Below are 56,410 nucleotides of genomic sequence, written 5' to 3' on the forward strand. Positions count from 1 at the left end.
CAAGACGCAGCGGCGCATGGTCTCGGCCGCCATCGGCACGGTGTTCGTACAAGACTCGGCCGATGCGGCACGCTCGCAATGGCGATCGGTCGCCGACCAGCTCCGCGACAAGTTCCCAAAGCTTGGCACGCTGATGGATGACGCGGAGAACGACGTCCTGGCCTTCATGACCTTCCCGCGGGCGCACTGGACGCAGATCTACAGCACGAACCCTCTGGAGCGGCTGAACGCCGAGATCAAGCGGCGCACGAACGTCGTCGGCATCTTCCCCAACGACGCCTCGATCACGAGGCTCGTCGGCGCCATGATGATGGAGCAGAACGACGAGTGGTCGCTCAACCGACGCTACATGCAGTTGGAGGGCTTGCAGACCCTGAGCGATACTGCGCCCACTCGGCTGTCCGCAGTGGCACGCTGAGTACCGTGCAGCTCAGCCTTCTCCGGGCTGTGGACCTACACCACGGAATGGGACACGACCGTCCACAACCATCATCTCGTTCAATTCCAACTCAGCGTTCTGGAAGGACACGAACCAGAGGTCGACTGCTTTCTCCGTGGTCCGTATGCAGCCTCGAATCAACCACTCGTGCAGGATTTCTTGGCGGTCGGAAAAAGGGGTTTGCTCCAGCTCTGCAATTGGCTGGATCGGGTGGAGCAAGCGCTCCGGGCGCACATGGTTGCAGACGCGAATCGCGAGCCTTGGCGATTCAATTTCCCTATCGGATACCCAATGGGCACGACCTTGCTCGATCCAAACTACTTTCTTTTGCCAGTGTGTGACGGAAGCGATCCTCTTCCGTGGAGCATCGATGTCTTTCGAAGCGTGTCGGGCATAGTGCGGCGAGCGAAAAGGCCGAGTTAGCGAAACTCTACTTGCCGACAGCTTTGCATCGGGGCGGCAGCGCAAGTGAGGACAAGCCGGAGCATCCGTTGTGGAGATCTCTGCACAGCCGCTTTGGGCCCGAAGTGGCCGATTCGGTATCGTGCAGATGCACTGACTTCTTTCGCGGCAGCCTGCTTCGACAGAAGTATGCTCGACGCTGGATAGGTATCCAGCTTTTTCCGTGACAAACGCGCCCTCGTCACAGGGAGCCGGATGCGGAAATGCAGAGATTTTCGCCCGTCGGTTTGTCACAGGTGTTACCGCAAAGCCGTTCCATGACAACGCGTTGCGACGGATTCGCTCCCCTCATGGGGTGCAAGGGGTCGAAGGTTCGAATCCTTTCACACCGACCAAAATCGTTAGATAGATCAACGGGTTGCGCTCACAAGGCGTGACCCGTTTCTCTTTGCGCGCACTTTGCGGCGGTACACCCGCTTCGATATGCCGCCGGCCTGGAGCGGCTGCTGGATCTCGATTGTCAGCGCGTCGGTCCCCCGCCAGAACCACTTCTGCCGGACCTTGCGCATGCCGCGCGGCGGGTCCGGGGATCTTCTTGTCAACCGTGCGCGGCCGCGATCGTCCAGTCCGGGACCTTGGCCGACTCGTTGCGCGTATTGAGCACGCGCTGCTCGGTGCTCGTGCAGGCGGGGCATTTCATGGTGTCGTCCCAAAGGGCTTGAACACGTCGGGCTCAAGGTGGCGCGGCGCGTGGCGCGAGCGGTTTCGGCGCGGTGGGCGGCGTCGTAGGTCTCGTCTTGCAGCACGCGTGCGACCTCTCTGACCTGGGTAGTGGGTGAGGGCGGGGTACGGTGGCCGCTCCCAACAGGAGACGCGACATGTGGAAGTGCAGAGCCTGCGGTCTTGAGATCGCGTTTCGAGCCGAAACACTTAAAATTGATGAGGTCGGCCCCTTCTTCATTTGCATGGGCTGCGGTCATCGGAACGCCCTGGTGAACGTTGGCGGCGAGCGCATCGCTCTGGCTCGACCGGTCGAGCTCCGATAGAGCCTCCAGGGCCTTGGGCAGGCGGCAGCCGGTGAGGGGGAGCGTGCAGCTCACATCGCCTCCCTGATGTCGACGCTCACGCCAGAGGGCTGCTGCTCCTTCCGCGCCTGGGCTGCGTCGAATCCCAGGTGAAGCAGCCCTTTTCCTCCTCTCATTTGGTGATGGTGGAGGTGCGGCCAAACTTTCGGCGATGCCACGCTTCATTCACACGCTGCCCGCTCATCGCTCGGCTTTCCCTCCTGCGTTCCCCGATTCCACTTCCACTCGGCACGGGCCATCAGGGAAGCCGATCCGCAGCAGCTGGGTTGTCGAGGGCCGCAGCCAGCGGCTACGGCAGTCCGATGGAGTTCGAGAAAGCCGCAAAAGCTTGGATCGGTGTCCACGAGACCGGCAGCAGCCCATTGCTCGACACAGGGCGCTGAGCCCGGCCGCCAGCCTGCGAAATTGGCTCGCCCGGACAGGCCGTCCGGCTTCTCGAGACGAGCGCAGCAACTCCCTGCCTTGCCGGCAACTCGCCCCCGACCGTTGCGCGCTCGTCGGCCCGGAAAAAGACGGACACGGCGCGGGGGACTGAGTAATATGGAAGTTGTAAATTTGTCTTGCAGCTAGGAACCATGATGCTCGACGCCAGCGGAGTTACGTCTTTACGGCTCGCAAGGGTCTTGTTCGGGTTCCTGCTGCTGTGCGTCGCGAGCCTGTTCGCGTCGCCATTTGCTTGTGCGCAAGCCACCGGCGCCTCGCCGGCCCCGGCGCGATCCGGCAGCATCGTCGGCATCGTCGAAGGCGAGGTCGCGCTGATCCGCCAGACCACGCGTTACGCGCTCGCCGAGGGCGTGTTGTTGAACGATCAGGACATCATCGAGACGGCGCCGGGCGCCTTTGCCCAGATCGAGCTTCCCGGGGGCGTCCTCGTCGGCATCGGTGAATCCACGCGCCTGATGCTGGCGCCTCGCGTCGGCAAGGGGCTGACGGCGCCGCCGCTTTATCTGCTCGAGGGCTGGCTCAAGACCACCGCCCCCGGCGCCTTCGGCTACGTCGGCCCCGGCGTCGAGGTGGCGACGCAGGCCGCCGCTGCCGTCATCCACACCAAGGGGGCGCAGTACGAGTTGTTCGTCGAATCCGGATCCGCCAGGCTGACGCTGCGCGATGGCTCGCAGACGGTCACGCAACTGGCCGGCGGCGACTTCGCACAGCGGCGCGAAGGCACCACGCCGACGGTCGGGCAGCGTGCCACGCCCGAGTTCGTGAGCAAGGTGCCGAGCCAGTTCCGCGACTCGCTGCCCGCGCGTGGCGAGCAGCGCGCCAAGCGCAACGTCGCACCCAAGGCGCGCGGCGAAATCACCTACACCGATGTGGCCGCCTGGCTGCGGACCGAACCGGCGCTGCGGCTGCCGCTGCTGCCGCTGTGGCAGTCGCGTGCGGCCGACCTCGACTTCCGTGCGGGGGCCAAGGCCGATCTGGCGCAACACCCCGAGTGGGAGCGCTATGCCGACCCCGAGGGGTATGCGCGCCGCCTGGCCGAAGAGGCCGAGCGTCGCCGGGCGCGGGAGGCCGCGGCCGCAGCGGCACGGGCCCGCGCGGCTGCCGCTGCAGCAGCAGCTGCCGCCGCCGCTGCCGCCGCACCCGCACCTGCGCCTGGATCCATCCCCGCAGCCTCGGGCACCAGCACCGGGCGCGGCACGTCTCAGTGAACCGTTCGCTGTCGTGGCGCAACCCAGCGACTACTACGACCAGGACTGGAGAATTTCATGAGCCTTCTACTCAAGTTCAATCTGATCTTCCTGGTTGTCTTCGTCGCAGGTGTGGCCGGCACGGGCAAGATTTCCTACGACCTGCTGCAAGGCAACGCCAAGCAGGAAGTGCTCAACCATGCGCGCCTGACGATGGAAAAGGCGATGGCGGTACGCGCCTACACCAATGACCAGATCCGCCCATTGCTCGAAACGCAGATGAAGTACACCTTCCTGCCCCAGACCGTGCCGGCCTATTCCGCCACGGAAGTGCTGGCGACACTGGCCAAGAGCTTCCCGGATTACACCTACAAGGAAGCGACCCTGAATCCGACCAACCCGCGCGATCGGGCCGTCGATTGGGAAGCCGACATCGTGAATCGCTTTCGCACCCAGGCCGATCAGAAGGAGTTCATTGGCGAGCGCGAGTCGGGTACCGGGCGGGCGCTCTACATCGCACGCCCGATCCGTATCACGAACGCCGCCTGCCTGACCTGCCACAGCACGGTCGAGGCGGCGCCGCGCACGGTGATCGAGAAGTACGGGCCGGCCAACGGCTTCGGCTGGCATTTGAACGAGGTGATCGGCGCGCAGGTCGTTTCGGTGCCGATGTCGGTGCCGCTGGCGCGCGCCGAACAGACGTTCAAGGTCTTCATGGCTTCGCTTGTCGGCATCTTCCTGGCCATCGGCATCGTGTTGAACGTGATGCTCTACCTGCTCGTGATCCGGCCGGTGACGGCGCTGTCGAAGGTGGCCAACCGCGTCAGCCTGGGCGAACCCGATGTGCCGGAGTTCGCGACGAATGGCCGTGACGAGATCGGGACCCTGGCGAAATCGTTCACGCGCATGCGCCGCAGCCTCGATCAGGCCATCAAGATGATCGATACCTGAGGCCCGTACCCGCATGTCGCCGCCCACCCACGTCGGTCAGTACCCGCTCCGCGGCGTGATCGGCTCGGGCGGGATGGGTATCGTGTACCTGGCGCACGATCCGGCGATCGACCGTGCGGTGGCGATCAAGACGATTCACCGCCGCCTGCTCGAATCGGGGGGCGACGACATGAGCGTGGCGGCGCGCTTTCGGGTGGAAGCCAAGGCGGCGGGGCGGCTTACCCACCGCAACATCGTCTCGATCTACCAGTTCGGCGAAGACAACGACTTCGCCTACATCGTGATGGAGTACGTCGCCGGACGCAACCTGCGCGACTATGTCCAGGCACCGCGCAAGCTCGAGGTGCCGCAGGTGCTGTGCGTGATGACGCAACTGCTCGACGGCTTGCACTATGCGCACGAGCGCGGCATCGTGCACCGGGACATCAAGCCGGCGAATCTGCTGATTGCCGATGATGGGCGCCTCAAGATCACCGATTTCGGCATCGCGCGAACCGAATCGTCGAATCTGACACGCGCCAATTCGATCGTCGGGTCACCCGGCTACATCGCGCCTGAGCAGTACACCAACCGCGAGATCGACCGCCGCGTCGATGTTTTCTCGGCGGGCGTACTGCTCTATCGGATGCTGAGCGGGACGACGCCATTCGTCGGCACGGACGACGCGATCATGTACAAGATCGTCTACGAGCCTCACAAGCCGCTCAGCGAAGTGACGAACGACGCCAGCCTCAAGCCGTTCGATGCGGTGCTGGACCGCGCGCTGGCGAAGGATCCGGCGCAGCGCTATCCGAACGCGATGGCGATGCGAACGGCGCTGCAGGCGCTCGCCACCGAGACCTTGCCGGAGGTGCTGCCGGCCGACATCGTGTTGGCGCCTGTCATCGAGAGCCTTGAGCCGAGCCTGCCCGTCCCGACGCTGCGCCACGTGTCCGACATGCCCGGGCCGAGCGCGCCGATCGTGCCGACGGTGCCCGACTCGGAGCGGAACGCCCCGGCGCACCCGAAGTCGCTGCCCGTCACCGTCCCGCCTTCGATTCCCGCGCCCACCGGATGGGACACCGTCGCGCTGGCCGAGGTGGAGCGCGAACTGGCACAGCACGTGGGCGCGGTGGCGCGCGTGATGGTGCGCCGCGCCGCGCGTGGCTTGTCCACGCTGGCGGAAGTGCGCCATGCCGTCGCCAGCGCGATCACCGACATCGAAGCGCGCGAGCGCTTCCTGGCCAGGGCCGGCGTGTCGCCAACCCAGAGTGCGGTGTCGGCAGGACGAGCCTCTGGCGCCCAGGTCACGAGAGCGGAGGGCGCGGCGCCGAACGGCGTGCCCATGCGCGAAGGCGATGTCGACAAGGCGGCCGCTGCACTCCTTTCCTCGCTCGGGCCGATTGCGCGGGTGGTCGCGAAGCGCTGTGCCGCGAAATCGAACACCCGCGAGCAGTTCGTTGCCAGCGTCATGGAACAGCTCGCGCCCACCGTCGATGCCCGCCGTGTGCAGGCCGACTTGTGGCGAGCCTTGGGTTGAATCCGAACGGGCCCCCCGTGATCGCGCTGCATGTCATGCGCCGCCCCGGCGCCACCGAGCCCGATGCGACGGCGCTTCCGCTTTCGCCGGAGGGCATCATCATCGGCCGCTCTCCCGAATGCGATCTGGTGCTGGCCGACCCGCTGCGCGGGGTGTCGCGCCAACACGCGCAAGTCGTCATGGCCGGCCAGGACGCGCTCGTGCGCTGCATCAGCGTCACCACCCCCTTGTGGGTGAACGACACGCAGCTCGCCCCGGGTGACCAGCTGGGCCTGTCGGTGGGCGACTGCCTGCGCATCGGCGGGTTCGAGCTCGCTGTCGAGTGCATTGCGGCGCCGGCGGCTCCGCGGGCGCGTCTGGATCGCTGGTTCGATCTGGACGGCGCGCTCGATCCGCTTGCCGCGCAATCGCCGCTGCCGGCCCTGGCGCCGGCGCCTGAAGTGGCATCGACGCCCGAGGCGGTGTCAGCGAGCGCGGTGGTGTCCTGGAAGACGGATCCGCTGGTCGTGCGGACCGGCACGCCGGTGATGCACAGCGCGCCCTCGTTGCCACCGCCTTCGGCGGAGCTGCCGCGGCCCGCCAGCGCAGCGGCTGCCGCATCGACCGCGCCCGCGGGCGGATCGCCGGATCTGGCCGAGCTTGCAGCGGCGTTCGGTCGCGGCGCCGAACTGGGCTGCGCCCAGGTGCCGCCGTTGACGCCGGAGTTGATGGAACACCTGGGCGCACTGCTGCGGGCCACCGCCGAGGGCACGCTCGCGCTGCTGAAAAGCCGCGCGGTCGCGAAACGCCACATGCGCGCCGAGGGCACGGTGATCGCGCCGCGTCAGAACAATCCCCTGAAGTTCTCGCCGGACGCGACCGAAGCCTTGACCCGGATGCTGCAGCGTGTCCCGAGCCCCGGCTTTCTCGACCCCGTGGCGGCGCTGCGCGATGCGAATCGGGACCTGCTGGTCCACCAGGTGGCGATGGTCGCCGGCATGCGCGCGGCGGTGTTCGAGCTCTTTTCCCGCCTGGGACCCGAGGCCGCCGAGAACGCGGAGGGACCGCCGCGCGATCTTCTTGCTCGCCTTCCCAAGCGCCGCGCCGCGGCCCTCTGGGAGCGCCATCGGCTGCAGCACGCCCATCTGCTCGCGCACCTGGATGACGACTTCGAGACCATCTTCGGACGGGAATTCCTGCGCGCCTACGAAGCCCAGTCGCGCGTGAACGCCGATGCCGATGCCCCACCGCCGGAGCCGCCATGGCCCAACGCGCGTTGAACTTCTCGGTCGCCGCGCTGTCGCGAACCGGGCGGCGCGAGTGCAACGAAGACGCCTTCGGCTATTGGCAGGGCGCCGACGCCCTTGTCGCCGTCCTGTGCGACGGTGCGGGTGGACACGGCGGCGGCCAGACGGCCTCGCGCGCGGCCGTGACGCATGTGCTCGAAGCCTTCGCGCTCCGACCCGAGGTCAGCCCGATCGCGCTGAAGCGCCTTGTCCAGGGGGCCAACGACGCGGTGGTCGCGCAGCAGGTCGCGGGCACGACCACGGCCGACATGCGCACCACCATCGTCGTGCTGCTGCTCGACCTGCGCAGTGGCGCGGCGATCTGGGCCCATGCCGGCGACTCGCGGCTGTACCGATGGCATGACGCCCGGTTGCTCGGGCGCACGCGCGATCAAAGCCTCGCGCAGAGCTTGCGCGATGCCGGGCTGAACGCGAGCGACGCCGCCCCGGGGCAACTGACTTCGGCGCTTGGCTCGCCCGAAGGCTTCGACGTCGAGATCCTGGAAACGGCGCAGCTGCTGGCTTCCCGCGATGCCCTGCTGCTGTGCAGCGACGGCCTCTGGTCGGCGTTCGACGATCTGGCGATGGAGCGCAGCCTGGCCGGCTGCAGCGGCATCCAGGCCTGGCTCGATCGACTCGAAGCGGGTGTGCGGCGAGCCGATCGCAGCGACCAGGACAACTATTCCGCGCTCGCGATCTGGTGCGAGCCGGGTTGAACACCGAGCAGTTCGAGCAGAAGTGCCGGCTCCGGCGGCCAGGCCGCGGGCCGCGCAACGACATCGTGTGCGGCGGCGAGCGGCCACCAGAGGCTGGCCGGCGCCGACGGCCAGGGCTCGGCCGGTTTGAAGTCCTGCTCCGGACGGGGCGGCAGGGCGGCGATCGCGGCCTCGAGCGCCTCGGGCCCTTGTGCGGCTGCGTCGAGCAGCGACGCGAGCCGTGCGGCGCCTTCACCCGGCGAGGGCGGGGTGTTGAAGCGTTCGGCCAGCGTCAGCGGAAAGGCGCGTCCGACACGATCGTGCGACGCCGTGAAGATTCCGCACCAGATCTCGCCGGACGTCGGCAGCGCCAGATAGCGCCACGGCGCGAAGGTGCTCAGGCGTTCACGCAGCGCGGCGGCGTCCAGCGTCGTCGCGGCGAGGGCGAGGCCGCGTTGCAGCCAACCATCCCAGTCGCTGCGCCAGCGTGCGGGCAGGCCGCGGCCGACGAAGTCGCCACGCGCGGGCAACTTGCCGTACCAGGAGACGCGACGCGAGGGCGACTTCACCATGATGCCTGCGGGCAGTGAAAACGTGCCAGTTCCCGGAGGGTCCAGACATCGGCGTCTGGTGTCCCGACTGCGCTCGCCTCGACGTCGAGGGTGCGCGTGTCGACGACGAAGCTCAGCTGCGCCGGCGCGCCGTGCTCGCCCTTCCAGTCGCCGCGCAGCAGCACCCGGAGCCAGGCGAACGCACCTTCATGGACTTCGGCGCCGACGCCGGTCGGGCCGGGCGGCAGCACGCGCAGCAGCACTTTCTGCGTCAAGGCCTGTCCGGGCCAGACCAGTTCCTTGGCGCGTGGCGGGCCGTTCTCGAAGCGCAAGAGCTGGCCATCGACATCGATGCTGAACTGCAGCAACTCGGCATCCATGCGCCGTGGCGTGATGCGCAGTTTGAGCTCGGGCAGCGGCGCACCCTGGGGAAAGAACAGGCTGCCGATGGCCGCCGCCCGCTCGAATGCGTCCGAATTGCTCGAGGCACTCGAATCGGCCCCTGCGCTGCGCGCCTTCCACGGCCGGGTCGACGTGTCGACGCGCTCGGCCAACTGGTTGCGCCGGAATTCGTCGAACAGGCCACCGGGTCCGAACAGGCGCGCGAAGTCGGACGGCGCCATGTCCCGCGTCGCGGTGGCACTGAACGGAAAGCGCTCGCGCGTCAACGTACTGCAGGCCTGCGCGAGTTCGACCAGCGCGGCGTCGAAGCCCGGCTTGGCGCGACCGCGCGAGCGGATCAAGGTCCCGAGGTCGGCATAGAGCCTGCGCAGCGGCGCTGGCGCAGCGGCCGCCTCGGTGCGCAAGGTCGCGTCGAGTTCGGCGCGTCGGGTCTCGTCGCGCTTGCCGGCGACCAGGGCGTGAAGGCGGTCGAGCGTTTGCGGTCCGGGACCGGCCGCGTAGTCGCCGAGGGCACCGAAGCGTGCCCGCAGCGTGCCATCGAAGGCGATCTCGGCGGCGCTTGCGCCTTGTGAGGTCGCGCTGAAGTCGTCGGCCAGGCGTGTCAGAAGGCGGCGCAGCGGCGAATCGGGCGCCGTGAGTTCAGTGGCCTGGCGCGAGGCATCCATCGCGTCACTGCCGGGTGCCAGCACAAGGGCATCGAGTTGGCGCGACCAGGTGGCGATCACGCGTTCGGCCTGGCGCTTGCCGACCTGGGTGGCGATTTCGTCGCGCCAGGCGCGGTCCTTCTGCAGGCGTCGCACTTCGCCGCCGGTGTCCCCGAGCACCCAGTCCGCCTCGTTCGCGAGTTCGTCGAAGGTCGTCTCGAGCGCTGGCGCCAGATTGCGCCGCCAGTCGCTGGCGCTCGAATGCGCCGGCATCGGCCCGGCGCTCGACGCCGCGAACAGAAGGGCGCTGGCCGCGCCGAGGCGCGTCGGCAGATCCTGCGGCGGCTCGGGATCGGGAACGCGTCGCAGCAGGCGTTCGTGCACGCGTTGCGCCAGCGGCAGCGCCGCGAGGGCGCTGCGCGCCGCGCGTACGCCGGCGTCGTCGGGGCGCATGGCCTCGGGCAGCCCGCTGCGTTCGAGCAGGTTCCCGGCATGGCGCGCCACCTCGCCACGCTCGCCGGCGCCGCTCGCCTGTGCCAGCGTCTGCTCGACCCAGCCGCGCAACTCGCCGCGGTTCAGGCGTGGCGGGTCGGTGAGCATCAGTGCGGTGCGCAGCGCCTCGTAGCGCGTCGCGCTGTCCCCGGCCTCGCGCAGGTCGCGCCGCAATCGCTCGATGAGCAGCGGCGCCAGGCTCCGGTCCAGCATCTCGCGATAGACCTGTTCCGCCGAGCGCGCCAGCCGCGGTCCCTGGAACAGCCCGAAGCCGAAGCCCGCCGGCGCCGCGTCCGGATCGATGCCGTCGTTCGCGGCCAGGTGGTCGAGCACCGAATAGAGCGGCAACACCTGTTCGAGACTGGCCGATTCCAGGGGGCCGATGCGCCGGGTCAACTGCTCGACACGGGTGCGCACGGCGTCGACATAGTCGAGGTTGCGCCGCCAGCTCTGCCACCACAGGGCGGAGGCGGCGAGCAGCGCGGCACCGGCAAGAGCGGCGCCGAACATGCCGAGGCGCCGACGCCGCTGCAGCCGCTGCAGCCGCTGGCCTGCCAGGGGCGCTTCGACGATCACCAGGCGCTTGAGCAGCGCATTCAGGAAGAACGACTTGCCACCGGCATCGGGGCGCGGGAGCGGCTTCAGCGCCAGGCCGTGGCTGCGCGCGAGTTCGCCGATCACCCGGTCGATCGGATTGCCCTCCTGCGTGCCACTCGTCAGCGCGATCGACCGCAGGCGCTGCACCGGCGCGACGGCAACGTCGGCGAAGGCCTCGCGCACGAATCCTTCGAGGGGCGCGAGCAGGGCCTTGAACTGTGCCGCGAAGGCGTAGATCGGCAGGCGGCGCTGCGGCATCCGCTCTTGCTGCAGCAACTCGGGCGTGCGTTGCGCCAGGCGCTGCGCGAGGTCGTCGAGGCGTGCGCCGAGATCGGCCGGGAGGCCTGCGACATCGGCGTCGAACACCAGGCCCCAGAGCTGCTCGCGTTGCGCAGCGTCGAGATCGCCGAAAGTCTCGACGAAGCCGGCGAGCAGGTCGGCCTTGGTCACCAGCAGGTAGACCGGAAAGGCGAGATCGAGTTCGCGGCGCAGTTCCGCCAGTCGCGATGCGACGGCTGCCGACTGGCGCGCGAGTTCCGCGCCGCCTTGCAGCAGGTCGGGCACGCTGACGCTGACGATCACGCCGTTGATCGGCTGCACCGGCCGGTGCCGGCGCAGGAGCGCCAGGAACTGCTGCCATTCCCCGGCGTCGGCCACGGCGTCGCTGTCCTGCGTCGTGTAGCGTCCAGCCGTGTCGATGAACACGGCGTCCTCGCTGAACCACCAGTCGCACTGGCGCGTTCCGCCGATACCCGCGAGCGGGTCGCGTCCGAGCTTTTCGGCGAGCGGAAAGCGCAGGCCCGAATGCCATATCGCGGTGGTCTTGCCGCCCCCGGGCGCCCCGATGATGAGGTACCAGGGCAATTGCTGCACTTGTCGCCGGCGCTGCCACCAGCGATGCGCGCCTTGCGCTCCGACACCCTGGCGCAGCATCGCGAGCGCTTCGCGGAAGCGCTGGCTCAGCTCGACGGTGGCGTCGCCGGATTCGAGGCCCTTCAGCAATTGCTCGTTGCGCCGCCGGGCCAGCCACCCGCGCAGTCCCCGCAGGCCGACCAGCAGGAGCGCCGCCAGCGCCAGCAAGGCCACGCGTGCGCGCGGGCCGTCGAAGGGATGCCAGCTACCGAAGGCCAGCAGCGGTGCCGCGAACCACAACAAGGCGCCTGCCGCGCCGAGGTTGATGGCGCGTTGCACGAAGCGTGGCGAGGCCGTCATTCCGGGAACAGGACGATCTCGACGCGTCGAAGTGGCGCGCCGGCCGCGGCGTCGACGCGGGCCTCGACCGCCAGCCGCTCATCGCCGAGTTGTGGACGCAGGACGTCGGCGGCGCCGCGCGCCCATTCCATCGCCTGGTGCCAGGCCGAGGGCGTGCGCGCCGTCGGGGGATCGCTGCCGTCGGTGTAGCCGACAACGAGCACCTTGCCCGGCATCTTTTTCAGCGCCGAGCCCAGGCGCGTCAACGGGCCGGTGGCGTCGTCAAGCGCGTTGGCGCCGATGACGACCACGCTGCGCAACGCTTCATCGCGCACCGACAGCCGGCCCGCATCGATGTCGTCGCGCAGGCTCGAGGCCAGCCGCGGCGGCCCCTTCGCGGTGGCCACCACCGGCTGCGCGGCGACGGCGGGTGCCGGTACGAGTCGCTGCAAGGACGCCAGCACGCCGTCGACGCGCGCTGCAAGCTGAAGCTGGCTGGCGGTGTAGATGCCGACGGCAAGCACGCCGAGCAGCAGCACCGCCGGCAACGCGACACGTGACGCCCGCGGTGGGTTGGCCGCAGCGGGCGCGCAGTGCCACGGCGCCACCAGCGCCGGAACCGGGGACGCCTGTTCGAGCGCGAGGTGCACGCGCGTGCGCAGGATTTCATGGTCTCGGCTGTCGGGCGTCATGCCCGCACGCAGCCCGAGACTCAGGCAGGTATGGAAGAGTTCGAGCAGCGCGCGATGCTCGCGCGGCTTTTCGGCCAGCCGCGACAGCAGGCGCAGGAGCTTGTCGCCGCCGTCGGCCTCCCCGTGAAAGCGCTGCAGCAGTCCGGCGGCTCCGGCGCCGAACTGCTCGTCGCCCCAGGCGCAGAGCACATAGCTCGCGGCCGCGACGCTGGCCTCATCGACACCTGCGACGCGCGCATTGGCCTCGAAATGGGCCACCGCCGCCGACAGCGTCCGGCGCAATTCGGCCGGATCGACGGGCGCCGAGTCGCGCAGGCGTGACAGCAGGGCAACGAGGGGGAGGGCCTCGACGCGCAGTGCACGCGCGGCGGCCGGCTCGTCGACGCCGCTGCCCATCACTTGGCCCACCCCAGTTGCAGCCGGCGCGCCTGCGCGTCGAGGCGCGCACGCGCCAACGATCCACCCGGCAAGGGCAGGACGGCACGCCACTGCGAGCTCTCGATTTCCCGAAACGCACCGAACACCGCGACGGCACGCGCGTCGCCGCGCAGTTCGAGGTCCAGCTCGCGCGCCTCGCCGGGGCGCAGGAACAGACTCTGGCGCGCGAGCATGTTCGACCCGAGGGTGGCTTCGTCATCGTCGTAGAGGCTGTCGAAGCTCGCCTTCTCGAACCCGCTCGCATCGCTCAGTACATAGACCCGCAGCGCCAACGAGGCCGACGCATCGCGCGCATCGGTGTTCAGGCTGCGTTGCGCCTGCACGAGCAGCTGCAGGTTGCGTTTCGGCCCGGCCAGCGTCGGTGCCGGAGCGGGGTTGAACATGAAATTCACGACCATCGACGTGTTGACCCAGGGGATCTGGCGCTCCTGGGTGTCGCGCAGCACCTTGATGCGCACGGTCTTCATCATTTCCTCGACATCCACCCCCGGGGTTCGCATCTCGGAGGCGAGGTAGCGCGTGTAGATGCTGTTGCCGCCGACCGGGCCGTCCTCGGCGACCCGACCGGGCGCCGCGGAGAAGGCAATGAGGGCACCCGGCGCCGCCATCTCGGCCAGGCCGTTGGCGTTGCGCGAAGCGGCACGGCGCGACGCGAAGGGGTCGTTGCGGCAGGCGTCGATGATGAAGATGCGCGCGCGCGGGCGCACCCGGTCGACATGCGTGAGCAGCGCTTCCTGCATGTCGATGGCCTCGTCGCGCACTTCGGCCTCGTCGCGCAATGCGATGTCGACCGGCAGCAGGAAGTTGCGCCCGCCGATCTGTATGCCGTGGCCGGCGTAGTAGAAGACCGACGCGACCTGATCGTCGTCCATCCGGCGCGCGAATTCCCGCAGCACGCGCTTGAAGTCGCGGGCATTGAGATTCAGGTGCTCGCCGACCTCGAAGTTGAGGCTGCGCAATGTCTGCGCGACCAGGCGAGCGTCATGCTCGGGATTGTTCAGCGGGATTTCGGGGTACCGCCCATTGCCGATCACGAGTGCGACACGGCGTTGCCCTGGCGAGTCGACCGGGGCCTGCTGCGCTTGCGCGAGGCCGGCCCGGCTCAAGCCGAAACCGGAGCCGAGGCAGGCGAGCAGGCGACGGCGATTCATGGTGACGGCCGAAAGAATGGATGCTGCGGACCTCGAGGACTCCACGGGCGATCGCATGCCATTCTCGGGCGAGCGCTGCGGCGGCACAAGGGGAGGGCGGGCCGCCGCGATCCGGTCCGCCTCGGGCATTGCGCGGCGAACGCTCAGGCGCCGCGGAACTGCACGCGACGGTTGATGGCCGAGTACGGATCGGTGTCTTCGATCGGCTGGCTGGGGCCGTACCCGACCGTCTTCAGGCGTGCGGCGTCGATGCCGTGTTCGTGAACGAGATAGTCGCGCACGGCGCGGGCCCGGTTGCGCGAGAGCTCGAGGTTGTAGGCCGGGCTGCCCTTGGCGTCGGTGTGGCCTTCGACCGTGACGATGCTTCCCGGTGCCAGCAGCTTGATGCCCTTGGCGAGTGCGTCGAGCTGGATCCGTGCGGCCGGAAGGATCTCGGCGGAATCGAAAGCGAACCGTACCGGCAGGGACAGCGCCGAGGCGGGCGCTTTCGAGCCATTGCGCGCGGCACGGGTGGATTCCGAGGGCCGTGCCGATGCATTCACCCGGGAGCCCGTCGCCACCGCCGTGGCCTTCGCCGGGGCGGCGGGCGCGTCGTCGAGCAGGTGAATCGAACGGGTATTGCCGAGCACGTCCGCCACGTCCTGCGGGATCACGAGCTGGCCTTCGCGGTAGACCATGACCTTCTCGGCCTTCACGAGGGGGGTGGCCAGTGCGGCGGCGATGGCGAGGGCGAGGGTGCTGAAGTAGCGGATCATGGGAGGGCTCCTTGGGTGTGGGGTTCGTCGATGCCCGTGGGTTGCGTGCGCCGCCTGCCCGGTTCACTCTTTTTCGACCGAGCCGATGCCGCGGATGGAACGTGTCACCGCCGGGTCGCCGTGGTAGCGCACGTTGCCCACCCCGCCGATGCGCACCGCCAGCGTGGTGCTGGCGGCGAGTTGCACTTCACCGTTGCCGTCGATGGCCACGTCGGCGCGCTCGCTGGCGAGTCTGGGTGCGGAATAGGTGCCGATGCCTGCGATGGCGAGTTGCTGCGCCGCCACCTTGCCGCCGCCGACGGCGACATCGCCCGCACCGGTGATCCGCACGTCGAGGCTCCGTGCGTTGTCCAGGCGCTCGAGGCGGATCGAGCCGCTGCCCGCCAGCACCAGTGCGAGCGTGTCGCTGCGCAGGGGTCCGATGCTGATCTCGCCGGCGGTGCGCGACTCGAAGGCGCGCAAGGTCTGGACGCCGAGCTTCATGCGGATCGGCTGCTTCGTCTCGACCCGGCCGGGCGCAAGGCCGATGAGCAGGCGCCGATCGCGGACCTCGGTCGTGATCTTGCGCAGCACCGCAGGCTCGGCCTCCAGGGTTAGCGACTCGCGCGGGCCCTGTTCGATGCGGACGTCGCCGGCGACGGCAAACACGACCTCGTCGAAGTGGGCGACGCTGCGGGTTTCGGTGGCTGCCTGTGCGGGCCCGGAAGGGGTCGCGGCAAGAAACGCAGCGCAGCCGGCGGCAAGGGCCGCAGCCCGGAGCGACGGCGGTTGCGGGAAGGCTTGGGTTAACCAGTTCATGTCGGGGCTCCAGGTGACGGCGGAATGCGCCTCAGCGCGGCAGCCAGAGGGTGGGCGGGGGCGGGGCAGGGCGCGCCAGGCAGGTGGTTCCGCCGAGATCGGCGGTGACGAACAGGGCGCCGCCACGGCGGTCGGTCGCCACCATCCTTGCGCCCTGCCGTGCTTCGGCGCTCAGCGTGACCGGCCCTTCTTCGAACAGCAGCCGGCCGTTCTGCCAGCAGCGGAGTTGGTAGGTGGCGGGTGCCTTCCCGCCCGCTGCCGGCGGCGCTGGCGCGACGGGGGGTGCGACACGGTCGTCGCCACCGATGATGGCCGCGACAGCTGCGGTCGCGCCGCGGGGCCACTGCAGAACGATGCCGGTCACGGCGACGACGGCCACCAGGGAAAGCGCTGCCAGGCGGGCGCCGCGCCGTTGCTGACGTTCAGAGAGGAAATCACTTGGCTTGTACATGGAAGTTCTCCTGGGCGAGCGTGCCGCCGCTGGCTTTGTCGAAGGCGGCGCCGATCATCGCGAGCGTGGCGCCGGGCAGGGGTTCGAAGTCGATCCCGACCACCGCCTGGGGCAGCGAGGGCATCACGTCGCGCGGCGTCGCGAAGCAGGTCACTGTCTCGGGCACGCCCTTCGCGTTCATCGAGAGCTGGAAGCGCATCGAGCCGGGCAATGTCAGAGGCTTGGCCGAAGCGATGCGCGAGTCCCGCGTGAACCGGTTGGGGAAGAAGCGGATGACCTTGGCCTCCTCGTCCCGCAGGTAGCAGTAGACGTGGGCGTCCTGCGACGGCGCCAGGGAGAGGCTGATCGACTCCCCGGGGGCAAACCGGGTCTGCTGGTTCGGGGCCGAGACGGACAGCTTCAGGGGCGTCGCCGTGGGTGCGGGGGCCGTCGTCGGCGCGGTGGCTTCAGCCGTCCGTGATCCGGGCGGGGTGGCAGGCGTGCCGGGCGCAACGTAGCGTGCCGGTTGTGCCGGGCGCTTGATCTTGCTGTGGTCTGCAGCGAGGAAGGCGCTGAAGAATTTGTCGTCGAGCACTGCCGCGCGGCTCAGGCCGAGCTGCTCGCGATAGTTGGAGATAGCCTCGTCGATGGCAGGATTGAATTCGCCGTCGATCGGGCCGTCGTAGAACCCGCGATGGCGGAGCTGGTTCTGGAAGTAGGCGATCAGCTCGATGCGCGTCGAAGCCATCGCGCTGTACCAATCCAGCAGCTCGAGACGCGTTTCCTCGTTCGCCTTCGGGTCGCTGACGCCCAGGCAGGACCAGTAGGGGGTCTTCGTCAGCTTGCCGATGAGTTCCACCACCGCCAGTTCGACCAGGCCGCGCAGCGCCTGCGAGTTGCCTTCCGAACGTGCCAGGTTCATGCTGTAGTTGATGCCGAACTTCTGGTAGGCGGCATCGCCGTCGATGCCCTTGCCCTGCTTCATGATCACCACGGCATTGCGCGACGTGACCCCCGGCAGCACCCCCATGTCGCTGGTCGACAGCACGCTCAGGTCGAGCGCCAGCATGCTGGTGGACGCGTCCTTGGCAACGCCGAGGTTGAAGTACGGGAAGTAGCCGATGCCCATGTCCTTCTGGTTCTTGATCAGGTTCTCGTCGAACTGCGACACGGAGCCCTTGATGTCGTAGCGCGGAATCGCCTGGTAGACCGCCGTGGTCTGCGCTGCCGACAGGAAGCTGACAACGTTCAATGTGTCCTTGCCGAACGCAACCAGGCGCACCGCGCGGCTGCGCCGCGACATGTCCGACACCGCCGAGATCAGCATGTCACGCGTTCCGGCGTTCAGCTTCTTCGTTTCGTCGGTGATTTCCTCGGTCAGCATCGTCACATCGCGCACGCCGTAGTCGAGCATCATCGTGTCCATGCAGCGCAGCGCGTGCGAAAAGCCCGTGATCGAGCGCTGGGGCCGTTGCTCGGGGCCGATGCGGATCTCGGCGGTTTGTTCGATGGTTTGCTGCTTGACCTCGAGCGTCTGGCAGCCGGCGAGTGCCGCGATGGCTGCAAGGGCCAGGAAGCGCACGATGCGGGGCGGTTTCATGACATCTCCGTTCTGAGGGATTTCGGGTCACTGGCAACTGCCGCGGCCGACGATGTTGATGGCATTGGGTGCGAACACGAACACCTCGCGCGGAGCGGCTCCGATGCGCCCGCCGGTGTCGATGTTGCCGATGCTCTGGCTCCCGCAGGTGCCCTGGTTCGGGTCCAGCGACTTCCCTTGTTCTTCCGCCTTGCGCTCCTGTGCGCCGATGCGGATCTTCTCCTTCGCGATCTTCGCGCGGAACCGCGAGTTGACCTCCAGCAGTTCCTGCCCCGCGAATGCACTGGCGCATGCGCCCAGCGTGATGGCGACGAGGAGGATGCGGGAGGTGCGGACGAGGGGGGCATTCATGGTGGGTCTCCTTGCTGGAAAGCCGCCAGCGCCGTTGGCGCTGGCGGACGAGCGATGAAAGCGCAGCGCTGGTTACTTGGCGACCCCGATGCTTTGGGCGGCGGTGGACAGGAAGCCGCTTGCGGTGTTGTTCGAGCCGGAGGCGATGACGGTCGAGTTGGTCAGCTTGCCGTTGCCTTGCGCGCCGCCGATCTGCTGGCTGGCGGTGGACAGGAAGCCGGATGCGGTGTTGCTTGCACCATTGGCGATCACGGTCGAGTTGCTCACCTTGCCGTTGCCCTTGGCGAAGCCCACTTCCTGCGTCGCAGTGCTGAGGAAGCCCGAGGCCCTGTTGTTCAGGTTCGTTCCGATGACCGTGCTGTTGGTGAGCTCGCCGTTGTCCCGTGCACGGCCGACGTCTTGGTTCGCCGTCGACAGGAAGCCCGAGGCGGAGTTGTTGGCGCCGTTGGCGATCACCGTGCTGTTGGTGATCTTGGAGTTCCCCTCGGACACACCGATGTTCTGGCGCGCCGTGGCCAGGAAGCCGGACGAGGTGTTGTTGGCGTTGGTGGACAGCACCGTCGAGCCGGCGATTTCGCCGGCCATCGCGCCACCGAAGGCGAAACCGAGGGCGATGACGATGGTTGCTTTGCGAACGATTTGCATGATGATCTCCAGGGAGTGATGACAGGGTTTGAGGTTGGGCTTGCCGAATTGCTTGCCTTCCCGCCCATGGGTTGCGGACGTTCTGGATTCGGTTCAAGGAGATTTCGGGCGAAGCTCGCACCGGGGTAGGATCGCCAGCGATGCCCGACAGCGCGCCGCCTGATCCGCCGCCGAACCCCGCACGCCTGACGGGCTTGCGCGGTGCCTTCGACGCGCTGCGCAACTTTGGATTGATGGGTCTCGGCTCGCGCGGTGCGAGCGAATACGACACCTTCACGGCCACGGATGGCCACGTTGTTCCCGTGTGTGTGCTCGGCCGCGGGTCGCCGCTGGTGCTGGTGCACGGATTCGGATGCACGCATCGCGATTGGCTGCCGGTGGCCCGGAGGCTGGCAAGGCGCCATTGCGTGCTCAGCTGGGACGCACGCGGCCATGGCAGCTGCCGGTCGGCGAGCGGCAGCATCACGCTGGCGCGACTTGCGAACGACCTGGCCGAGGCACTCGACCACTTCGGGCTGCAGCGCTCGATCCTGGTCGGGCATTCCATGGGCGCGCTGACGTTGATGCAATACCTGCACCTGCACGGCACGCATCGGGTTGCTGCGGTGGCGCTGGTCGACCAGTCGCCGCGCATCGTGACGGACGACAGCTGGCGACTGGGGCTGTTCGGCGGATGCAGCGCGGCGATGCTGTCGGGGCTGATCGCTGGCGCGCGCCGGGATCTGGCCGAGATGCTGTTGAACGAGGTCGGCGCACTCGGGGGCGCCTGGTTGCAGCGCCAGCTGGCCGTCGAAGCGCCGCTCGGACGGATGCTGCGTCGCCGTCTGGGGCGCATCGATGTCAAGCCGCTGCTCGACCTGGCCGAGTCAATGGCGAAGGCCGACTTCCGCGCTTCGCTGTCGCGCCTCGACGCGCCGCTGCTCGTCGTGCTCGGGGCCCGCAGCCCGCACTACGCCGGTGTGCCGCTCGATGCCTGGTATCGCGACACGGTGAAGCACGCGCAGGTCTCGATCTACCCGCATGCCGGCCATTCGCCGCATGTCAGCGAGCCGCTGCGCTTCGCGCGCGAACTCGAGCGCTTCATCGAGGACCACGCTTGAGCGTTGCCGGCTCAGCTGCCGCAGCGCCCATTGGCGTTCGATTTGAAGCAGAAGTCAGCGGTCAGGCTCGAGGACTCCCAGGGTACCTGTACGCGGCCGGTGTCTTCGGCCACACCGATACGCACCCGCTTGAAGAGTTGCTCGATCTGCAGCCCCGGCATCGACATGTTGGCCAGCAGGTGGCGTGCATAGACGCTGTGCTCGCTGCTGGCGCTGTCGAGCGCCACGCCGTTCGGCGCGGTCGAGAAGGCCACGAGCGTGCCCACCGGCGCATCGAGCGATGCCAGGCCGCCCGGTGTCGCGCCGCGGAATTTCAGGCGCCGTCCATCGGGACCCACGATGACGCCGCCGGCGAACGGGTTCACCCGGCAGGCATCGAGCACCACGATGTTGGCGCCGGTGCCGATCGCACTGAGTCGGTCGACGAACTCGCCGACGTCCGCACTTTGCCGCTGGATGTCCTCTTCGGACTGCGGGTCGGCATCGATCGGCACCAGGTAGTTGCGACCCTTCACCTGAACCCCGTGGCCGGCATAGAACACCACGCGGACCCCCGCCTTCGGCGCACGGATCGAAAACTCGCGCAGCGATTCGATCAGTTCCGGCAGTCGCGTGTTCTGACGCAGGGTCACCTCGTAGCCCAGGCCGCGCAGCGCCGCCGCGACGGCGATGGCGTCGCCCGGCGGGTTCTTCAGCGGTGCGGTGCGGTAGGCGCCGTTGCCGATCACCAATGCGATGCGCGAGCCGGCGGCGCTGGCGTCGGCCGGGGCGCCCATGGCGGGACCGAAGGGCAGGGCTGCGGCACCCAGTGCGCCGCGCAGCAGCAGACGACGGGTCAGCGTTGCGGCCATGTCGGCTACTCCCGGGGCGGGACGCCGGCTGCGAGCGAGGCGGCCTGAACGATCGGGGCGGCCTTGACCTGTGCGAGCGCCGCCGCTTCGCTGCCGGCCGGTACGCGCAGGTAGTAGTCGCCGAGCTGGCCAGGGCCGCCGGCCAGTTCGCCGCGAACCTGGACCATCAGCATTCGGATGTCGGTCTCCCTGGTGTCGGGTGCGAAGCTGATCTTCAGCATCGGGCCCTCTTCGACCCGAACCGCGTGCAGCGCGCGGATTTCGTCGGCGCTGTCGCGAGCGCTGCCGAGCATGTTCACGATGACGCCGCTTTGCACTGCCATGACCGCCAGCGCGGCCAGCGCGTAGCTCGGGCGCATGCCGAAGTTGCCGAAAAAGGCGCCGATCCGTTCGGTCAGAGTCGGACGGTCGCCCTGGATCAGGCGCATGGTGCGGGCCAGGCCGATCGTTGCCGGCACGGCCGGGGCGTTTTCCTGCACGCGCGCCTGCAGTGAGCGATACCAGTCCAGCTCGCTGCGGGACTCGGGATGCTCTGCCATGTAGGCGTCGACCCAGGCGCGGTCTTCGGCGCCCAGCGAGCCGTTGGCATACCAGGGGAGGAGTTCTTCGAAGCGTTCTTTCATGATGATCATTCCTGCACGGGACATGCCGTGTCAGCCCCTTGGTTGCGCGAGCCCGGCGGACGGTTCAAATTAATTCGCGCAATCGCCAAATACGCCACGCGCTCTTCAGGATGCAAGAGCGCCCCTGGCGTCAGGGGCACTCCCCTCGCTGCGCAGCAGCGACTGCAGGCAATTCTTGATCTTCTGGCGGGCGTGGAACAGGCGCGTCTTGACGGTGCCCTCGGGGCAGTTTTGCACCTCCGCCACGTCGGCCAGGCTCATGCCCTCGTAGAACACCAGGTGCAGGCATTCGCGATGCTCGTCCGACAGCTTGCCCATGCAATGTTGCACGCCTTCACGCCGTTGCTTGCCAGCCAACTCCGCGTAGCCGTCAGGCGTGTCGGAGGCGGTGGTCTCGGCGATGTCGTCGAGATCGCCATGCACCTCGTCAGGCCGTCGCGCACGGTAGACCATCAGCGCCTTTCTGCGCGCAATCCCGATGAGCCAGGTGGAGAACTGCGAATCGCCGCGAAAGCGATCGGGGTGGCGCCAGACTTCGTAGAACGAGTCCGCCAGGACTTCCTCGGCTCGGGCGTGGTCGCTCAGCATGTTGAGGACATACGCGTACACCTTGCGGCTGAACGCCTTGTACAGCTGACGAAACGCTGCCTGGTCCTCGCGGCCAATGCGTGCCAGCAAACTGTTGACCTCGTCGTTGTCCATGCGGGCGGGAGCGGTGCGGTGGCGGTGACTAAATATAACGCGCCAAGTATGTGTCGGGCATGAGAAAAGCAGGGGAAACCCTTATTTCGGAGGTTTCTCCAAGGTCTGCCATGACACGCCTCCACCGTGCGTTCACCGCGCTCGCATCGATAGAAAATATGGTCCCGCATGCCAAATCTATCCATCTCGCGCCCCCGTCAGGCAGATCGGGCTAACGAAAACGCTTGGTGAACTCCCGAACGACGCCGATGACGCGGGCCCCGTCCAGTGGCTTGATGGGGTAGCGGCTGTTCAACGGCTTGAGGTACAGATCGCCCCCGTCCTTGACCAACTGCTTGAACGTGGTCTCGTTGGACTGGTTCAGTGCGATCACGTAATCGCCCGGCTCGGCGGCCATCTCGGGTTCGACGATCAGGATCGACCCTTCCGGAAAGGAGTCGCCGACCTCGCTGACCATGCTGTCGCCGTGCACGCGCAGTGCATAGGTGTGGCGCTTGATCGGCACGCTGACCGGCACGGTCTCGAATTGCTGGCGCGGCTTGAAGTTGTCGATGACGGTGTAGTTTCCCGCCTCGACCGATGAGACCAATGGAACCTCAGCGCGCACGTCCAAGCCTCGTCCGCCTGCCGACACGCCCGAGACCAGTTCCGCCACCGAGATGCCCAGGAGCTCGGCCACGCGTGCCTGATTGGCCCGTTTTGGGGCAGTACCGCCCAGTTTTTCCCATTGCTGTACGGCGCCACGACTTACCCCCAGCGCAGCAGCAAATTGCTGCTCGCTCATGCCGAGACGCTTGCGTCCTTCTCGAATCAGGTGGTGGCTGCTCACAGCCCAAGGTTAGGCGCTGTTGAGGATAGAAATTAATTCAATGATAGTGTTTCTGGCCGAAAATCCAAGCGCCAGAAAGCACGCACTATTTCAACGTTGCTGGGCAGCAGGCGTCATGCTGACCGCTCTGGATCCTTTCGAAGGCCGCCACTTCGTCAGAGGGGTCCGGCAGAAAGTCCAGGCCGACGCACGCAAGCACTTCACGGAGGCGATTGACGGTCTTGGCACCGATGGCATCCGTCATCATGAGCTCTTGCTCGCTGATGGCTGACAGGTCTTCGACGCAGAAGATGTTGAGCTCGAAAAGAGCACCGCGGGCCTTGGCGCGCACTGGGAGTTCCTCGACGGGAGTCTGCGGGCTCAGCCTGATCGGCGCGGAAAGACGCTGATGACCTCGAGGGCACCATACGAACGACCCGAACTCCAGCGTCTTGTCTGCAGAAATTCGTGCATCGCGCCGGGCCGCAGCATGCTCGCGCTTTGCCTCGTGGATCGCAACCCGCAACTGTGCAAGACAGGCGCGCAATTCGTCGTCTGGCAATTGCGCCAAGTCATCCACAGTACAAATAGTGCGAGACATGGGCTCTCTTTTGCAATTTCGGATTTGACTCTTCCGGGATCCCACTTTTCAACGGAGGGAGCATTTCAATCCGGGCCCCCGTGCACCTTGAAAATCCTAAGTGAAATCCGGGAATTGGCAACGATAGAACAATTCGCAGAGATAAGGGTTCTATCGGCCGGATGGTGGTGAGTCGCACTCTCCGGTTCGAGGCCAGAGCCATGCGAAAGCACAACCCAATCCGCGGCGGGCACGGGACATCGCCTCTGCCGCTACAGTCATGGTCCACCCGCGTACGACCCCATCACCTTCGGACAAAGCATGAGCGCAGACCCGGTTGACTGGACCCAGAACGCCCAGGTGGGCGCCATGGCCTACCTTCTTCATACCCTGCTGCAGGAAGCCGAGCGGCAGAACCGCGGCTTCATCGGCAAGGTCATCGAGGGCGCCGTCGACGACCACAAGGGCATCCCCGCAGGCACCCCCAACAAGCCCTTCGTCGACGCCGTCTTCGCCGAGACCCTCCAGATCCTCAGGCGATCGCAGGCCTCGATCGAACATCCCGCACTTCCCGAATTGCCCCCGGCGCCGCGGCCGCGCGAGCTCGGCGCGCAGGCGCCGGTCAGCGACGACTGGCTTCAGTGGATCGCCGAGAACCGCCTGCGCGAATGCACGCCCGACTCGATGCTCTCGACGATGACGGCCGCCGGGATCGATGCGGCGCAAGCGAAGGCGGCCATTGCCCGGATCGAGACCGACCCGGCCTTTCGCGCCGCCCGCCGCATGCAGAAGGTCGAGCGCAAGCTCGAATCGGTGGTCGCGAACCTGCAGAAGCTGTGGGCGTCGTCGCCGCGCTACGGCGTGATCGAGAAGCGCAAGTCACCGTCGCGCGACGAGTTCGTCGAGCGCTACGTACGGGGCTGCCGTCCGGTGGTCCTGACCGACGTCACCAAAGACTGGGGCGCCATGAAGCGCTGGTCGCCCGAAGACCTGAAGCGGCGTTTCGGCCATCTGGACGTCGAGATCCAGGACGGCCGCGATGCCGATCCGAACTACGAGGAGAACAAGCTCGCGCATCGCAAGATCGTGCAGCTGGGTCCGTTCGTCGACCGGGTGCTCGCCGGAGGTCCGACCAACGACTACTACCTGACGGCCAACAACGAGGCCTTGCGCAGCCCCGGGTTTGCGCCGCTGCTGGAAGACATCGGCCGCCTGCCGCCCGCCTGTGACCGATCGCAGCTCGGCCACCGCTCGTCGTTCTGGTTCGGGCCGGCCGGCACCACGACGCCCTTGCACCACGACACCCTGATGCTGTTCCACACGCAGGTGGTCGGACGCAAGCGATGGCGCCTCGTGTCCCCCCTGGAGACCCCGAAGGTCTATAACTACAACGGCGTCTTCAGCCCGGTCGACGTCGACAACCCGGACCTCGCCCGCTATCCGCTCTTCGGCGAGGTGACGGTGCTGGACGTGATCGTGGAGCCCGGCGAGACGATGTTCCTGCCGCTCGCCTGGTGGCACCAGGTGCTGTCGATGGACATCAGCCTGTCGTTCTCGTACTCCAACCTCGACCTGCCGAACGATTTCGTCTACCAGAATCCGGACATCCGGAATTGGTAACAATCGAGCGTCGGCGAGCGGCAAACCGATGCCGTGGCGCCACGCCAAGCCCCAGGTTTGAATCCTAATTTCTGACCAGAACTGGTATCAGTCAGTAATCTTCGGTAAAGTCTATTTATGCACCTCCTGCGACAACCAGGGAGGGACTTCCAGGGCGGCATGCCGTTCTCTCGTTCGCCTGTCGTGCATGAATCTGCCTGCGCGGCGCCTCGCGGACTGCGGGATCGGGCCAGTGCCGCCGTGGCTGCTCCCGAGGCCCTTTGCACCGATCCGGGCGATCTCGTCGCGCGTGCCTATGCGCTGCTCGAACAAGAGGCGCAAGCTTGGCAGCAGCGACAGCGGGGCGACCTGTTGCCGGGGGGTGGACGTTGATTTGCCCTTCGTGCGCTTTCGCCAATTCCGAGAGTGCGCGCTTTTGCGGCGGCTGCGGGGTGCTTCTGGACTTCGCCGTCCAGCGCGCCGATGGCGAGCGGCGTCAGATCACGGTGCTGACCTGCGACGTCGTCGGATCGACCGCGCTGTCGCAGACGCTCGACCCCGAAGACCTGCATGAAATGCTGGGCGACTTCCAGCGGGTCTGCCAGGAGACGGCCGAACGGTACGACGGCTATATCTCCCAGTTCCTGGGCGATGGCGTCCAGATCTATTTCGGCTTTCCGCGGGCGCACGAGGACGATGCCCGACGGGCCGTCAGCTGCGGCCTCGAAATCCTCCAGGGCACCGAGCAGCTGAACCAGGCCTCGGCGCGGCCTTCGGGCGCCAGGTTGAGGATCCGGGTCGGTGCCGACACCGGGCGTGTCGTGGTCAGTCCGGTCGGCACCGGGGCCCGGCGCGAGAACATCGCGATGGGCGACGCGCCCAACATCGCATCGCGGGTGCAGGCGCTCGCGGAGCCCGACACCCTGTGGGTCACCGAAGCCACCTGGCGCATCGCCCACGAGCATTTCAAGGGCGAGCCGCGGGGCGAATTCGAGCTCAAGGGCGTGGCTTCGGCGGTCCGCCTCTGGCGCGTGACGCGCGCCGACGGCGTCGTCCCGGGCCTGGAGCGGGTCGACCTGCTGACCCTCTACGTCGGCCGGGCGCACGAGCATGCGCTGCTGGCGGCGCACTGGACTGCGGCGCGATCCGGTGCGGCGCGCTTCGTGACCGTGCGCGGCGAGCCGGGGATCGGCAAGTCGCGGCTGGTCGCCGAGTTCAGGGGCCAGGTGGCGAGCGCGGACACCACGGTGCTTGCCGTGCGCTGCACCCAGTTCGCGAAGAACAGCGCGTTCCTGCCGGTCATCGAACTGCTCGAACGCGTGCTGGGCCTGGTCGGCGCCACCGAGCCGCAGGAGCGCCTCGGCCGCATCGACCAGCAGTTGGCGGCACTGGGCATCAGGGCCCCGGATGCGGCACCGCTGCTGGCGGCCCTGCTGTCGATACCGGTTGCCGAGCGCTATCCGGCGCTGGAGCTGTCGCCCACTCGCCGCCGCGTGCGCACGATCGAGACGCTGGTCGCCATCATCGAGGCCATCGCATCGCGCAACCCGACCATCCTGGTGGCGGAGGACCTGCATTGGGCCGATCCGTCCACGCTCGAAGTGCTCGAAGCGCTGGTGTCGCGCGCGCGCCGGCTGCCGCTGCTCGGTCTCTTCACAGCCCGACCCGAATTCCAGGCGGCATGGCCGGACGACGAGGCGACGCCCCTGGTCGAGGTGTCGCGCCTCGACCATGCCGAGGTCGAGGCGGTGGTTCGCCATGTCGCCCACGGCAAGCCGGTGCCGGGCGACGTGATCCGCGAAATCACCCAGCGCTGCGACGGCGTGCCGCTGTTCATCGAGGAGGTGGCGCGGGCGGTGATCGAGGCGGGCGTGCTGCAGGAGAACGAGTATTCCTGGGCGCTCACGGGCGCGTTGCCGTCGGACCTGATCCCGGCCAGCGTCGACGCCTCGCTGATGGCGCGCATCGACCGGCTCGGCGAAGCGCGCGGCACCGCGCAACTCGCGGCCACGATCGGGCGCGAGTTCACCTACGCGCAGCTGCGCGCCGTCAGCGAGCGCAGCGACAAGGACCTGGCGGACGACCTTCAGCGCATCCTGTCCGCGGGCCTGGCCTGGCAGGTGTCCGCCGCTGCGCCGACCACCTTCGTCTTCAAGCACGCGCTGGTCCAGATGGCGGCCTACGAGTCGCTGCTGCGCTCGACGCGCCAGCGCTTCCACGAGCGGATCGCGCGGGTGCTGCTCTCCGATTTCGGCGGCGAGGTGGCGCTGCGCCCGGAGATCGTCGCGCGCCACCTGTCGGGCGCCGGCCATCACGCGGAAAGCAGCGACCACTGGTTTGCCGCCGGGCAACGGGCGTTGACGCGCATGGCCATCCCCGAGGCGCATGGGCACTTCACGCGGGCGCTCGAAGGCCTGGCCAAGCTGCCGACCTCGGACGAGGTGCTGACCAAGGAGCTCGAACTCCAGATCGCGATCGCGCCGACGCTGATGACGCTCTATGGCTGGGCCTCGCCGACGGTGGCGCTGGCGTGCGAGCGGGCACGCAGTCTGAGCCATCTGCTGCAGCGGCCCGACCGGCTCTATGAGCCGATCTGGGGCCTGTGGACGAATCTCTTCGTCGGTGGCCAGCTGGACCGGGCGCTCGACACGGCGAACGAGGCGCTGTCGATGGCGCTGGCCAGCGGCGTCCCGATGCTGGAGGTGACCGGCCGCCATGCGGTCGCCTACACGCACTACTACCGCGGCGAGTGGGCCGAGTGCATCGCGCATGCGCAAGCCGGCATCGCGCTCTACGCGCTGGAGCAGGAGCGCACGCTCACCAACACCTTCCAGATCAGCTCCACCGTCAACATGGTCGCCGGACTCGCCAGCAGCCTGTGGATGATGGGCCACCAGGACCAGGGCCTGGCGGAACTCGACCACATGATCGCGATGGCGCGCGACCTGGACCACCCGTCGGCATTGAGCAATGCACTCGGCGTCGCCTGCTACATGCTGACCTTCCACCACGATCCGCAGCGCATGCTCGGCCACGCCTCGGAGGTCAAGAGCTTCGCCCGCGCGGAAGGGTGGGAGCTCTGGTATGCCGTCGGCGTCATGAGCAGCGGGTGGGCCCGCCTGCGCCTCGGCGACCGCAGCGACGGCCTGAGGGAGCTGTTCGAAGGCGTGGCGCTGTTCCGCGCCACGCGTTCCGACCTCATGGGGCCGACGGTGGCCGTGATCCACGCCGAAGGCCTGCGGGCGGCCGGCCGCGACGACGAGGCGCTCGAGATGCTCGCCGCCACGGCCGAGACGGCCCGCCGCGGCCACGTCGGCGTGCTGCTGCCGGACGTCTTCCGGCTGATGGGCGAGATCCACCTGCAGGCCGGCGCGCTGCCGCAGGCGGAGGCGGCCTTCGATCAGGCCCTGGCGACGGCCCGGGCCCAGCAGGCCTTGTCGCTCGAACTGCGCGCCGCGATGTCGCGCCGGGCGCTGCTCGCGCGCACTGGCCGCGCGGCCGAGGGTCTGGCGCTCGTCAGGCGCTGCTACGAGCGGTTCAGCGACAGCTTCGATCAGCCCGAGTTGCGCGCGGCCCGCGCGCTGCTCGAAGGCGGTGAGCGCTAGGATGAGGCCGGCATCGGCTCCGGTGGCGTTCGACGCCTTGCGTCCGGAGGTGGAGTCCGGCACGCCGCTTGATGTCTGGTGGCAGGTCTCGCCCGCCCATCCGAGCCATCAGCTGGTCGTCGAGCGGCGCGTGAACGGCCTGCAACGGCCCTCGGTGCGCGCCTGGCCCGATGGCCGGCCTGGCGATCCCGGCGCCCAGCGCTTCCGGGCCCAGCTGCCGCCCTGCGAAGCCGGCGACAGGGTGGACTACGCGCCGATCCTCTATCGGGCCGGACAGGTGGTGGCCGAACTCCCGGTCCGCAGCGTGCTCGGCGTGCCGCCCGCCGCCCCGGTCGGCGACGCGCTGCCGGCGCCGGTCCCGGGCACCGGCACCATCCCGCGCTACGACTGGGGCACGGACTTCCTGGGTGCTTTCACGGTCCAGCTGGCGAAGCCGCCGGAGTCCTTCGGGCCGGCGCCCGATGGGCTGCACATCACCTTCTACATTGCCTCGGGCGAGATCCACGGGCCGAAGATCAACGCCCGGATCCGCGGCGAGGGCGGCGACTGGATGCTGGTGCGCCGCGACGGCGTGGGCGTCGCCGACGTGCGCATCACCTACGAGACCGACGACGGCGCGCTGCTGCTGTCGCGCTACTACGGCATCTTCGACCTCGGGCCGGACGGCTACGAGCGCGCGCTGCGCAACGACTACGACCCGCTTCCGCCGCTGGTGCTGGCGCCGCAGTTCGTCACTTCGCACCCCGATTGGCTGTGGCTGAACCGGCTGCAGTGCATCGCGGTCGGCCGGGTGACGATGGCCGACCTGCTGGTGCGGTTCGATCTTTATGCGATTCGGGTCGGGCAGCCGCTGCCGTCCTCGGGGCTGCCACGTGCCCCCGAGGGTGGCCGCGGCGCTTCCTGAGCGGAACGGGTTATCGAGGTCAAACACACAAAAGAGGAGTTGAGATGGCGGACAACAACCAGCAGGTTCCATGGACCGACGAGCAGTGGGCGCGGGTGCGCAAGGTAATTCAGGAAGAGGCGGCGAGGGCACGGGTCGCGGCGGGTTTCCTGCCGCTGGTGGGACCGTTGCCGGCGAACACCGACTACGTGACGGCCGACACCATCAGCTACGGCGAGCCCGGCGCAACGCCCAAGCTGCAGATCGAGGACAAGACCACGGTCCAGCTACCGACATTGCAGGTCCGCGTGTTCCTGCGCGGCGCGCAGATGGCGGACCCGGACATGGACAGCGCGCTGCAGCTGTTCCGGCGCGCGGCCAACATCCTGGCGCGACTCGAGGACACGATCGTGTTCGGCGGCCTCGCCGGCGCCGGCAAGTTGCCGCCGACGGCTTCGCCCGTGGCCCAGGTGCTCGGGGGGCAGCAGACCAACGGGCTGCTGCAGGCCACGAAAAAGGTGTATCCCGCCGGCCCGAAGACCCAGGAGAACCGGCTGGTCAGCGCCGTCTCGGCTTGCATCGGCGAGCTCGAGGCGGACGGCCATTTCGGACCCTTTGCAGTCGCCTTCGGCCATGGCTTCTTCAACGAGGTCCAGACGCCCGAGCCCGGGTCCCTGGTGCTGCCGCAGGATCGGATCATTCCGTTCCTCGGCGGCGGGCCGCTGGTTCGCACTTCGACGCTGCCGGCGGAGAGTGGGGTGGTGGTGGCGCTGGGCGCGGATCCGGTCGAGCTGGTGGTGGCGACCGACGTGTCGCTCAACTTCCTGCAGGTCACGGACGAGCCGCAGTTCGTCTTCCGGGTCTACGAGAAGATCCTGCTGCGCATCAAGGAGGCCAAGGCGGTGAAGGTGATCCGCGTCGCCAAGGACAGCAAGTTCTTCGAGCCCGGGGAGGTCGGTGACACGGGGGCCGGTTCGGGCAGCTAGCGCAGATGAAACCGCAAAGGGTCGTCATCCTCGGCGGTGGCGTGGCGGGGATGAGCGCCGCCCATGAGCTGATCGAGCGCGGTTTCGAGGTGGTCGTGCTCGAGCGCCGCGACATCGCGGGCGGCAAGGCGCGCAGCATCCCGGTGAGCGACCGCGAAGACGGCGGCGCCGGCCACGAGCTGGCCGACCGCGGCGTCGCCGCCATCGAACACCAGCTGCCGGGCGAGCATGGCTTTCGCTTCTTTCCGGGCTTCTACAAGCACGTGGTCGACACCATGCGGCGCATCCCGTCCTTCGACGGCCGGCCGGTGGCGGACCACCTGGTCGCGACCACGCGGGTCGGCTTCACGCAGTACGACCAGCCGGCCTTCGAGGTGCCGGCGAATTTTCCGCAGACACCCGGCGACGCCGGCACGGTGCTGCGCGACATCCTGCTCGCCTTCGGTCCGGTGACCGGTCTCACGCCCGACGACCTGGCCTTCTTCGGCTCCCGGATCTGGCAGATCCTCACCTCGTGCGAACAGCGCCGGCTCGACGAGTACGAGAGCATCAGCTGGTGGGATTTCATCGGCGCCGAAGGGCGCTCGCCGGCCTACCAGAAGTTCCTCGGTGACGGCATCACGCGCTCGCTGGTGGCGGCCAAGGCGCGGCGGGCCAGCGCCCGCACCATCGGCGACATCTTCGCGCAGCTGATGCTGACGATCGTCAACCCGACCGGCGGCTCGACCGACCGGGTGCTGGACGGCCCGACCAACCTGATCTGGATCGATCCGTGGCTGAGCTGGCTGCAGGCGCGCGGCGTGCAGTACCACTTCAATGCCGAGGTCGAGCAGATCCTGTGCGCTGGCGACAAGGTGAGCGGCATCGTGGTGATGGAGCAGGGGGTGCGCACCGTCGTGCAGGGCGATCACTACATCGCCGCCGTGCCGCTCGAGCGAATGGCGGTGCTGGTCAACGACGACCTGCTGGCCGCCGACCCGTCGCTGGCCAACCTGCGCACGCTGGCACCCAATGTCGAATGGATGAATGGCGTGCAGTACTACCTGTACCGCGACGTGCCCGAGGTGCATGGGCACGTGATCCACATCGACTCCGAATGGGCCCTGACCAGCATCTCGCAGTTTCCGTTCTGGCGCAGCGTGGTGCCGACGATGCTGGCCTGCGGAGAGGTCAAGGACATCATCTCGGTCGATGTCTCCGACTGGACCGCGCCGGGCTCGGATGGACGGCCGGCGATGCAGTGCTCGCGCGACGAGGTCGCGCGCGAGACCTGGCGGCAGCTCAAGCGCTCGCTCAACGCCACGCAGGAAATCCTGCGCGACGAGGACCTGCATTCCTGGTTCCTCGACTCCGACACCGCGCCCGATCCCACCCGTCCCGGCTTCCTCGCGAACGCCGAGCCGCTGCTGGTGAACCTGGTCAACACCTGGGCGTTGCGGCCCGAGGCGGCGACCGCTGTGTCGAACCTGTTCCTGGCGTCCGACTACGTGCGCACGCACACCGACCTGGCGACGATGGAGGGGGCCAACGAGGCGGCGCGGCGGGCGGTGAACGCGCTGCTCGACGCCGCGGCATTCGCCGGCCCGCGCTGCGAGGTCTGGCCGCTGCAGGAGGTCGAGGTGCTGACGCCCTGGCGGCTGCACGACGCGGCGCGCCACCGGGCCGGCCAGCCGTGGGACGCCTCGCTGACCCAGGTGGCGCTGCAGGCGCTGGGCGCGGCATCGCCGCTGCTCGACCAGGTGCGACCGCTGATGGCGGCGATCACCCCCTACGCGACGCCGGTGGCCGATGCGCTGGATGCGATGGACCAGGCGATCGACGGTGCCGGCACCGGGCTCGGTGCCGATCCCGCGGTGCGCCATGGCTCCGCGTACGTGCCGACGCCGCTGGACAACGTGCTGCGGGTCACCGACCGCGTGCCCGGCATCGGCGGCGTCACGGGGCCGGGCGGCTTCGTCGAGCGGATGGCGTGGTACCGCGGCCTGGTCACCCAGACGCTCGAGTCCGGCGTGCCCGACTGGGAGCCGCAGACCCACCTGTACGCGCTGGTGAAGGACTTCATGTCGCGCTCGGGCAAGGGCTTGCGGCCCGCCCTGTGCCTGGCGACGACGCGCGCGCTGGGCGGTCGGGTCGAGCACGCGCTGCCCGCCGCGGCCGGCATCGAGATGCTGCACAACGCCTTCCTGGTCCACGACGACATCGAGGACGGCAGCGAGTTCCGGCGCGGCGTGCCCACCATGCACCGGCGCGCCGGCATTCCGCTGGCCGTGAACACGGGCGACGCGATGAACGCGCTGGCCATGCGGCTGGTGCGCCGCAGCGGCGAGTTCCTCGGACCGGCCGGCGCGCTGCGCATCCTCGACGAGATCGACCACATGCTGATGGAGACGCTCGAAGGCCAGGCGATGGAACTGGGCTGGGTGCGCGACAACGACCTCTCGGTCGGCACCGACGACTACCTGCGGCTGGCGTTGAAGAAGACGGCCTGGTACAGCTTCATCCATCCCTTGCGGATCGGCGCGCTGGTGGCCGACCCCGAGGACCCTGATCTCGGCCGCTTCGATCGCTTCGGCTATCTGCTGGGCCTGGCCTTCCAGATCACGGACGACGTGCTCAACCTGAGCGGCGACGAGGCGCGCTATGGCAAGGAGATCGACGGCGACCTGTGGGAGGGCAAGCGCACGCTGGTGCTGACGCATGCGCTGTCCCACGCGAGCCGGGCCGAACGGGACTGGATGAGCAACTTCCTGTCGCGTCCGCGCGAACGCCGGCTGCCGCGCGAAGTGTTCCGCATGCACGACATCGTGGCGGGCACCGGCAGCATCGACTGGGCGCGTCAATCGGCGCTGGCGCTGGCCGACGCGGCGGCCAAGGAGTTCGATCTGTCGGCCTTCGCAGGGGTTGCTCCAAGCCCGGACCTGGACTGGCTGCGGGCCAGCGTGGGCTACCTGGTGCAGCGCGATTCCTAGCGCGGCGGCCCTGCGGCGCTCATTCCCGGCTCATTCTTGGCGCCTAGAGTGCGTGCAAGCCCTCCGTGGCGCCGCGTCGGCGTGCACGGGGCAGGGCCTGAAGGAGAGTTGCATGCATGCTTTGATCAAGGGTCTCGCCGTGGGCGTCTTCGGCGCCGTCGCCACGCTCGGTGCGCTCAGCGCCAACGCCCAATCGGATGGATCGGACTACCACCCGCTGCAGATGAACTCGCCCGCCAAACCGGAGGTCGACGCCGACGCGATCGCAGCATCGCATGCACAGGGCACCGAGGCCATCGGCCAGTCGACCGCCGCGCCGATGGTGAACTCGCAGGGCGTGTCGCGCGAAGCGGTCTACCGTGAAGCCGTCGCGGCATCACATGGCACCGGCACCGAGGCGATCGGCCAGTCGACCGGCATGGCCGGCATCACTGGCGGCGTCCCGCACTGAGCAACCCGAACACGGGCCTCAGAGGGCTTCGGCGAGCGCATCGACGGCGCCGAAGTCCGCCGACGCGAGCAACACCGCCATGTCGGGCCGCAACGCGTAGCGCGCCAGGGCCTTGGCCTCGATGAGGCCGAAGTTCGCCTGGCAGGCGGAGATCAGGCTGGCTTCATTCGTCTCGGCGCCGAAGCGCTCGCACAGGGCGCGTTCCGAGATGTGGGCGATGATGCGAGGTCCGTCAAAGCCATCAGGGTAGATCGCGAACCTGACGGTGCCCGAATCGGGGCAATGGATCGCTTCGCAGTTCATCGGGTGCTCCTTGTCGTTTGCTGCATATTGGACTGCAGCGCAGCGAAAGAGAGTCCCGGCGAACATCGCCTTGCGACGACGGATGACGCCTACAGCAGGTCAGCGCAGGGTGCCGTTCAGGTAGGGCTCGGGGTCCACCGCCACGCCCTGCTTGCGGATCTCGAAGTGCAGCTTCACGCGGTCGGCGTCGCTGTTGCCGATCTCGGCGATCTTCTGGCCCTGGCGCACCACGTCTTTCTCCTTGACCAGGATGGTCTTGGCGTTGGCGTAGGCGGTCAGGAAGGTGTCGTTGTGCTGGACGATGACCATGTTGCCGTAGCCCCGCAGTTCGCCGCCCACGTACACGACCCGGCCGTCGGCCGCGGCGACCACCGGGTCGCCCAGGTTGCCCGCGATGTCCATGCCCTTGTTGCGGGTGCCGTCGAAGCCGGACAGGGTGCGCCCGGGTGCCGGGCGGATGAAGATGGCCTGCGGCTTCGGTGCCGGCGGCGTCGCGGCGGGGGGCGCGGTCTGGCCCGAGGGCGGCAAGGGGTAGAAGGGCGGGCTCGTGCTCTGCGGCGGGGTCGAACAGGCCGTCAAGGCGGCGATCGCGACGGCGCCGGCCGCGATGGCGGTGACGCGAGAGAGGGGGTTCTGGATGTGCATGGCTTGATGGAACGTGATCGCGGCGAAGGGTTCCCTGGCGCGTGGCCGGACCGTAGTTTTAGCATGCGGCGGCCGGGGCAGGTGCGACCATGCGTTGCAGCAGCGGCTGGCGCGCCAGGACCGCTGCGCGCGGGCCGGCGTCGACCACCTTGCCGGCCTCCATGAGCACCACCGTGTCGAAGCGCTCCAGCAGGCTGAGGCGGTGGATCGACGCGATCATGCAGGCGTCGGGAAAAGCGGCTGCGATGCGTTCGAGCACCCGTGCTTCGGTGGCCGCGTCGAGCGCGCTGGTCGGCTCGTCGAGCAGCAGCAGGGAACTGCCCCGGGCCGCCAGCACGCCGCGCGCGAGGCACAGGCGCTGGCGCTGGCCGCCCGACAGGTTGAAGCCGCGCTCCGACAGCGGCGTGTCGAGGTCGCCGTGCGTGGCCTGCAGCACCTCGTCGAAGGTGCTGGCGTGCATCGCCGCGCGCAGCGCGTCGTCGCTCGCCGGCTGGCCGAAGCCGAGGTTCTCGCGCACGCTGGCCTCGAACACCTCGGTCTCCTGCGGGATCAGCGTCGCCAGGCTGCGCAGCCGCGGCCATGGCTGCGGCTGGCCGTCGATCGCCAGCGTGCCCTGCTGCGGCGCATAGAGGCCGGCCAGCACCCGCAGCAGCGTGCTCTTGCCGCCGCCGCTCGGGCCGACCAGCGCGATGCGCCGGCCGCGGCCGAGTGCCAGCGAGACGTCGTGCAGCCCGCTGCGCGCGGGCTCTGCCGTGGCTGCCGGCGCGCCACGCGGGTCGTAGCGCCAGACCAGGTGCTCGACCGCGATCGTGCGCCAGGCGGCGTCGTGGTCGATGGCTTCCTCGGCCAGGTCCCGCACCCGCGAGGGCGCCTGCCAGATCGGTGCGGCACTGGTGTAGTCGGTGTGCATGCGGGCGAAGAACTGGAAGTTGGCGGCCATCGAGGAGACCACGCTCGCGGCCTGCTGGGCGTATTGGTAGATCATGAACACCCCGCCCAGCAGCACCGCCTGGCCCGGTGCCCGCGACTGCCAGACGTAGACCACCACCAGCCCCCAGGTCAGCGCCAGGCCGAGGATGTCGACCGCGAACCACTTGCCTTCGTTGAGCACCACGGTGCGCTTCAGCGGCACCGAGATCGCGGCCATGCGCCGGCCCAGCAGCAGGCGCGATGCGGCCGACAGGCGCAGGCCGATCACGGTCGAGGCGTTGCCGAGGAAGTCGAGCAGGGCGGCCACGTAGCGGCGGTCGGCGTCGTTCTCGGCGCGGGCCAGCCGCATCAGCGCTTGGTCGAAACGCAGCACCAGGATGGCGATCACCACGTAGCCGGTGATGGCGATCGCGCCGCTGGCGCGCGACAACAGGGTCAGGGCCACCAGCGGCCCGATGAAGTTGACGATGTTCGTGAGGTAGACGAACTGGTTCTGCGCGAAGTCCGACAGGGCCTTGCTGGCCTGGTGCACGCGGTGCTGCATCTCGCCCGAATGGTGGCCGTCCTGCCAGGCCAGCGGGGCGGCGGCGATCCGGGCATAGAGCGTGTCGGCCAGGCGTTCGCGGACCCGCAGGCCGACGTTGCGTTCGAGGATCCGGCCCGGCCCGTGCACCAGCCAGGAGGCGACGTAGACCGCCGTCAGCGCCCCGATCCAGCGGCCGGAGCCAGCGAAGTCGCCGGTCTGCAGCGCGTTGATGGCCTGCGCCGCCAGCCAGGGCATCGTGAGCCGCAGCAGTTGCGAGCCGGTCAGCAGCGCGGTCGCGGCCAGCAGTTGCGGCCGGGCACCCTCGGCGTAGTGCCAGAGCGCACCGTAGAGGGCGCGAATGGCATTGCCGGGGGCGTTGTCGCTCATCCGCCGGCGCCTCGCACTACTTCATCGGGATCGGCGTTGCCCGGTCGATGGCCACCGCGGTGACGCTGTTCTTCGGCGAGCCATCGACCAGCAGGTCGGAATAGGTCAGGTAGACCAGCGTGTTGCGCTTGCTGTCGACCAGCCGCACCACGCGCAGCCGCTTGAACAGGATCGACAGCCGCTCGCTGTAGACCTCCTCGCGCTTGGGCAGCGGCTGCGTCACGCTCACCGGGCCCACCTGCCGGCAGGCGATCGAGGCCTCGGACTTGTCCTCGGCCAGGCCGAGCGCGCCGGAGACGCCACCGGTCTTGGCGCGCGAGACATAGCAGGTCACGCCGTTGACCTTGGGGTCGTCGTAGGCCTCGACCACGATCTTGTGGTCGGGGCCGATGAGCTTGAAGGCGGTGTCGACCTCGCCCACCGGCTCCGCCGGAGCGCGCGCCGCCGCCGTCATCGCCAGGCCGAGCAGCAGGGCCGGCATCCAGCCGCGGCGCGTCGTCATGCGATGTCCACCGTGTGGACGCGATCGAAGCTGCCCCGGCGGCGGTCCTCGAAGTAGCGCTGAAGCGCCTCGCGCACGGTGCGGAAGGCGATCTCCTCCCACGGGATCTCTTCTTCGGTGAAGAGCCGGGCCTCGATGGTCTCGTGGCCCGGGTCGAAGCGCTCGCTCAGCAGCCGCGCCCGATAGAACAGGTGGACCTGGCCGACCCGCACCACGCTCATCACGGCGAACAGGCCCTCCATCTCGTACTCGGCGCCGGCTTCTTCGTCGGTCTCGCGCGCCGCCCCCTGTTCGGTGGTCTCGCCGAGTTCCATGAAGCCGGCCGGCAGGGTCCACTTGCCCCAGCGCGGCTCGATGTTGCGCTTGCACAGCAGCACCCGATCGCCGAGGACCGGGATCGTGCCGACCACGTTGAGCGGGTTCTCGTAGTGGACCGTGCTGCAGGCCGGGCAGATCGCGCGCTCCTTGGTGTCGCCATCGTCCGGCAGACGGTAGACGACGGCGGTGCCGCAGTTCTTGCAGTGCTTGATGGGGACGCGCAGGATCATGGGCGTGGCTAGACGATCTGGACGGTCAGCGACGGCAGGCCGGTGATCTCGCCGACCAGCGTATCGCCGGCGACCACCGCCGCCACGCCCTCGGGCGTGCCGGTGAAGATCAGGTCGCCGGGCTGCAGTTCCCAGGCCGCCGACAGGTGTTCGATGGTCTCGGCCAGGTTCCAGATCAGCTTGCTCACGTTGCTGCGCTGGCGGTCGGTGCCGCCGACCTGCACCGAGATCTCGGCGTGCTCGATGTCGCCGGCCTGGGCCGCCGGCACGATCGGGCCGATCGGCGCGCTCTGCTCGAAGCTCTTGCCGATGTCCCAGGGCCGGCCCTGCTTCTTCATGTCGTTCTGCAGGTCGCGGCGCGTCATGTCGAGGCCGACGGCATAGCCGTAGATGTGCTTCATCGCGTCGGCGGCGGCGATGTTCCGGCCGCCGGTGCCGATGGCCGCGACCAGCTCGATCTCGTGGTGCAGGTTCTTGGTCAGCGTGGGGTAGTCCATGCGGCCGGTCGCACCGGCGTCGACCACCACCACGGCATCGGCCGGCTTCATGAAGAAGAAGGGCGGTTCGCGCCCGGTGAAACCCATTTCCTTGGCATGCTCTTCGTAGTTGCGGCCGACGCAGTAGATGCGGTGGACCGGAAAACGCGCGGCCTGGCCGACCACCGGGATCGACACGACCGGATGGGGGGTGAAAACAAACTCGGCAGTCATGGGGAAAGCGTCCTTTTTCAGCGAAACGGGAAGTGTGCCAGAGGGCAGCGCCGGTTGTCCGCGGTGGGACTGGGGGCAGGCGGCACGGCTATGCTTGCCGGATGATGAAGCTGCACAACTATTTCCGCTCCTCCGCGTCCTTCCGGGTGCGCATCGCGCTGAACCTCAAGGGCCTCGACTACGAGTACATCCCGGTGCACATCGCTCGCGGCGAGCACAAGACCGGCCCGTTCGCGGCGATCTCGCCCGACATGCTGGTGCCCCTGCTCGAGGACGACGGCGAGCGCTTCACGCAGTCGATGGCGATCATCGAATACCTGGACGAAATCCAGCCCGAGCCGCCGCTGCTGCCGCACGACCCGGTCGGCCGGGCCCGCGTCCGGGCGCTGTCGGAGTCGATCGCCTGCGAGATCCATCCGCTCAACAACCTGCGCGTGCTCAAGTACCTGGTGCGCGAACTCAAGCTCGACGACGACGCCAAGAACGGCTGGTACCGCCACTGGGTGCGCGAAGGCATGCTGGCCTTCGAGCGCCAGCTGGCCCTGCACCCCGCGAGCACGTACTGCTTCGGCGACGCCCCCACCATGGCCGACTGCTGCCTGGTGCCGCAGGTCTTCAACGGCCAGCGCTTCGACTGCGACTTCAGCGGCCTGCCGCGCACCATGGCGGCCTTCGAGGCCTGCATGCAGCTCGATGCCTTCCAGCGGGCCCAGCCTTCGCGCTGTCCCGACGCCGAAGCGTGAGCATGTCCGACTGGCTGGTGCCCGACTGGCCGCTGCCCGCCGGCGTGCGGGCGCTCTGCAGCACGCGCGAGGGCGGGGTCTCGGCGGGTGCCTGCCAGAGCCTCAACCTGGGCGACCATGTCGGCGACGACCCGGCCAGCGTGCGGACCAACCGGGCCCGGCTCGAAGCAGCGCTCGGCGCGCACCCGGTGTTCCTGCAGCAGGTGCACGGTACCGAGTTGCTGGCGCTCGACAGCCGGACGGCCGACGGCGCTGCCGCCGACGCCTGCACCACGGTCGAGCCCGGCGTCGCCTGCACGGTCATGGTCGCCGACTGCCTGCCGGTGCTGTTCACCGATATGGCAGGCCGGCGCGTGGCGGCCGCGCATGCGGGCTGGCGCGGACTGGCCGCGGGCGTGCTCGAACGGACGGTTGCCGCCTTCGAGGGCGAGGGCGGCGCGCCGGCGCTCATGGCCTGGCTCGGGCCTTGCATCGGCCCGGACGCCTTCGAGGTCGGCGATGAAGTGCGCGCGGCCTTCGTCGCCGGTTCACCGGCGGCGAGCCGGTGCTTCCGCCCCGCCGGAACCCCGGGCAAGTGGATGGCCGACCTGGTCGGCCTGGCGCGCCAGCGGCTGCAGGCTGCCGGCGTCGCGCGGCTTCATGGCAACGACGGCAGCGAAGCCTGGTGCACGGTGCACAACCCGTTACGTTTTTTCTCGCACCGGCGCGACGGGGCCAGCGGTCGCTTCGCCGCCTGCATCTGGCGCCTCTGAATGGCCCCTGGCTGCCTGCGCGTGCGCTCGTACGGCAGCCTCGCGCTCGGCCGCCTCGCGGGCCTTGAGCGCCCTGCGGCGGGCCGGCGTGGACATCAGGTAAACCACCAGTGCCACTGGCAAAAGGCCGTAGAGTACAAAGGTAACGATCGCGCCGAGCACGGTGCCGGTGGTGTTGGTGGCTTCCGCAATGGCCATCATCAGGGCCACGTAGAGCCAGGCGATCACGACGAGGTGCATAGATGATGTTTTCAGGCAGGTATGGCGGGCCGCGCTGGTGGGGCCCTGGCGAATACAGCATACTCAAAACCCGTATGCACGAGGCGAGGCAGAAGGAGACATCATGAAACACGCACAGGCCACCGGGGCCGAGACTTTCGCGCCCTTCCAGCAGGCGCTCACGCAGGGGTGGGAGAAAGCCCTCGAGTCCTTCCAGTCGCTCGGTGCCCAGGGAACGGCCTCGGCCGGCGCCCCCTGGAGCCAGATGCCCAAGCTGTCGTTCTCGGGCGAGAAGCTGCGCCAGCTGCAGGAGCAGTACGTCAGCGAAGCCAGCGCGCTCTGGCAGAACGGCTTCGCGGCGCAGGCCGGCGCCGACAAGCGCTTCGCCGGCGCGGCCTGGGGCGGCAATCCGGTCTCGTCTTTCTCGGCCGCCATCTACCTGCTGAACGCCCGCACTCTCATGGGCATGGCGGATGCAGTCGAAGCCGACGCCAAGACCCGTTCGCGCCTTCGCTTCGCGGTCGAGCAATGGATGGCGGCTTCGGCGCCGAGCAACTACCTGGCCTTCAACGCCGAAGCCCAGAAGAAGGCGCTCGAGACCCAGGGCGAGAGCATCGCCAAGGGCATCCAGAACCTGCTCCACGACCTGCAGCAGGGCCATGTCAGCATGACCGACGAAAGCGCCTTCGAGGTCGGCCGAAATGTGGGCACCACCGAAGGCGCGGTGGTGTTCGAGAACGACCTGTTCCAGCTGCTCGAGTACAAGCCGCTGACCGCCAAGGTCTACGAGCGGCCGCTGCTGCTGGTGCCGCCGTGCATCAACAAGTTCTACATCCTCGATCTGCAGCCCGAGAATTCGCTGATCCGCTATGCGGTCGAGCAGGGCCACCGCGTCTTCGTCGTGAGCTGGCGCAACCCCGATGCGTCCATGGCGCACTACACCTGGGACCAGTACATCGAGGACGCCGCCATCAAGGCGATCCATGTCACCCAGGAGATCACCGGCCAGGACAAGCCGGGCGGCAAGATCGACACCCTCGGCTTCTGCGTCGGGGGCACCATCCTGAGCACCGCGCTGGCCGTGCTGGCGGCGCGCGGCGAGCAGCCGGCGGCCTCGGTCACCTTGCTGACCACCTTGCTCAACTTCACCGACACCGGGGTGCTCGACATCTTCATCGACGAGCACTTCGTCAAGTTCCGCGAAATGCAGATGGGGCAGGGCGGGCTGCTGCAGGGCGGCGAGCTGGCGTCCACCTTCAGCTTCCTGCGGCCCAACGACCTGGTCTGGAACTACGTGGTGGGCAACTACCTGAAGGGCGAGACGCCTCCGCCCTTCGACCTGCTCTACTGGAACAGCGACGCCACCAACCTGCCGGGCCCGATGTACTGCTGGTATCTCCGCAACACCTATCACGAGAACAAGCTCGCCGTGCCGGGCGCGCTCACCGTGGCGGGCGAGCAGGTCGACCTCGGGGCCATCGAGGCGCCGGTCTACATCTATGGCTCGCGCGAGGACCACATCGTGCCGATCGGCGGCGCCTATGCCTCGACCCAGGTGCTCAAGGGCAAGAAGCGCTTCGTCATGGGCGCTTCCGGCCATATCGCCGGCGTGATCAATCCGCCGGCGAAGAAAAAGCGCAGCCACTGGACCCGCGCCGACGGCAAGCTGCCGGCGACGCAGGCCGAATGGCTGGCCGGCGCGACCGAGCATCCCGGCAGCTGGTGGACCGACTGGTCCGACTGGCTGAAGACCCACGCGGGCAAGCAGATCGCTGCCCCCAAGGCTTATGGCAAAGGCAGCGCCTACAAGGCGAGCGAGCCGGCGCCGGGCCGCTATGTCAAGGCGAAAGCCTGAGCTTCACTTTTTCCGTCATTTCAATCCACGCATCGGAGAGCACACCATGGAAGACATCGTCATCGTTTCAGCCGCACGTACCGCCGTGGGCAAGTTCGGCGGATCGCTGGGCAGCATCCCGGCCACCGAACTCGGTGCCATCGTGATCAAGGAATTGCTGGCGCGCGCCAAGGTCGGCAGCGACCAGATCGGCGAAGTCATCATGGGCCAGGTGCTGACCGCGGGCAGCGGCCAGAATCCGGCGCGTCAGGCGCTGCTCAAGAGCGGCATCGCCAAGGAGACGCCGGCGCTGACCATCAACGCCGTCTGCGGCTCGGGCCTCAAGGCCGTGATGCTGGCGGCGCAGGCCGTTGCCACGGGCGACAGCGAGATCGTGATCGCCGGCGGCCAGGAGAGCATGAGCATGGCGCCGCACGTGCTGCCGAACTCGCGCAACGGCCAGCGCATGGGCGACTGGAAGCTTGTCGACTCGATGATCATCGACGGCCTGTGGGACGTCTACAACCAGTACCACATGGGCATCACGGCCGAGAACGTGGCCAAGAAGTACGACATCAGCCGTGCCGCGCAGGACGAGCTCGCGCTCGGCAGCCAGACCAAGGCCGCGGCGGCGCAGGACGCCGGCAAGTTCAAGGACGAGATCGTCGCCGTCAACATTCCGCAGAAGAAGGGCGACCCGATCGTCTTCGACAAGGACGAGTTCATCAACCGCAAGAGCACCGCCGAGGTCCTGGCTGCGCTGCGCCCGGCCTTCGACAAGGCCGGCGGCGTGACGGCCGGCAATGCCTCGGGCCTGAACGACGGCGCCGCCGCCGTGATGGTCATGACCGCCAAGAAGGCCGCCGCGCTGGGCCTGAAGCCGCTCGGACGCATCGCCAGCTATGCCAGCACCGGCCTCGACCCGGCCTTCATGGGCATGGGCCCGGTGCCGGCGTCGCAGAAGGCGCTGCAGCGCGCCGGCTGGAAGCCGCAGGACCTCGACGTGCTCGAGATCAACGAGGCCTTCGCGGCCCAGGCCTGCGCGGTGAACCGCGAGATGGGCTGGGACATCAACAAGGTCAACGTGAACGGCGGCGCGATCGCCATCGGCCACCCGATCGGCGCGTCCGGCTGCCGCATCCTGGTGACGCTGCTGCACGAGATGCAGCGGCAGAACGCCAAGAAGGGCATCGCCTCGCTGTGCATCGGCGGCGGCATGGGCGTGGCCCTGACGATCGAGCGCTGAGCGTCTTGGACGACGCGCAGCTCTTTCGCCAGATCCGCGACGAGCTGTTCGTCGCCGCGGTGGGCGACGTGCTGGACACCATGGGTTTCCAGCACCAGTTCCTGCCGGCCGGCATTGCGCCGCTCGAGAAATCGATGCGCATCGTCGGCCGTGCCATGCCGGTGCTCGAGGCCGATGTCGTCAACGACGGCACGCGCTCGGCCGGGCCCCTGTCGGGCAAGCCCTTCGGCCTGATGCTGGAGGCGCTCGACGACCTGAAGCCGGGCGAGATCTACATCGCCACCGGGGCCTCGCTGCGCTATGCCCTGTGGGGCGGCTTGATGTCGACCCGGGCGCAGCACCTGAAGGCGGCGGGCGCGATCCTCGACGGCTACGTGCGGGACGCCGGCGAGATCGAGCGGCTCGGCTTCGACGTCTTCTGCCGCGGCACCTATGCGCAGGACCAGGGCGTGCGCGGCCAGGTCATCGACTACCGCTGCACGATCGAGATCGAGGGCGTGCGGATCGCGCCCGGCGACCTGCTGTTCGGCGACCGCGAGGGCGTGCTGGTGATCCCGCGCGCGGTCGAGCGCGAGGCGGTGGCCAAGGCCCTGGACAAGGTCCGCACCGAGAACAAGGTGGCCGATGCGATCCGCGGCGGCATGAGCGCCTGCGAGGCGCTGGCGACTTTCGGCGTGATGTGAGCGCCGGGCAGGGTGCGATCTGCGCATTCCTGCACAGGGTTTCCGAAAACCGAAGCCCGCCTTCCGAATTCGCCGATTGCGCGATCCCGGCGCAGCGTCGACCATGCCCGTTCCACTCGGGAGACAACATGGAAATGAAGCTGAAGGCGCTGATCGGCGTCACCCTGGGCGCTGCCCTGGCCACCCTCCAGGCACCGGCCGCCGCGCAGGCCCCCTGGCCCGACAAGCCCGTCACGATGGTGGTGCCCTATTCGGCCGGCGGGCCCACCGACGTGGTCGCGCGCATGCTGGCAATCCCCATGGGCAAGTCGCTGGGCCAGACCGTCATCGTCGAGAACACGGTCGGCGCCGGCGGCACCATCGCGCCCGCGCGCGTGGCGCGGGCGGCACCGAACGGCTACACCATCCTGATCCATCACATGGGCATGGCGACCGCGCCGGCGCTCTACAAGAAGCTGTCGTACGACCCGCTGAAAGACTTCGAGTACGTCGGGCAGGTGCTCGACGTGCCGATGACGCTGCTGTCGCGCAAGGATTTTCCGGCCAACAACTTTCAGGAACTGCTGGCCTACGTCAAGGCCAACAAGGACAAGGTGTCGCTGGCCAACGCCGGCATCGGCGCGGTCTCGCAGCTCTGCGGCCTGCTGTTCACGAGCCAGATCGGGGTCGAGCTGACCACCGTGCCCTACAAGGGCGCCGGGCCGGCGCTCAACGACCTGATGGGCGGCCAAGTCGACCTGCTGTGCGACCAGACCACGCAAACCGCCCCGGTGATCAAGGAGGGCAACCGGGTCAAGGTGTTCGGCGTGACGACGCCCCAGCGCCTGTCGAGCCTGCCGAACATCCCGACGCTCGACGAGCAGGGCCTGAAGGGCTTCGACGTGCGCGTCTGGCACGGCGTCTATGCGCCGAAGGGCACGCCGCCGGCGGTGATCGACAAGATCAATGCCGCTCTGCGCGTGGCGCTGCAGGACCCGGTGGTCAAGCAGCGCCTGGCCGACCTGAGCTCGGAGATCGTGCCGATGGACAAGGTCACGCCCGAGGCGCTGCGCAGCCATTTGACGGCCGAGGTCGCCAAGTGGGGCAAGGTGATCCGGGCCGCGGGCATCCAGGGGGAGTGATCAGTCCCCGAGTTCGATCACGACCGGCTGATGGTCGGAGGCCTGCGTCTGCAGGTCGACCTCGACCTTTCGCACCCGCGGCGCCAGCGAATCGCTCACGAAGACGAAGTCGCAGGCGACCGGGTCGGGCCCATAGGTGCGGTCGAAGAGGCGGAAGGTCGGGTCCTGCGGCCGCTCGGGGTGGGCCAGCGGCCAGGCATCCTGCAGGCGTCTTGCGGGCGTGCCCCCGGCCGGCAGCGCCGGGTCGACGAAGGCCTGCACGATCTCGTCGTAGGCCGGGTCGCTCGCCGCCATGTTGAAGTCGCCGCACAGGATCGCCTGCGGCGTGTGCGTCTTTGCTTGGAAAGGCGAGACTTCGCGCGGGTCGACGGGTGGCGCCGCGGCCTGCTCGCAGGCCTCCAGATGCAGCGCGCGCAAAGCCCGGGCCTGGGCCAGGCGCTGGCTCGGCGAGTAGTACTCCAGGTGGGTGGTCATCACGCGCAGCGTGCCCAGCTCGGAGCTGGTGAGCGTGACCACGGTGCACATGCGCGGCATGCTGCTCACGGTCGGATCGGCAGGCCAGGGCAGGACGTGGTGCGAGACGCGCGACACCGGCAGCCGGGTGGCGATCAGGTTGCCGAATCGCATCGGCCGGCCGTCGGCGCCGAACTCGTCGACCGCGGCGCCGAAGAACAGCCGGAATCCCGGCAGCAGGGCCTGCAGTTCGGCCGGCTGGTCGCCGGGCTGGCCCGGCATGCCTTCGAAGCCCGAGGCGATCTCCTGCAGGCACAGCACGTCGAAGTCGGCCATCGCGCGCGCGCCGTCGACGATCCGCCGCGGACTGACGGCGTCGTCGAGGCCGCGGCACCATTGGGTGTTCCAGGTCACGAGTTTCATTTGATGCCGGCCCTCATGAAGCTCTGCACGAACTGCCGCTGGAAAAGCAGGAAAGCGATCAGCAGCGGCGCCGAGGTCATCAGTGTGGCGGCCGTGATGACTGACCAGTCGACGCCCTGGTCGACCGACGAGAACACCTGCAGGCCCACGGTCAGCGGCCGCGCGTTGACGCTGTTGGTGATGATCAGCGGCCAGAGGAAATTATTCCAGTGGAAGCTCACCGACACCAGCGCGAAGGCGGTGTAGACCGGCCGGGCGAGCGGCACGTAGACCCGCCACAGCGTCTGCAGCGCGCTGGCGCCCTCGACCCGCGCGGCCTCGTCGAGCTCCTTCGGAATGCCCATGAAGGTCTGGCGCAACAGGAAGATCGCGAAGGCCGAGGCGAAGTAGGGCAGGCCGATGGCCAACAGGGTGTCGACCAGGCCGAGTTTCGCCATCGTCTTGTAGTTTTCGACCAGCAGGATGTCCGGCATGATCATCAACTGCACCAGCACCAGGGCGAAGGCGATGCCGCGGCCCTTGAACCGGTAGCGCGCGAAGGCATAGGCTGCGAGCGTGCCCAGCACCAGTTGCACCACCAGCACCATCGACACCAGCAGCGTGGTGTTGAGGAAGTAGCGCGCGAACGGCGCGGCCTCCCAGGCGCGGCGGAAGTTGTCGAGCGTGAGCGGCGCCGCGAGCGCGAAGCGGGTCGAGAATTCGGCCGGGTGGAAGGCGGTCCAGACCGCGTAGGCCAGCGGCAGGATCCACAGCAGCGCGAGCAGCCAGGCAGCCAGGGTGTCGAGCAGCGTCGGCTCGTTGTAGGCCAGCCGTTGGGCAGGGGCGCTCACTTGTAGTGCACCTTGCGGTCGAGCACGAAGAACTGGAACAGCGCGATGCCGGCCAGCACCACCACCAGCACCACCGTGATCGCCGAGGCGTAGGCCGTGTCCCAGAAGCTGAAGCCCACTTCGTACAGGTGGTAGAGCAGCAGGATCGAGGCGTTGTCGGGCCCGCCGCGGGTCAGCACGAACAGGTGGTCGACCATCCGGAAGGCGTTAATGAAGGCATTCACCAGCACGAACAGCGTGGTCGGCATCAGCAGCGGCCATTGCACCCGGCGGAAAAAATACCAGCGCGAGGCGCCTTCGATCGCCGCCGCCTCGCGAAGGCTCGGATTGAGGGTCTGCAGCGCCGCCAGGTAGAAGATCATGAAGAAGCCCGCTTCCTTCCAGATCGCCACCAGCGTGACGGCGCCGAGTGCCGTCGTCGGGCTGCCCAGCCAGTTGTGCGAGGGCAGGCCCAGCGCGCCGGTGATCTGCTCGAGCAGGCCGTATTGCGGGGTGTAGAAGAACAGCCAGATGTTGGCCACCGCGATCATCGGCAGCACCGTCGGCGTGAAGTAGGCCATGCGCAGGAAGGCGCGGCCGGCGATGCGCTCGTTGACCCACAGCGCCATCACCAGTGCCAGCGCGATCGACACCGGAATGGTCGCGCCCGCGAACCAGAGGTTGTTGCGCACCGCCTTCCAGAACACCGGGTCGCCGACCATGACCTGGTAGTTCTCGAGCCCGACCCAGACGCCGGCGCGGCTGCCCTTGGGCGTGGAATAAAAGCTGTCGACCAGCGTCGACACGGCCGGCCAGTGCGTGAACGCGACCAGCAGCACCAGCGCCGGCAACAGCAGCAGCCAGGCGTGCACCGCCTCGCGGGTGGCGCTGCTGCCGGCGGCGGTGCCTTGCCTCACTTGGATGCGCGCAGGATCCGGTCGGCCTCGCGCTGCGCATCCTGCATGGCCTGCGCCGGCGTCTTGCTGCCGGTCAGCGCGGCCTGCAGGCCATCGTTGAGCGCCTTGGTCACGCGCTGGTTGTCGTGGGTGGAGAACTCGGCGACCGACACCGGCAGCTGGTCGCGCGCCACCAGTGCGGCGGGGAAGTCGCGGCCGTACTTGCGCAGCGTGTCGGTCTCGTAGGCGGCCGGCGAGACGGCGACGTAGCCGGTGTCCATGCTCCATTGCGCAGCCCGCTCGGGCTGGGTGATCCACTTGACGAACTTGAAGGCGGCATCCTGCTGCGCCGGCGTCGACTTCTTGAAGATGTAGAAGTTGCCGCCGCCGGTGGGCGAGCCCTTGCGCTTGTTGCCCGGGATCATGCCGACGCCGAAGTCGAACTTGGCGTTGGCCTTGATGTTGGTCAGGTTGCCGGTGGTGGTGTAGATGATGGCGGCCTTCTTCTCGAAGAAGTCCTTGGGCGTGGTGCCCCACTCGACCACGCCGGGCGGGTGGATGCCGGCCTTGCCGAGGTCGACCCAGTACTGCAGGGCCTCGATCACCTTGGGATCGTCGAACTTCACGGCGGTGCCAGCCTCGTTGGCGAGGATGGCGTCGTTCGGCGTCGTCAGGGTCTGGAACAGCCAGTAGGGGAAGCCGCTCGACGGGATCTGCACCCCCCATTGCGTGACCTTGCCGCTGGCGTCCTTCCTGGTCAGCTTGGTGGCGGCGTCTTTCAGCTCGGCCCAGGTGGCCGGCGGCTTGTTCGGGTCGAGGCCGGCTTCCTTGAACAGTTCCTTGTTCCAGTACATGACCACGGTCGAGCGCTGGAACGGAATGCCCCAGGTCTTGCCGCCGGTCTGGCTGTTCATCATGAAGGCCTTGTAGAAGCCGCCCAGCCAGGCCTTGTCGTCCGCCGTCTTCACGAAGTCGTCGAAGGGCACGATCGCCTCCTCGTCGATCAGCGTGAACATGTCGGTCGACAGCAGCACCGAGGTGACTGGCGGCGTGCCCGACTTGTGCGCGGTCAGGGCCTTGACGATGGTCTCCTGGTAGGTGCCGGCGTAGATCGGCGAGACCTTCACGCCCGGGTTTTCCTTCATGAAGCCGGCCGCGAAGCCGTCGATGGTCTTGGCGATCGGGCCGCCGACCGCCACCGGGTAGTAGAACTGGAGTTCCACCGGTGCCTGGGCGTGGACCAGGCCGGTGCCGGCGGCGAACAGGCCGCCAGCGGCCAGCAGGGGCAGGGCCAGGCCCCGGACGAAAGTCTTGCGTTTCATGGTCTTCTTCTTCCTCGGGAGTGAAATTCAGTCGATGCGGTGGCCGGCGGCATCGAAACCGTGGCTGTCTTCGGGCGCCCAGTGCAGGCCGACCTGGTCGCCCGGCGCGGCCTCGCAGCCGCCGGCCGTGCGCACCAGCAGCACCTGGCTGCCGATCGCGCAGCGCAGCACCAGGTCGGCGCCCAGATATTCGAGGCCCTGCACCGTGGCCGGGATGCCGCGCGGAGCGAACGTGATGGCTTCGGGCCGGACGCCGAGCATCGCGGCGTCATGGCCGGTGGCGACCTCGCTGCCGGCGATGCGGCCGCCTTCCAGCGCCACCAGGTTCATGGCCGGGGTGCCGATGAAGCGGGCCGCGAAGGTGGTGGCGGGGCGGGCGTAGAGCGTGCGCGGCAGGCCGGCCTGCTCGATGCGGCCGCGGTTCAGCAGCACCACCTGGTCGGCCATGCTCATGGCCTCGGTCTGGTCGTGGGTGACGTAGACCACCGTCAGCCCCAGCTGGCGCTGCAGTTCGCGCAGCTCGCGCCGCATGTCCTGGCGCAATTGGGCGTCCAGGTTGGACAGCGGTTCATCCATGAGACAGACCTTGGCCTGCGCCACCAGCGCCCGGCCCAGGGCCACCCGCTGCTGCTGGCCGCCCGAGAGCTGCGAGGGCTTGCGATCGAGCAGGGCGTCGAGGCCGAGCAGGGCGGCGACCTCGCGCAGCCGGCGCGCGCTTTCGGCGGCCGGCGTCTTTCGCACCGACAGGCCGAAGCCGATGTTCTCGGCCACGCTCAGATGCGGAAAGAGGGCGTAGTTCTGGAACACCATCGCGATCCCGCGCTGGGCCGGCGGCAGGGCGGTGACGTCGCGGCCATCGATGACCACCCGGCCTCGCGTGGCAGTCTCCAGTCCGGCCAGGATCCGCAGCGTGGTCGACTTGCCGCAGCCGGACGGGCCGAGCAGCACGCAGAATGAGCCGGGTTCGATCTGCAGGTTGACCGACTGCAGGGCGGTGGCGTCGCCCCATGATTTGGCGATGTCGATCAGCTCGATGGAGGACATCGACTCAGTATATGGACGGCTTGTGACACCCGGTTGCATTGAGGGGTCAGTGTTTTCCTCATCGGGCGGGCTCCAAAAACTTCGATAAAGTGGTCAACGCCTGTTCAGGCTCGCAAATACCAAGGAAACTTCATGAGCAAAAAAGTCGCATACGTCACCGGGGGCATGGGGGGCATCGGAACGGCCATTTGCCAGCGCCTGGCCAAGGACGGGTTCACCGTCATCGCCGGCTGCGGCCCCACCCGCGATCACGCCAAATGGCTGGCGGAGCAGAAGGCCGAGGGCTACGAGTTCCATGCCTCGGTCGGCAACGTCGGAGACTGGCAGTCCACGGTCGAGGCCTTCACCAAAGCCAAGGCCGAGCACGGCAGCATCGACGTCCTGGTCAACAACGCGGGTATCACGCGCGACCGGATGTTCCTCAAGATGACGCCGGAAGACTGGAGCTCGGTGATCGAGACCAACCTCAACAGCATGTTCAACGTCACCAAGCAGGTGGTCGGCGACATGGTCGAAAAGGGCTGGGGCCGGATCATCAACATCAGCTCGGTCAACGGCGCCAAAGGCCAGGCCGGGCAGACCAACTATTCGGCCGCCAAGGCCGGCATGCACGGCTTCACGATGGCGCTGGCACAGGAGCTCGCCGCCAAGGGGGTGACCGTCAACACCGTCAGCCCGGGCTACATCGGCACCGACATGGTGAAGGCGATCCGCCAGGAAGTGCTCGACAAGATCATCGCCACCATTCCCGTCAAGCGCCTCGGCGAGCCGAGCGAGATCGCATCCATCATCGCGTGGCTGGCGACCGACGAAGGCGGCTACTCCACCGGGGCCGACTTCTCGGTCAATGGTGGGCTCCACATGCACTGAGGCGCCGCCACGGAAGACGCTGCGAAAAAACCCGCCACGGCGGGTTTTTTCATGTGCGCGGCGCGTGCGCCGGTTCCTGTCTCCCATTCCAAACACACCACATCTGGAGATCACCGCATGACACCCACACCGATGCCAGCCACCCTGCCAGCGAAGCCCCCCATCTACAAGTCCCTCTATGTCCAGGTCATCACCGCGGTGATCATCGGCGTGCTGCTCGGCCACTTCTACCCCGCGCTCGGCGAATCGATGAAGCCGCTGGGCGACGGCTTCATCAAGCTGATCAAGATGATGATCGCGCCGATCATCTTCTGCACTGTGGTGGTCGGCATCGCGGGCATGGAGGACATGAAGAAGGTCGGCAAGACCGGCGGGCTGGCGCTGCTGTACTTCGAGATCGTGAGCAGCATCGCGTTGGTGGTCGGGCTGGTGCTGGTCAACCTGCTCAAGCCGGGCGCCGGCATGAACATCGATCCGGCTTCGCTGGACACCCGGGCGCTGGCGGCCTACACCGGACCGGGCAAGATGGAGGGTACGGTCGACTTCCTGATGCACGTCATCCCGAATACCCTGGTCGATGCCTTCGCCAAGGGCGAGATCCTGCAGGTGCTGCTGATCGCGGTGCTGTTCGGCTTCGCGCTGCACCGCTTCGGCGGCCGTGGCACGCTGGTGTTCGATGTCATCGAAAAGGGCTCTCACGTGCTTTTCGTGATCGTCAACTACATCATGAAGCTGGCCCCCATCGGTGCCTTCGGCGCGATGGCCTTCACGATCGGCAAGTACGGCATCGGCTCGCTGTTCTCCCTCGGCAAGCTGATGGGCACCTTCTACCTGACCTGCCTGCTGTTCATCTTCGTGGTGCTCGGCGCGATCGCCCGGCTGCACGGATTCAGCATCTGGAAGTTCATCAAGTACATCAAGGAAGAACTGCTGATCGTGCTGGGCACCTCGTCGTCCGAGTCGGTGCTGCCGCGGATGATGGAGAAGATGGAGAACCTGGGTGCCAACAAGACCACCGTCGGCCTGGTGATCCCGACCGGCTACTCGTTCAACCTCGACGGCACCTCCATCTATTTGACGATGGCGGCAGTTTTCATCGCCCAGGCGACCAATACGCCGATGACGCTGATGCAGGAGATCACGCTGCTCGGTGTGCTGCTGCTGACCTCGAAGGGCGCCGCGGGCGTCACCGGCAGCGGCTTCATCGTGCTGGCGGCCACGCTGTCGGCGGTCGGCCATGTGCCGGTGGCGGGCCTGGCGCTGATTCTCGGCATCGACCGCTTCATGTCGGAGGCACGGGCGCTGACCAACCTGATCGGCAATGGCGTCGCCACCCTGGTGGTCGCCAAATGGACCGACGCGCTGGACATGGAGCGCCTGCAGGCCGGGCTCAACAACGAGACCTGGATCGAGGCTCAGGAGCCCGAGGTGCTGATCAACGCCCGTACAGAAAAGATGGCCTCGTGAACTCGCCGGGGGTGTCGTTCTTGCAGAATGCAAGCCGATGCCCCACAGCGTTTCACTGATCAACACCATCGCCGCCGGCCTCGGCCTGGCGCTGGTGCTCGGCTTCCTGGCGACGCGGCTGCGGCTGCCGGCGCTGGTCGGCTACCTGCTGGCGGGCGTGATCATCGGGCCGTTCACCCCCGGCTTCGTCGCCGACGCCGGCATCGCCGCCCAGCTCGCCGAGATCGGCGTGATGCTGCTGATGTTCGGCGTCGGCCTTCATTTCTCGCTCGACGACCTGCTGGCCGTGCGCAAGGTCGCGCTGCCGGGCGCGCTGGTGCAGATGGCGGTGGCGACGCTGTTCGGTGCCGGGCTCGCCAGCTGGTGGGGCTGGAGTCCGGGCGGGGCGCTGGTGTTCGGGCTGGCGCTCTCGGTGGCCAGCACGGTGGTGCTGCTGCGCGCGCTCGAGAGCCTGGGCATCCTGGAGACCTTCACCGGCCGGATCGCGGTCGGCTGGCTGGTGGTGGAAGACCTGGCGATGGTGCTGGTGCTGGTGCTGCTGCCGCCGCTCGCGGGCGCGCTCGGCGGTGCCGCGCCGGTCGACACCGGCCCGCCGGTCTGGCAGACGCTGGGCCTCACGCTGCTGCAGGTCGGCGGCTTCGTGCTGCTGATGCTGGTGGTCGGCCGGCGGCTGTTCCCGTGGATCCTGTGGCAGGTGGCGCGCACCAATTCGCGCGAGCTCTTCACGCTCTGCGTGGTGGCGGCCGCGGTCAGCATCGCCTTCGCCTCGGCGGCGCTGTTCGGCGTGTCGTTCGCGCTGGGCGCCTTCTTCGCCGGCGTGGTGATGCGAGAGTCCGAGTTCAGCCACCGCGCCGCCCAGGAGTCGCTGCCGCTGCGCGATGCCTTCGCGGTGCTGTTCTTCGTCTCGGTCGGCATGCTGTTCGACCCGGCGGTGCTGATCGAGCGGCCGTTGCAGGTGCTGGCGGTGGTGCTGGTGATCGTGGTCGGCAAGTCGGTCGCGGCCTGTGCCCTGGTGCTGCTGCTGCGCTACCCGCTGGGCACCGCGCTCACGGTCAGCGCCAGCCTGGCCCAGATCGGCGAGTTCTCCTTCATCCTGGCGGCGCTCGGCGGCTCGCTCGGGCTGCTGCCGCCCGAGGGCCAGAGCCTGCTGCTGGCCGGGGCGCTGATCTCGATCGCCAGCAATCCGCTCTGGTTCAGCCTGATCGGGCCGGTGCAGCAGTGGCTGCACGCGCATTCGTCCTTCGCGCGCGGGCTGGCGTCGCGCGACGATCCGCTGGCCGAGCTGCCGATGCACACCGAGGCCAGGTACCTCTCGCGCCAAGTGGTGCTGGTGGGCTACGGCCGCGTCGGCCGGCGCATCGCGGCCGCGCTGGCGGCGCACGACATTCCGTTCGTGGTGGCCGAGCAGAACCGCGCCATCGTGGAGCAGCTGCGCGGCGAGGGCATGGCGGCGGTGTGGGGCGATGCGGCCGATCCCGCGGTGCTGATCCAGGCCCACATCGCGCGCGCCCGGGTGCTGGTGATCGCCACCGCGGATGCGATCAACGTGCGTCAGATGATCGAGGCGGCGCGGACCCTGAATCCGTCGATCGAGACCGTGATCCGAAGCCACAACGAGGACGAGGCACGCCTCCTGACCCAGCAGGACGCGGTCACGGTCTGCCTGGGCGAGCAGGAACTGGCGCAGGCGATGGCCCGCACCGTGCTGCTGCGCGCGGCCGGCACCTGAGCTCGCGGCGCCGCCTTCAGTTCAGAGATCCTCGATCACCAGCATCCGGTAGCGCTGGGCGATCGAGAACGTCACCATGCGCACATGCTCCATCAAGCGGTTCGCGGCGGCCTCGTCGCGGGTCTTGACCAAGAGCGCCGTGTGCCCTTCGCGCGCCAGCTTGGTGTAGGCGCGGACCGTGGCGGCGTCGGTGCCGGCCGAGGGCAGCGGGCTGTCGCCATCGCGGACGGTGGGCGTGATCTGCTCCAGCACGACGTGGGGCGGAATCAGGTAGATCTCGTCGCCGCTGAAACCGTTCTCGAGCAGCCGATGGCCCACGACGCTGGCGTCCGTTGCATCCGGAAACATTACGAAGGTATGACCGGTAGGGTAAAAGGCGCCGCCGACGGCTGCGGTCATGTGGGGGTCCAGGGTGAAGTGCTTCATGTCTCCTCCTTGCGGGTTGGACGCTTCAGCTTAGGTCGCCTGCGCAGGGAGGGGTGTAGGCGAAGCCCCCTGGCTCAAGTTGCAATCCGCATACAAATACGCATTTGGCGCACAGAGTGCTTGCGTTTTTAATTACTAGTAGTCACATTTGCAACGATTCGTGAAATTGTGACTAGGCGTTGTCGATGGCGCTGCATAGGATCGATTCGTCCGATCCCCAAGCCCTCCCAACTCCATGCCCCAATTGCGGAATATCGCGCTGACCGTGCAAGAACTCGAAGAGGGCGAGTTCTATTGGGTGTTGCTGGAAGCCAGCGACTACGTGATGGATGAAGCACTTCCCTATCTGCCCATCGAGGCGGCCATGGACCCGCACTCGACCTATGCCAATGCCCTGGTGGCCGGTGTGGCGGCGGTCCGGAAGATGTTCGGCAAGGCGGGGCCGCGCTCTTGAGCGCAGCGGCCCCCAGATCGGGAGCGACCATGCAGAAAATTGGCGCGGTGTTGGCCGCCGGCGGTGCGGGACTGGCGGTCGTGGCGTGGTTCTACCGGCCGTCGACCTCGGCCGAATGGGCGGCCTGGGTGCAGACCGTGGGCGTGCTGCTGGCGATCGCCTGGGCGGCGCGGCTGCAGCTCCAGGGCTCCCGGCAAGGGCTTCGGCAGGCCGCCCAGGTGGCGGTCATGTTCGCCAACAACATGCACTGGGTGTTCCGCGAGCTCAACGATGCCTGCGTGAAGCGCAGCTGGGCCGACTACGCGGTGCACCGGCGCGTCCTCGAGGAGATCCTGGCCCAGGGGCGGGAGGTCACCTTGCAACTGCTGGACGGACGCTCGCTGGCGATGGTGAGCAGCCTGCGCAGCATCGCCGTCGAGGCACTGGAAATCACCGAGGCCCATACCGCCGCCGGCAGCTGGCCGCAGCTGCAGCTTTATTTCGACCGCCGGCTGCCGAGCATCGCGGCCTGGCTGTCGGCCACCGGCCATCCGCCGGAAAGCAGCGGGCCGACGGACTATGCGGGGCTGCGGACTTCGTTCGGGCCCATCGGCGGGTCGTGAGCGCCTACGCGGCGCGGTTGCGAAACGACGGGCGCAGCGCCGCATAGAGCGCCTGAAAGCGGCCGTGCCGCGAGGCCAGCGCGTCTTGCGGCGGGCGGGACGGTTCGAAGCGCCGGCGCGTCTCCGGCCGCCGGCAGACCTCCGCTTCCGAGCCGCCATCGGCCAGCCATGCGAGCCGTGCAGCGCCCAAGGCGCCACCGGCTTCGCTGCCCTCGCAGAGCGCCAGCGGCACATCGAGCACGTCGGCCAGCAGCTGGGCCCACCAGGCGCTGCGCGCGCCGCCGCCGACGAGCACCAGGTCGCCGACGGGCCGGGCGAGGGTGTCCAGCCCGTCGCGCAGCCCGAAGCTCACGCCTTCGACCACCGCATAGGCGATCTGCGCCGGCCCGTGCGCGTGCGTCAGCCCGAACAGCACGCCCTGGGCCCCGGGGTCATTGTGCGGCGAGCGCTCGCCCGACAGGTAGGGCAGGAACAGCGGCGCGCCGTGGCGGCCATCGGCGTCGAGGGTGGCCGCGGCGGCCAGCAGCGCGGGCGCGTTGCCGAGCCCGAAGCAGCGCGCCGCCCAATCGACCGCGCTGGTGGCCGACAGCATCACCGACATCTGGTGCCAGCGGCCGGGCAGCGCATGGCAGAACGCGTGCACGGCGCGGGCCGGGTCGGGCGCGAAACGCTCGCCGCTGACGAAGATGACGCCCGAGGTGCCGAGGGAGACGAAGCCCTGGCCGGCACCGACCAGGCCCATGCCGACGGCGCTGGCCGCGTTGTCGCCGGCGCCGCCGGCGATCGGGATGCCGGCCGGCACACCCCAGCGCGCCGCCGGTCCGGCCGCGAGATGGCCCGCCACCGCGCTGCCCTCGACCAGTTCGGGCATCTGCCGGCGCGTGA

The 56,410-nt window shown here is 68.3% G+C and carries 54 protein-coding genes (1 of these 54 cut by a window edge); 24 read left to right on the forward strand and 30 right to left on the reverse strand.

The annotated features are described in order from the left end of the window. A partial coding sequence (locus QZH52_RS12725) for a transposase (protein WP_301809305.1) occupies positions 1–418 on the forward strand: 418 nt, incomplete at its 5' end. 833 nt (positions 419–1,251) lie between these two features. Here QZH52_RS12725 and QZH52_RS12730 read toward each other — a convergent pair. Further along, positions 1,252–1,941 carry a hypothetical protein gene (locus QZH52_RS12730; RefSeq protein ID WP_301809308.1) on the reverse strand — a complete coding sequence of 230 codons (690 nt, stop codon included), beginning with the start codon at positions 1,939–1,941 and terminating at the stop codon, positions 1,252–1,254. Positions 1,942–2,549: 608 nt separating this feature from the next. Here QZH52_RS12730 and QZH52_RS12735 point away from each other — a divergent pair. The 5 genes from QZH52_RS12735 to QZH52_RS12755 are packed head-to-tail and all read left to right on the forward strand — an operon-like array spanning position 2,550 to position 8,008. Then, entirely contained in the window at positions 2,550–3,578 is a 1,029-nt protein-coding gene (locus tag QZH52_RS12735; protein WP_301809310.1) for a FecR family protein, read from the forward strand. 57 nt (positions 3,579–3,635) lie between these two features. Further along, complete coding sequence (locus QZH52_RS12740; protein ID WP_301809312.1) at positions 3,636–4,508, forward strand: Tll0287-like domain-containing protein; 873 nt, start codon at positions 3,636–3,638, stop codon at positions 4,506–4,508. Positions 4,509–4,521: 13 nt separating this feature from the next. Next, the gene (locus QZH52_RS12745) at positions 4,522–6,027 is read left to right on the forward strand and encodes a serine/threonine-protein kinase (RefSeq protein ID WP_301809316.1); all 1,506 of its coding nucleotides are present in this window, start codon (positions 4,522–4,524) and stop codon (positions 6,025–6,027) included. A gap of 17 nt (positions 6,028–6,044) precedes the next feature. Beyond that, the gene (tagH, locus tag QZH52_RS12750; RefSeq protein WP_301809319.1) at positions 6,045–7,286 is read left to right on the forward strand and encodes a type VI secretion system-associated FHA domain protein TagH; all 1,242 of its coding nucleotides are present in this window, start codon (positions 6,045–6,047) and stop codon (positions 7,284–7,286) included. Continuing rightward, on the forward strand, positions 7,268–8,008 hold the full coding sequence (locus tag QZH52_RS12755; RefSeq protein ID WP_301809321.1) for a PP2C family protein-serine/threonine phosphatase: 741 nt from the start codon (positions 7,268–7,270) through the stop codon (positions 8,006–8,008). The genes tagH and QZH52_RS12755 overlap by 19 nt, the downstream gene beginning before the upstream one ends. On the opposite strand, the gene tagF is transcribed toward QZH52_RS12755, so the two are convergent. The 10 genes from tagF to QZH52_RS12805 form a co-directional block, all read right to left on the reverse strand. Further along, entirely contained in the window at positions 7,972–8,559 is a 588-nt protein-coding gene (gene tagF, locus QZH52_RS12760) for a type VI secretion system-associated protein TagF (RefSeq protein WP_301809324.1), read from the reverse strand. The genes QZH52_RS12755 and tagF overlap by 37 nt on opposite strands. Further along, complete coding sequence (gene tssM, locus QZH52_RS12765; RefSeq protein WP_301809327.1) at positions 8,553–11,885, reverse strand: type VI secretion system membrane subunit TssM; 3,333 nt, start codon at positions 11,883–11,885, stop codon at positions 8,553–8,555. Before tssM ends, tagF begins: the two co-directional genes overlap by 7 nt. After that, a complete protein-coding gene (locus QZH52_RS12770) occupies positions 11,882–12,964 on the reverse strand; it encodes a DotU/TssL family secretion system protein (RefSeq protein ID WP_301809333.1) in 1,083 nt (360 codons plus the stop codon). Before QZH52_RS12770 ends, tssM begins: the two co-directional genes overlap by 4 nt. Next, positions 12,952–14,145 (reverse strand): type VI secretion system lipoprotein TssJ, encoded by a 1,194-nt coding sequence (gene tssJ, locus QZH52_RS12775; protein ID WP_286524328.1) that lies wholly within the window; start codon positions 14,143–14,145, stop codon positions 12,952–12,954. Before tssJ ends, QZH52_RS12770 begins: the two co-directional genes overlap by 13 nt. Before the next feature lie 143 nt (positions 14,146–14,288). Beyond that, positions 14,289–14,900 (reverse strand): OmpA family protein, encoded by a 612-nt coding sequence (locus tag QZH52_RS12780; RefSeq protein ID WP_301809340.1) that lies wholly within the window; start codon positions 14,898–14,900, stop codon positions 14,289–14,291. A gap of 63 nt (positions 14,901–14,963) precedes the next feature. Further along, positions 14,964–15,698, reverse strand: a complete 735-nt coding sequence (locus QZH52_RS12785; RefSeq protein WP_301809344.1) for a GIN domain-containing protein — start codon at positions 15,696–15,698, stop codon at positions 14,964–14,966. 31 nt (positions 15,699–15,729) lie between these two features. After that, positions 15,730–16,149, reverse strand: a complete 420-nt coding sequence (locus tag QZH52_RS12790; RefSeq protein ID WP_301809346.1) for a hypothetical protein — start codon at positions 16,147–16,149, stop codon at positions 15,730–15,732. Next, complete coding sequence (locus QZH52_RS12795; RefSeq protein WP_301809349.1) at positions 16,133–17,728, reverse strand: DUF4384 domain-containing protein; 1,596 nt, start codon at positions 17,726–17,728, stop codon at positions 16,133–16,135. Before QZH52_RS12795 ends, QZH52_RS12790 begins: the two co-directional genes overlap by 17 nt. Positions 17,729–17,755: 27 nt before the next feature. Next, on the reverse strand, positions 17,756–18,079 hold the full coding sequence (locus tag QZH52_RS12800; protein ID WP_301809352.1) for a hypothetical protein: 324 nt from the start codon (positions 18,077–18,079) through the stop codon (positions 17,756–17,758). A gap of 72 nt (positions 18,080–18,151) precedes the next feature. Continuing rightward, on the reverse strand, positions 18,152–18,724 hold the full coding sequence (locus QZH52_RS12805) for a hypothetical protein (protein WP_301809354.1): 573 nt from the start codon (positions 18,722–18,724) through the stop codon (positions 18,152–18,154). 140 nt (positions 18,725–18,864) lie between these two features. Between QZH52_RS12805 and QZH52_RS12810 the strand changes: the two genes are divergently transcribed. Further along, a complete protein-coding gene (locus tag QZH52_RS12810) occupies positions 18,865–19,824 on the forward strand; it encodes an alpha/beta fold hydrolase (RefSeq protein WP_301809358.1) in 960 nt (319 codons plus the stop codon). A gap of 11 nt (positions 19,825–19,835) precedes the next feature. On the opposite strand, the gene QZH52_RS12815 is transcribed toward QZH52_RS12810, so the two are convergent. From QZH52_RS12815 to QZH52_RS12835, 5 genes are all read right to left on the reverse strand, one after another. After that, the gene (locus QZH52_RS12815; RefSeq protein WP_301809360.1) at positions 19,836–20,675 is read right to left on the reverse strand and encodes a caspase family protein; all 840 of its coding nucleotides are present in this window, start codon (positions 20,673–20,675) and stop codon (positions 19,836–19,838) included. A 5-nt stretch (positions 20,676–20,680) separates the two neighbouring features. Beyond that, positions 20,681–21,298, reverse strand: a complete 618-nt coding sequence (locus QZH52_RS12820) for an anti-sigma factor (protein WP_301809362.1) — start codon at positions 21,296–21,298, stop codon at positions 20,681–20,683. A 105-nt stretch (positions 21,299–21,403) separates the two neighbouring features. Then, positions 21,404–22,000, reverse strand: a complete 597-nt coding sequence (locus QZH52_RS12825; RefSeq protein WP_301809364.1) for an RNA polymerase sigma factor — start codon at positions 21,998–22,000, stop codon at positions 21,404–21,406. A gap of 211 nt (positions 22,001–22,211) precedes the next feature. Further along, positions 22,212–22,829, reverse strand: a complete 618-nt coding sequence (locus tag QZH52_RS12830) for a LexA family protein (protein WP_301809366.1) — start codon at positions 22,827–22,829, stop codon at positions 22,212–22,214. An 85-nt stretch (positions 22,830–22,914) separates the two neighbouring features. Further along, positions 22,915–23,409 (reverse strand): hypothetical protein, encoded by a 495-nt coding sequence (locus tag QZH52_RS12835; RefSeq protein ID WP_301809369.1) that lies wholly within the window; start codon positions 23,407–23,409, stop codon positions 22,915–22,917. A gap of 300 nt (positions 23,410–23,709) precedes the next feature. Between QZH52_RS12835 and QZH52_RS12840 the strand changes: the two genes are divergently transcribed. The 6 genes from QZH52_RS12840 to QZH52_RS12865 all read left to right on the forward strand — a co-directional run bounded on the left by QZH52_RS12840 (position 23,710) and on the right by QZH52_RS12865 (position 33,881). Beyond that, positions 23,710–25,008, forward strand: coding sequence for a cupin-like domain-containing protein (locus QZH52_RS12840; RefSeq protein ID WP_301809370.1), 1,299 nt, complete (start codon positions 23,710–23,712; stop codon positions 25,006–25,008). A 431-nt stretch (positions 25,009–25,439) separates the two neighbouring features. After that, on the forward strand, positions 25,440–28,592 hold the full coding sequence (locus QZH52_RS12845) for an AAA family ATPase (RefSeq protein WP_301809371.1): 3,153 nt from the start codon (positions 25,440–25,442) through the stop codon (positions 28,590–28,592). Position 28,593: 1 nt separating this feature from the next. After that, complete coding sequence (locus tag QZH52_RS12850; protein WP_301809373.1) at positions 28,594–29,496, forward strand: DUF3237 domain-containing protein; 903 nt, start codon at positions 28,594–28,596, stop codon at positions 29,494–29,496. Positions 29,497–29,540: 44 nt separating this feature from the next. Further along, the gene (locus QZH52_RS12855; protein ID WP_301809375.1) at positions 29,541–30,461 is read left to right on the forward strand and encodes an encapsulin; all 921 of its coding nucleotides are present in this window, start codon (positions 29,541–29,543) and stop codon (positions 30,459–30,461) included. A 5-nt stretch (positions 30,462–30,466) separates the two neighbouring features. Then, entirely contained in the window at positions 30,467–33,430 is a 2,964-nt protein-coding gene (locus QZH52_RS12860; RefSeq protein WP_301809379.1) for an FAD-dependent oxidoreductase, read from the forward strand. Between the two features lie 112 nt (positions 33,431–33,542). Further along, the gene (locus QZH52_RS12865; protein ID WP_301809382.1) at positions 33,543–33,881 is read left to right on the forward strand and encodes a hypothetical protein; all 339 of its coding nucleotides are present in this window, start codon (positions 33,543–33,545) and stop codon (positions 33,879–33,881) included. Positions 33,882–33,899: 18 nt separating this feature from the next. Here QZH52_RS12865 and QZH52_RS12870 read toward each other — a convergent pair whose 3' ends face one another. The 6 genes from QZH52_RS12870 to QZH52_RS12895 all read right to left on the reverse strand — a co-directional run bounded on the left by QZH52_RS12870 (position 33,900) and on the right by QZH52_RS12895 (position 38,432). Then, entirely contained in the window at positions 33,900–34,184 is a 285-nt protein-coding gene (locus QZH52_RS12870) for a hypothetical protein (protein ID WP_301809384.1), read from the reverse strand. A 99-nt stretch (positions 34,185–34,283) separates the two neighbouring features. Beyond that, entirely contained in the window at positions 34,284–34,829 is a 546-nt protein-coding gene (locus QZH52_RS12875) for a murein hydrolase activator EnvC family protein (RefSeq protein ID WP_366919293.1), read from the reverse strand. Positions 34,830–34,887: 58 nt separating this feature from the next. Continuing rightward, complete coding sequence (locus QZH52_RS12880; protein WP_301809386.1) at positions 34,888–36,672, reverse strand: ABC transporter ATP-binding protein; 1,785 nt, start codon at positions 36,670–36,672, stop codon at positions 34,888–34,890. A gap of 16 nt (positions 36,673–36,688) precedes the next feature. Then, on the reverse strand, positions 36,689–37,153 hold the full coding sequence (locus QZH52_RS12885) for a CreA family protein (RefSeq protein WP_286533112.1): 465 nt from the start codon (positions 37,151–37,153) through the stop codon (positions 36,689–36,691). A 17-nt stretch (positions 37,154–37,170) separates the two neighbouring features. Further along, on the reverse strand, positions 37,171–37,722 hold the full coding sequence (locus tag QZH52_RS12890) for an NUDIX hydrolase (protein WP_286524285.1): 552 nt from the start codon (positions 37,720–37,722) through the stop codon (positions 37,171–37,173). 8 nt (positions 37,723–37,730) lie between these two features. Then, a complete protein-coding gene (locus QZH52_RS12895) occupies positions 37,731–38,432 on the reverse strand; it encodes a fumarylacetoacetate hydrolase family protein (protein ID WP_286524283.1) in 702 nt (233 codons plus the stop codon). A gap of 104 nt (positions 38,433–38,536) precedes the next feature. Between QZH52_RS12895 and maiA the strand changes: the two genes are divergently transcribed. Together maiA and pgeF are read left to right on the forward strand one after the other, a co-directional pair. Beyond that, positions 38,537–39,175 carry a maleylacetoacetate isomerase gene (maiA, locus tag QZH52_RS12900; RefSeq protein ID WP_301809945.1) on the forward strand — a complete coding sequence of 213 codons (639 nt, stop codon included), beginning with the start codon at positions 38,537–38,539 and terminating at the stop codon, positions 39,173–39,175. Positions 39,176–39,177: 2 nt separating this feature from the next. After that, entirely contained in the window at positions 39,178–39,927 is a 750-nt protein-coding gene (gene pgeF, locus QZH52_RS12905; RefSeq protein WP_301809394.1) for a peptidoglycan editing factor PgeF, read from the forward strand. On the opposite strand, the gene QZH52_RS12910 is transcribed toward pgeF, so the two are convergent. Further along, entirely contained in the window at positions 39,859–40,167 is a 309-nt protein-coding gene (locus QZH52_RS12910; protein ID WP_301809397.1) for a hypothetical protein, read from the reverse strand. The genes pgeF and QZH52_RS12910 overlap by 69 nt on opposite strands. A gap of 103 nt (positions 40,168–40,270) precedes the next feature. Between QZH52_RS12910 and phaC the strand changes: the two genes are divergently transcribed. From phaC to QZH52_RS12930, 4 genes are all read left to right on the forward strand, one after another. Next, positions 40,271–42,001, forward strand: coding sequence for a class I poly(R)-hydroxyalkanoic acid synthase (gene phaC / locus QZH52_RS12915; RefSeq protein WP_301809400.1), 1,731 nt, complete (start codon positions 40,271–40,273; stop codon positions 41,999–42,001). Between the two features lie 46 nt (positions 42,002–42,047). Further along, positions 42,048–43,226: an acetyl-CoA C-acetyltransferase gene (locus tag QZH52_RS12920; RefSeq protein ID WP_286524276.1), complete on the forward strand. Its 1,179-nt coding sequence runs from the start codon at positions 42,048–42,050 to the stop codon at positions 43,224–43,226. A gap of 5 nt (positions 43,227–43,231) precedes the next feature. Beyond that, the gene (locus tag QZH52_RS12925) at positions 43,232–43,909 is read left to right on the forward strand and encodes an RraA family protein (RefSeq protein ID WP_286532891.1); all 678 of its coding nucleotides are present in this window, start codon (positions 43,232–43,234) and stop codon (positions 43,907–43,909) included. A 134-nt stretch (positions 43,910–44,043) separates the two neighbouring features. Continuing rightward, complete coding sequence (locus QZH52_RS12930; protein ID WP_301809949.1) at positions 44,044–45,030, forward strand: tripartite tricarboxylate transporter substrate-binding protein; 987 nt, start codon at positions 44,044–44,046, stop codon at positions 45,028–45,030. Here the strand turns inward: QZH52_RS12930 and QZH52_RS12935 are convergent, their stop codons facing one another. Genes QZH52_RS12935 through QZH52_RS12955 form a run of 5 tightly spaced genes read right to left on the reverse strand, consistent with a single transcriptional unit; the run spans position 45,031 to position 49,977 of the window. Then, positions 45,031–45,906 (reverse strand): endonuclease/exonuclease/phosphatase family protein, encoded by an 876-nt coding sequence (locus QZH52_RS12935; protein ID WP_301809405.1) that lies wholly within the window; start codon positions 45,904–45,906, stop codon positions 45,031–45,033. It lies immediately after the preceding gene. Then, positions 45,903–46,736 (reverse strand): carbohydrate ABC transporter permease, encoded by an 834-nt coding sequence (locus tag QZH52_RS12940; RefSeq protein ID WP_436411577.1) that lies wholly within the window; start codon positions 46,734–46,736, stop codon positions 45,903–45,905. The genes QZH52_RS12935 and QZH52_RS12940 overlap by 4 nt, the downstream gene beginning before the upstream one ends. After that, positions 46,733–47,632 carry a carbohydrate ABC transporter permease gene (locus QZH52_RS12945; protein ID WP_301809408.1) on the reverse strand — a complete coding sequence of 300 codons (900 nt, stop codon included), beginning with the start codon at positions 47,630–47,632 and terminating at the stop codon, positions 46,733–46,735. The genes QZH52_RS12940 and QZH52_RS12945 overlap by 4 nt, the downstream gene beginning before the upstream one ends. After that, positions 47,629–48,933 (reverse strand): ABC transporter substrate-binding protein, encoded by a 1,305-nt coding sequence (locus tag QZH52_RS12950; protein ID WP_301809410.1) that lies wholly within the window; start codon positions 48,931–48,933, stop codon positions 47,629–47,631. Before QZH52_RS12950 ends, QZH52_RS12945 begins: the two co-directional genes overlap by 4 nt. 27 nt (positions 48,934–48,960) lie before the next feature. After that, the gene (locus tag QZH52_RS12955) at positions 48,961–49,977 is read right to left on the reverse strand and encodes an ABC transporter ATP-binding protein (RefSeq protein ID WP_301809412.1); all 1,017 of its coding nucleotides are present in this window, start codon (positions 49,975–49,977) and stop codon (positions 48,961–48,963) included. 132 nt (positions 49,978–50,109) lie between these two features. Between QZH52_RS12955 and phbB the strand changes: the two genes are divergently transcribed. The 3 genes from phbB to QZH52_RS12970 all read left to right on the forward strand — a co-directional run bounded on the left by phbB (position 50,110) and on the right by QZH52_RS12970 (position 54,043). Then, the gene (gene phbB / locus QZH52_RS12960) at positions 50,110–50,847 is read left to right on the forward strand and encodes an acetoacetyl-CoA reductase (protein ID WP_301809414.1); all 738 of its coding nucleotides are present in this window, start codon (positions 50,110–50,112) and stop codon (positions 50,845–50,847) included. Positions 50,848–50,964: 117 nt separating this feature from the next. Then, positions 50,965–52,314, forward strand: a complete 1,350-nt coding sequence (locus QZH52_RS12965; protein ID WP_301809417.1) for a dicarboxylate/amino acid:cation symporter — start codon at positions 50,965–50,967, stop codon at positions 52,312–52,314. Positions 52,315–52,351: 37 nt separating this feature from the next. Next, the gene (locus QZH52_RS12970; protein ID WP_301809420.1) at positions 52,352–54,043 is read left to right on the forward strand and encodes a cation:proton antiporter domain-containing protein; all 1,692 of its coding nucleotides are present in this window, start codon (positions 52,352–52,354) and stop codon (positions 54,041–54,043) included. A 21-nt stretch (positions 54,044–54,064) separates the two neighbouring features. Here the strand turns inward: QZH52_RS12970 and QZH52_RS12975 are convergent, their stop codons facing one another. Further along, entirely contained in the window at positions 54,065–54,469 is a 405-nt protein-coding gene (locus QZH52_RS12975; protein WP_286532908.1) for a hypothetical protein, read from the reverse strand. A gap of 265 nt (positions 54,470–54,734) precedes the next feature. Between QZH52_RS12975 and QZH52_RS12980 the strand changes: the two genes are divergently transcribed. Together QZH52_RS12980 and QZH52_RS12985 are read left to right on the forward strand one after the other, a co-directional pair. Then, positions 54,735–54,923, forward strand: coding sequence for a hypothetical protein (locus QZH52_RS12980; protein ID WP_286524239.1), 189 nt, complete (start codon positions 54,735–54,737; stop codon positions 54,921–54,923). A gap of 29 nt (positions 54,924–54,952) precedes the next feature. Then, positions 54,953–55,525 (forward strand): hypothetical protein, encoded by a 573-nt coding sequence (locus QZH52_RS12985; RefSeq protein WP_301809424.1) that lies wholly within the window; start codon positions 54,953–54,955, stop codon positions 55,523–55,525. 4 nt (positions 55,526–55,529) lie between these two features. Here the strand turns inward: QZH52_RS12985 and xylB are convergent, their stop codons facing one another. Next, a protein-coding gene (gene xylB, locus QZH52_RS12990) for a xylulokinase (protein ID WP_301809427.1) crosses the window boundary here: on the reverse strand, positions 55,530–56,410 show its 3' portion. The gene runs 586 nt beyond the window's last position; only the last 881 of its 1,467 coding nucleotides appear in the window; the start codon falls outside the window, past its right edge; its stop codon occupies positions 55,530–55,532.

This window comes from Variovorax ginsengisoli (assembly GCF_030486595.1).
In the GTDB taxonomy this organism is placed as follows: Bacteria; Pseudomonadota; Gammaproteobacteria; order Burkholderiales; family Burkholderiaceae_C; genus Variovorax; species Variovorax ginsengisoli_B.

Excerpts from the sequence above, each read along its gene's own strand:
- QZH52_RS12935 (WP_301809405.1), bottom strand. The coding sequence starts at position 45,906 with ATGAAACTCGTGACCTGGAACACCCAATGGTGCCGCGGCCTCGACGAC.
- QZH52_RS12780 (WP_301809340.1), bottom strand. The coding sequence starts at position 14,900 with ATGATCCGCTACTTCAGCACCCTCGCCCTCGCCATCGCCGCCGCACTG.
- tssJ (WP_286524328.1), bottom strand. The coding sequence starts at position 14,145 with ATGAATCGCCGTCGCCTGCTCGCCTGCCTCGGCTCCGGTTTCGGCTTG.
- QZH52_RS12805 (WP_301809354.1), bottom strand. The coding sequence starts at position 18,724 with ATGCAAATCGTTCGCAAAGCAACCATCGTCATCGCCCTCGGTTTCGCC.
- QZH52_RS12885 (WP_286533112.1), bottom strand. The coding sequence starts at position 37,153 with ATGCCGGCCCTGCTGCTCGGCCTGGCGATGACGGCGGCGGCGCGCGCT.
- QZH52_RS12800 (WP_301809352.1), bottom strand. The coding sequence starts at position 18,079 with ATGAATGCCCCCCTCGTCCGCACCTCCCGCATCCTCCTCGTCGCCATC.
- QZH52_RS12790 (WP_301809346.1), bottom strand. The coding sequence starts at position 16,149 with ATGTACAAGCCAAGTGATTTCCTCTCTGAACGTCAGCAACGGCGCGGC.
- QZH52_RS12785 (WP_301809344.1), bottom strand. The coding sequence starts at position 15,698 with ATGAACTGGTTAACCCAAGCCTTCCCGCAACCGCCGTCGCTCCGGGCT.
- QZH52_RS12840 (WP_301809370.1), top strand. The coding sequence starts at position 23,710 with ATGAGCGCAGACCCGGTTGACTGGACCCAGAACGCCCAGGTGGGCGCC.
- phaC (WP_301809400.1), top strand. The coding sequence starts at position 40,271 with ATGAAACACGCACAGGCCACCGGGGCCGAGACTTTCGCGCCCTTCCAG.
- QZH52_RS12810 (WP_301809358.1), top strand. The coding sequence starts at position 18,865 with ATGCCCGACAGCGCGCCGCCTGATCCGCCGCCGAACCCCGCACGCCTG.
- QZH52_RS12965 (WP_301809417.1), top strand. The coding sequence starts at position 50,965 with ATGACACCCACACCGATGCCAGCCACCCTGCCAGCGAAGCCCCCCATC.
- QZH52_RS12820 (WP_301809362.1), bottom strand. The coding sequence starts at position 21,298 with ATGAAAGAACGCTTCGAAGAACTCCTCCCCTGGTATGCCAACGGCTCG.
- QZH52_RS12865 (WP_301809382.1), top strand. The coding sequence starts at position 33,543 with ATGCATGCTTTGATCAAGGGTCTCGCCGTGGGCGTCTTCGGCGCCGTC.
- QZH52_RS12855 (WP_301809375.1), top strand. The coding sequence starts at position 29,541 with ATGGCGGACAACAACCAGCAGGTTCCATGGACCGACGAGCAGTGGGCG.
- QZH52_RS12825 (WP_301809364.1), bottom strand. The coding sequence starts at position 22,000 with ATGGACAACGACGAGGTCAACAGTTTGCTGGCACGCATTGGCCGCGAG.
- QZH52_RS12880 (WP_301809386.1), bottom strand. The coding sequence starts at position 36,672 with ATGAGCGACAACGCCCCCGGCAATGCCATTCGCGCCCTCTACGGTGCG.
- tssM (WP_301809327.1), bottom strand. The coding sequence starts at position 11,885 with ATGACGGCCTCGCCACGCTTCGTGCAACGCGCCATCAACCTCGGCGCG.
- QZH52_RS12930 (WP_301809949.1), top strand. The coding sequence starts at position 44,044 with ATGAAGCTGAAGGCGCTGATCGGCGTCACCCTGGGCGCTGCCCTGGCC.
- QZH52_RS12890 (WP_286524285.1), bottom strand. The coding sequence starts at position 37,722 with ATGATCCTGCGCGTCCCCATCAAGCACTGCAAGAACTGCGGCACCGCC.
- QZH52_RS12975 (WP_286532908.1), bottom strand. The coding sequence starts at position 54,469 with ATGAAGCACTTCACCCTGGACCCCCACATGACCGCAGCCGTCGGCGGC.
- QZH52_RS12950 (WP_301809410.1), bottom strand. The coding sequence starts at position 48,933 with ATGAAACGCAAGACTTTCGTCCGGGGCCTGGCCCTGCCCCTGCTGGCC.
- QZH52_RS12755 (WP_301809321.1), top strand. The coding sequence starts at position 7,268 with ATGGCCCAACGCGCGTTGAACTTCTCGGTCGCCGCGCTGTCGCGAACC.
- QZH52_RS12870 (WP_301809384.1), bottom strand. The coding sequence starts at position 34,184 with ATGAACTGCGAAGCGATCCATTGCCCCGATTCGGGCACCGTCAGGTTC.
- phbB (WP_301809414.1), top strand. The coding sequence starts at position 50,110 with ATGAGCAAAAAAGTCGCATACGTCACCGGGGGCATGGGGGGCATCGGA.
- QZH52_RS12985 (WP_301809424.1), top strand. The coding sequence starts at position 54,953 with ATGCAGAAAATTGGCGCGGTGTTGGCCGCCGGCGGTGCGGGACTGGCG.
- pgeF (WP_301809394.1), top strand. The coding sequence starts at position 39,178 with ATGTCCGACTGGCTGGTGCCCGACTGGCCGCTGCCCGCCGGCGTGCGG.
- QZH52_RS12795 (WP_301809349.1), bottom strand. The coding sequence starts at position 17,728 with ATGAAACCGCCCCGCATCGTGCGCTTCCTGGCCCTTGCAGCCATCGCG.
- QZH52_RS12955 (WP_301809412.1), bottom strand. The coding sequence starts at position 49,977 with ATGTCCTCCATCGAGCTGATCGACATCGCCAAATCATGGGGCGACGCC.
- QZH52_RS12895 (WP_286524283.1), bottom strand. The coding sequence starts at position 38,432 with ATGACTGCCGAGTTTGTTTTCACCCCCCATCCGGTCGTGTCGATCCCG.
- QZH52_RS12740 (WP_301809312.1), top strand. The coding sequence starts at position 3,636 with ATGAGCCTTCTACTCAAGTTCAATCTGATCTTCCTGGTTGTCTTCGTC.
- QZH52_RS12815 (WP_301809360.1), bottom strand. The coding sequence starts at position 20,675 with ATGGCCGCAACGCTGACCCGTCGTCTGCTGCTGCGCGGCGCACTGGGT.
- QZH52_RS12875 (WP_366919293.1), bottom strand. The coding sequence starts at position 34,829 with ATGCACATCCAGAACCCCCTCTCTCGCGTCACCGCCATCGCGGCCGGC.
- maiA (WP_301809945.1), top strand. The coding sequence starts at position 38,537 with ATGAAGCTGCACAACTATTTCCGCTCCTCCGCGTCCTTCCGGGTGCGC.
- QZH52_RS12835 (WP_301809369.1), bottom strand. The coding sequence starts at position 23,409 with ATGTCTCGCACTATTTGTACTGTGGATGACTTGGCGCAATTGCCAGAC.
- QZH52_RS12970 (WP_301809420.1), top strand. The coding sequence starts at position 52,352 with ATGCCCCACAGCGTTTCACTGATCAACACCATCGCCGCCGGCCTCGGC.
- tagF (WP_301809324.1), bottom strand. The coding sequence starts at position 8,559 with ATGGTGAAGTCGCCCTCGCGTCGCGTCTCCTGGTACGGCAAGTTGCCC.
- QZH52_RS12860 (WP_301809379.1), top strand. The coding sequence starts at position 30,467 with ATGAAACCGCAAAGGGTCGTCATCCTCGGCGGTGGCGTGGCGGGGATG.
- QZH52_RS12910 (WP_301809397.1), bottom strand. The coding sequence starts at position 40,167 with ATGCACCTCGTCGTGATCGCCTGGCTCTACGTGGCCCTGATGATGGCC.
- QZH52_RS12920 (WP_286524276.1), top strand. The coding sequence starts at position 42,048 with ATGGAAGACATCGTCATCGTTTCAGCCGCACGTACCGCCGTGGGCAAG.
- QZH52_RS12850 (WP_301809373.1), top strand. The coding sequence starts at position 28,594 with ATGAGGCCGGCATCGGCTCCGGTGGCGTTCGACGCCTTGCGTCCGGAG.
- QZH52_RS12745 (WP_301809316.1), top strand. The coding sequence starts at position 4,522 with ATGTCGCCGCCCACCCACGTCGGTCAGTACCCGCTCCGCGGCGTGATC.